Source organism: Cupriavidus sp. KK10, assembly GCF_018223725.1.
GTDB lineage: Bacteria > Pseudomonadota > Gammaproteobacteria > Burkholderiales > Burkholderiaceae > Cupriavidus > Cupriavidus necator.
In genome coordinates, this window is sequence record NZ_CP073677.1 from 1,850,775 (window position 1) to 1,905,775 (window position 55,001).

The following is a 55,001-nucleotide window of genomic DNA, read 5'->3' on the forward strand; positions in this document are numbered from 1 at the left end:
TGCCATCCCGGATTTGGCCGCCTGCGCAGGCGGCTGCTTTATTTTCAGGCGGCGCTGGAGACCCCGGCGATTCTGGAGCAGCTTGGGCAGGCACGCGGAAGCTGCGGCGCGCACCATCCGTGCGCGCCGTGGCACGGCTAATCTGCCTTGACATTGGCGCTGCGCACCACCTCGCCCCAGCGCTTGAGCTCGGACGCGGTGAAGACCTGGAACTGCTTGCCGGGCATATAGCTGGGCAGCGCGCCGTCGGCTTCCATGGCGGATTTCAGCCTGGGCACGGCGAGGGCCTTGCCTACGGCAGCCTGCAGTTTCTCAAGGGCGTCCGGCGGTGTCTTTGCCGGCGCCACGACGCCGGCCCACGACGTGACCTCAAAGCCGGCAAGGCCCGATTCAGACAATGTCGGCAGTTGGGGCAGCGCCGCCGAGCGCTGGCCCGAGGTAACGGCAAGGCCCTTGAGCTTGCCGGACTTGACGTGCGGGATCATGGCCGGAATGGTCTCGATCGTCAGGGTGACCTCGCCGCCCATCGCGGCCAGCATGGCCGGGCCGCCGCCCTTGTAGGCGACATGGGTCATGTCGACCTTGGCCTGGGACTTGACCAGTTCACCGCTGAGGTGGCCTGGCGACCCGGATCCCGCGGACGAGAAGAAGACCTTGCCGGGATTGGCGCGCATATAAGCCAGCAACTCGGCGGAGGTTTGCGTCGGCATCGCCGGGTTGACCGCTACCACCAGCGGATAGCGCGCCACCAGCGCCACCGGCTCGAAGCTCTTGAGCGGGTCGAATCCCGGCTTTGCATAGAGCCATGGATTGATGGCCTGGCTGCTCAGGGTCGCCATGAACAGGGTGTAGCCGTCGGGCGCGGCCTGCGCGACATACTGGGCAGCGATGTTGCCGGCGGCACCCGGGCGATTCTCGATCACCACTTGCTGGCCCAGCGCTTCCTGCATCTCCCTGGCCAGCAAGCGGGCCAGCTTGTCGGTCGAGCCGCCGGCGGCGAAGCCAACCACGAGGCTGACCGGCCGGGCCGGATAACCGCCCTGGGCGTAGGCCGTGCAGCACGAGGTCGCGGCCAGGCCGATCAGTGTCAGGGTGGCCCGGATGCGCCCGGGCCGGTGCGGCTTGCGTTGGTTTGCCTGCATGAGTGTCTCCTGTGGGGATTGTCGTTGTCGGTTCACGCCTTGTGGCCGTGTCCGGCCGCCTGCCTGCTTGCTGCTTGTGGCGTCACGGATTCAGCAGGCGTTCCTGTGCGTGCGGCGCGCCGGCATTGTCGGCGGGGAGGAACGAAGTGTCTTCAGGGAGGGCGCCGCGCATGCCTGCCGGCGCGGCGCACAGCAGCGCGTTCATCTGGGAAAGCTCGCGCAGGGTGTCGAGGTGCAAGGCGCTGGTTTCCACGCTCGCGGTGCGGCGCTGTGCCACCCGGGCAATGTGGCGGGCGGTGAGGCGCCCGGCGCGTGCCTGGAAGTCGCCAGCGCACTCGATCAGCAATGCCGACGCTGCGCGGTCGTTGGCAACGAAGAGCGACATGCTGGTGCGCAGGTTGGCCACCAGCATGTCGCAAAGCTCGAGCAGTTCGGCACTGCCCTCATCCGAGAAGCAGTAGTTGCGGCTCAGTTTGCGCTGGTCCAGATCGACCAGGATGCGTTCGACGATATCGCCGACATACTCCAGGTTGATATTGACCAGCATGATTTCGTCCCAGCGGGTGGCATCCTCACCGTCGAGGCTGCCGGCGTCGACGTCGGTCAGGTACATCTTGACCGACGAATAGAGTGCGTCGATGCGGTCGTCCAGCGCCCGGCAGCGGGCGTTCACGGCGCGGTCGTTGCCCACGATCGAGAGCTTCATGCCATTGAGCATCTCCTCGATCACGTCGCCGATGCGCACGACTTCGCGCGTGGCATTGCCAAGGGCGACGGAAGGATGCCGCAGGTCGCCCTGGCTCAGGTAGCGCGCGCCGCTGGGCGCTGCGTCGTCGTGCGCATCAGGCAGCCATCGGGTGCACAGGGACGCTACCGGGTTGACGAACCAGACCAGGGTTGCGGCCAGCGTCAGGTTGAATGCCATGTGGAAGTCAATGGCCATGGTGCCGGCACTGCTGCCCAGGCGGTCCAGCAGCCAGGGCATGGCGTCCAGCATCGGCAGGAATGCCAGTATCCCCACGAACCGGAAAATCAGGTTCGCGAGCGATACCCGCCGCGCGGCGGGCGAACTGCCGGAATTGGCCAGGCAGGCTATCAGTCCACTGCCCAGATTGGCGCCAAGTACCAGCGGCAAGGCGGTGGCAGGGCCGATGACGCCGCCCATGGCCAGCGTTGCAGTCAGCAGTACCGCGGCCAGGCTGGAGTACGCGAGCAACGTCACGAGGGCGCCGATCACCAGCGCCAGCAGTGCGTCATGGCCAAGCGAGGTGAAGACGGCGCGCACGATCTCGGCGTGCAGCAGCGGCGCGGCGTATAGGCGGATCAGCTGCAAGGCCAGCGTGATCAGCCCCAGTCCCACGATGACTTCGCCAGTCTGTCCGCGCAAGCTGGCCTTGCCGGACAGACGCAGTGCGATGCCGATCACCAGCAGCAGTGGCGAGAGCCAGGAGATGTCGACCGACAGCAGGCGCGCCATCAGGCTGGTGCCGACGTCGGCACCCAGCACGATCGGCAGTGCCGCCGGCAACGACACCAGGCCGCCTGCGACAAAGGCGCTGGTCATCAAGGCCGTGGCGCTGCTGCTCTGGATCAGCGCGGTCACGCCAAGCCCGGCCAGGAAGCCTCGCGCGGGACTGGCCGTGCCCGCGGCCAGCACCAGCCGCAGGCGCGGCCCCAGTACCTCCAGCATGCCGTGGCGGGTCACATGCGCGCCCCAGATCAGTAGTGCGACCCCGGACATCAGGGAAAGCAGGATTTGCATGGCGCCGCCCCCTGGTGGTGGCCGTCTTGGCGGCCACCTTTAGCTATTGACTGATGACGCGTGCCGGCCTGGCCGGCACGCACTGGCTTTAGTCCGCGTGGTTCAGCGCCAGCCGCAGGATGTCGAAGTTGCGCAGCCGCTGGCCGGCGGGCGCTGCAACCTTGCGGTTGAACAGCAACGGCACCTTCTGCTCGGACAGGCCGCCGTGCGAGCGCAGCGGAGCATCCAGGCCGCTCAGGTCATGGCGTGCCGGCGTGGTGCCGAGCACGGTCAGGCGTTCGCTGACCACCACCAGGTCGCCGATGCGGTCGGGCGGCAGCTCGAAGCGTTCGCTTGCGGCGTGCTTGTCCAGCACCAGCTCGATGCCGGGCAGCGCGGCGATGGCCTCATGCACGGCGCGCTGGTCGGTACCGGCGGGCAGGTACACGGTCGCGTAGGAGCCCAGTGCGCCGTGGTGGGCGACATAGGGATCGGTGATCGGCAGCAGCACGCGCGTGGCGTCCGCGCCGAAGCGCTCGTCCAGCACCTGCTGCAGGAACAGGATGTTGGCCTTGCCCAGCGAGTCGGTCTTGGCATTCATGCCGTGGTCGGCGGTCACGCCGATGACCGCGCCGAGCGCGTCCAGGCGCTGCAGGTAGCTGTCGATCATGGCGTAGAAGGCATTGGCCTGCGGCGTGCCCGGGGCATGCTTGTGCTGGATGTAGTCCGTCGTGGACAGGTACATCAGGTCGGGCCGCATGGTTTCCAGCAAGGCCACGCCGGCGGCGAACACGAACTCTGACAGGTCGGCGCTGTAGACCGAGGGCAGGGGCATGCCGACCTTGCGCAGCACGTCGTCGATGCCGTTGTCTTCGATGGTGGCCTGGTCGGCCTTCTCCGCCGAGAAGCAGATGCCCTTGAGGCCGTGGCCGAGCAGCGCGCGCAGCTTGTCCTTGGCCGTGACCACCGCCACCGATGCGCCGGCCTGCGCTGCCGCGGCCAGCACGGTGGGGGCGCGCAGGTAGCGGGCGTCGTTCATCAGCACTTCGGCGCCGGCTTCGGTGTCGTAGAAGAAGTTGCCGCAGATGCCGTGCACCGACGGCGGCACGCCGGTCACGATCGACAGGTTGTTGGGATTGGTGAACGACGGCACCACGCAATCGCCGGTCAGCACCGTTCCGCGTTTGGCCAGGCTGGCGAAGAAGGGGGTCGCGCCCGCCTGCACGGCAAGGTTGATGTATTCCTGCTCGCAGCCATCGATGCAGACGATGACGGTGGGGCGGGCGGGAAGCTGGTAGTGGTGGCCGTTGACCTGGATCTGGGTGCTCATGGCGTCTCTTGCGGAAGGATTGTCGATGGGATTTGCCTGAGACCCATGCTAATTTAGGCGATAAACTCTCACAATCGAGTTTACTTTCCAGATTCTGTCAGGAAATCTCACAATGCCGCACAAGCTGCCGCCGCTCAACGCCTTGCGCATCTTCGAGGTTGCCGCCCGCGCCGGCAGCTATTCCGCGGCCGCGCGTGAGCTGCACCTGACCCATGGCGCGGTCAGCCGGCAGATCGAGATCCTGGAGCAATGGCTGGGGCAGCCGCTGTTTATCCGCCAGGGCCAGCGCATGGTGCCGACTGTCCACGCGCAGGCGTTCGCGCGCGAGATCAGCACGGCGTTCGACCAGATCAGCGCCGCTTCCGAGCGCTATGGTCGCATTGCCACGCGCAAGGTGGTGCGCGTCAATGCCCCGGCAACCTTTGCCATGCGCTGGCTGATTCCGCGGCTGGATGACTTCCGGCGCCAGCAGCCCGAGGTCGACGTGCGTGTGTCCACCGCCTTCAGCAACGAGGCCGGATTCAACGGCACCTTTGACGTGGCGATACGGCGCACCCTCGAACGTGGCGAACAGTTCGAGTCAGTGCCGATCTTTTCGGAGTACCAGACGGTGATCGCCAGCCCGGCGATGCTGGAGCAGGTGCCGTTGCAAGGTGTAGAGGACCTGGTAGAGGGCGTCTTCCTCTATACGGAGACACGGCCGGGAAGCTGGGAATCGTGGCTGCAGCAGGCGGGACATGCCTCGCTGCTGCCTGTTCGCACGCTGCGCTTCGACCATTTTTTTGTCACGCTGCAGGCGGTGGTGGACAGCCTTGGCTTTGCCATCGGCACCTTTCCGACCCTGGAAACGGACCGCGCGGGCGGTCGCATTGCGACGCCGTTTGCCGCCATCCGCGCACCGGGCAATACCTATCATGCGCTGGTGCCGCGCGATGCCGACAAGCCGCTGCATCTGCGCGCGTTCCTGGAGTGGTTGCAGCAGCAGGGGGAGGCGGCCGCGGAGACCTGAAGCGGCGCGCGCCCGGGAAGCGGGGTGAGGGTGGCGCGCGGCCCGCGCGATGCGGGCCTGCGCTGACGGGCGCTCAGGCCCCGTCGAGGAACGCGCTGCGCTGGCCCAGGCGCGTGCCGAGCGCATCGGGGGCCAGGCTCATGCTGGCGGGGTCCACGGCCGAGGCGGGGCTGCTTGCCATGGTCGGGTCGGCGGCTGCCGGCGCCATGCCCGGCTGGGCCGCCTGTACGGGCGCCTGGGCATAGCTGCCGCCCGCTGCGGGTGCCATCTGGGCCGACGGCCCTGCCGACGGCATGGCTTGCACGGGCTGGGCGGATTGCACCGGCTGAGTGGATTGCATCGGCTGCATCGGCTGCGTCATCGGCATGGGCTGGCTCGGCTGCAGGGGCTGGGCCTGCTGGGCAAACAGCGGGTAGGACGCGATCATCGCGCCAGCCACGACCAGGGATTTCGCCAGATGTTGCTTCATTCGTGTACCTCCTAGAACGCCTACAGGCAAGGGAACAGTCACTGTAGCGCCGAGGCACCTGACATTCTGTTTGATTTTGCAACGGTCGTTAACCAGCCTTGCCATCGGGGCCAGGGCAGGTTAGTCGCGCGCGGCCTGCAAACCTTGCGGGCCGTCAACGCCTGGCCAATCGCTTGAGCGCCGCCGGGTCCAGCAGTTCGATCTGCCGGTACTCGCGGCGGATCAGGCCCGCTTCCTCCCACGCCTGCAGGTACTTGGCCACGGTCTGGCGAGAGCGGTTGACCATGTCGCCAAGGTCCTCCGCGCTGATGCGCACGACATGGTCGGTGCGGTCGGCCAGTTCCAGCAGGCGTGCTGCCATGCGCGCGTCGATGGGCGCCTGCGCCGCGCTTTGCGCGTGGTCGAACGCTACGCGCAGGCGCGCGCAGATCTGCTGCACGATCAGTTGCATGCCTTCCGGATGCGCGCCCAGGATGCGGTGGAAGTCGCGCTGGCTCAGCACCATCAGTTCCGTGTTGCCGACGGCGAAGGCGTCGTGCGTGCGCGGCTTGCCGTCCAGCAGCGAGATCTCGCCGAACCAGCGGCCACGCCCGATCACCGAATACACCGACTCGCGCCCGCCCGTGCTGACGCGGCTCATGCGCACCCGGCCCGACAGCACCATGCAGAAGTAGGTGGGCGGATCGCCGCGCGCGAAGATCATCTCGCCGTCGCCAAAGCGCAGGCGGCGTGCGGCGTTCGCCACGGCATCGAGCACGCCCGGCGGCGCATTGCGCAGCCAGCCGCTGGCCAGCACGCTGCGCGGCAGCGTGCGCACCGGTTCCACCGCTGCCCTCGATCCACGCTTCACATCACCCTTCACATCGCTCTCCTGCTGGAGCCGAGATTGTCTAATACTTAACAGACTTTGGCGCGGTGCGCCTGGACAATGCATCGATTCAATGACTCACATGCCCCCGGGGAGGTACGCATATGGCGCAAATCCAGCTTGTCGATTCAATCAGGGACCGCGTCTCCGACGCCGAATGGCAGATGCGCGTGGACCTGGCGGCCGCGTACCGCCTGGTCGCCCACTTCGGCTGGGACGACCTGATCTTCACCCATATCTCGGCACGCGTGCCCGATGCGCCGGACCAGTTCCTGATCAACCCGTACGGGATGATGTTCGACGAGATCACGGCATCGAGCCTGGTCAAGGTCGACCACGAAGGGCAGCCGGTGCTGGAAACGCCGTATGACGTCAACCCGGCCGGCTTCATCATCCACAGCGCCGTGCATGAGGCGCGCCCCGAAGTCGGTTGCGTGATGCACACGCATACCTCGCACGGCGTCGCCGTTTCGGCGCAGCAGGCGGGCCTGCTGCCGATCTCGCAGCAATCGATGTTCGCGCTGACCGGGCTGGCGTACCACGACTATGAAGGCGTGGCGCTGCGCGAGGACGAGAAGGCGCGGCTGGTGGCGGACCTGGGCCGCTGCAAGCAGATGATCCTGCGCAACCATGGCCTGCTGACGTGCGGGCGCACGGTATCCGATGCATTCCTGACCATGTACACGCTTGAGTCCGCCTGCCGCATCCAGATCCTCGCGCAAAGCGGCGGCACGCCGCTGACCATGGTGCCCGAAGCCGCCAGCGCCAACATGGGCCAGCAGGCGCGCCAGGCCACCAAGGGCAAGGGCTCCGGCCTGGCCTGGCCGGGCCTGCTGCGTCGCCTTGACCGCATCAACCCTGACTACCGCAACTGACCATGGCCATCCTCGTTCACCTGCCGTCGTTCATGGCGGTTCCCATCACTGCCGCGCTGCGCGAAGCCGCGCCGGATATCACCGTGTGGAACGGCCGCGAGGCCGCCGTCGCGGAAGAGGTCGAAGCCATCATCGCCTGGGGCCTGAAGCCCGGCGTGCTGCCGGCCTACCCGAAGCTGCGGCTGGTCTGCGCCGCCACCGCGGGCGTCGACAAGCTGCTGGCCGCGCCGGACCTGCCGCCTGGCATGCCGGTCACGCGCATAGTCGATCCCGGCCAGCAGACCGGCATTGCCCACTACGTGCTGGCGATGGCGCTGCGCCATATCCGCGCCCTCGGCCTGTACGCCGAACAGCAGCGCCGCGGTGAATGGAAGCGCCACCCGGGGCGCGATGTGTCGCGCTGCCGCGTGGGCGTGCTGGGGCTGGGCGAGATCGGCAGCGAGGTCGCGCGCATGTTTGCCGCCATCGGCTACCCGGTCAGCGGCTGGAGCCGCAGCGCCAAGCATCTGCCCGGCGTGACCGACTTCACCGGCGACGACGGGCTGGAGGCCATGCTGGCGCAGAGCGACATCCTGGTCTGCACGCTGCCGCTGACGCCGCGCACCGAGAGCATGCTGAACCGCCAGACGCTGTCGCGGCTGCCCAAGGGGGCGTTCCTGATCAACGTCGGGCGTGGCGAGCATGTGGTCGAGCCCGATCTGGTCGCACTGATCGACGATGGCCACCTTGCCGGCGCGGCGCTCGACGTGTTCGCCAAGGAGCCGCCCGCGGCGGACGATCCGGTCTGGAACCATCCCCGCATCGAGGCCACGCCGCATATCGCGGCCGACCCCTCGTACGAACTGGTGGCGCGGCAATGCATCGACAACCTGCGGCGCGCGCGCGACGGGCGTGAGCTGCTGAACCAGGTGGACCGGCAAGCGGGCTACTGAGGGCCCGGCGGGCCGGTCCGTCCGCGTGACTATGTCACGCTCACATCGGCGGTGCCCGCCGCCACCTCCAGCAGCCGCGTGCTGGCCGTGGCCGGCTGGGCCGGGGCCGTGCTGCCCTCGAGCAGCTTGAGCGTATGGAAGGTGCAGCTCAGCTTCTGGGGCGTCAGGGTGACCAGCGCGTAGCCCTCGACGTTGGAGTCGGCGTGGCGCAGCCACGCGTTGAAGGCGCGCAAGGTGGCGTCGAAGGTGTTCACCACCGTGCCGCCCACGTTGCTGTAGACCAGTTCACGCAGTGCGGCGAAGGCCTGGTCGTTGTCGACGATCGAGCGGAATGAACTGAGCAGGGTGTTGCTCGACAGGCCGGCCGTGACCAGGTCCACCATCACCGGCGCTGGCGTTGCGGCATCGTAGTCGTCCATCACCTGGCCGGCAAAGAATGCGTGGATATCGCCGCTCAGTGCCACCACATTGCGCACGCTGTTGTTCTTCAGGAACGCCATCAGGTTCTTGCGCTCGGCGTTGTAGCCATCCCACTGGTCGGCATTGAGGATAAAACGGTCGAGCAGCGCGATGGCCGGCAGCCGGCTTTCGATCAGCGGCTTGATATTGGCATCGAACGCGGCGCTGCCGATGCCGACCTGCGCCAGCACATTGCGCAGCGCCGTGTAGGCCAGGTTGGCATAAGTGCCGGCGGCCTTGGCCGCTCGCAGGTCGTCGGCCAGCGCGTTGGCAATGGCGTTCTCCAGCGAGGACAGGACATTGTTGGCCAGCACCAGCGCCCTGGCGATCAGCCGCGCCACCGCCTGGATCACATCCACCTGCATGCGCAACAGCGACACCTGGTTGGCCCACAGCTTCCACGTGGTGGCGTCGGCGCCGACGCGGTCCTGCCACCACGCGCGCTGCGCGTCGCCCAGCATCGACACGGGCGTCAGCGTGTTGCCCGCGGCGGCAATCTTCTGCGCTTCGGCCGCGGCCAGTGTCGCGGCCGGGACGAAGTACAGGGCGCCGACTGCGCGGCCGGTGGATTGCTCGGAGATGATGTGGTCGGCGCGGTACAGGCGCTCGTCGGTCATCAGCAGGGTGGCGAGATTGCCGAAGGTGAACGAGCGATAGATCTGGATGTTCTGGAACGACGGGTTGTTGACGTCCAGGCTGACATCGGCCGGCATGAACTCGAACCACGCCTGGTTGGCAGCGCGCCGGCGCGCGGTGCGCGGCGTCAGGTCGTCGTCGGAGTCGTAGGTCTGGCGGTCCTGCCAGCAATTGTCCGAGAACTCATGGTCGTCCCAGATCGCAATCATCGGGAACGCGGCATGCAGGGCCTGCAGGCGCGCGTCGTTGCGATAGCTGCGGTACAGGTAGCGATAGTCGTCCAGCGTGGTGGCGTAGACGCTGCCGTCCGGCAGCGCGGTGCCATTGGGCAGCTGCAGCACGCCGTGGCGATCCTCCACATTGTCGGCGCGCGAGCCGCCCGGGACGGCCTCGTAGATGTAGTCGCCGACGTGGACGATGAAGTCCAGGTCCTGCTGCGCCAGTTCTTCCATGCCGGCCCAGTGGTTGGCATTCCAGTCCTGGCAGCTGACAAAGGCGAAACGCAGCTGTGACAAGGGCGTGCCGGCCGCTGCCGCGGTGCGGGTGCGGCCGACGGTGCCGGGGCGGTTGCCCAGCAGGAAGCGGTAGTAGTAGCGGGTGCCGGGGCTCAGGCCCGTGACCTTGTTGCGAATGGTGTAGTCCCAGTCCGGCAGGGCCATCAGCGGTTGATTGACCAGCAGGCTCGGCGGCGGGAAGTCAGGCTGCGTCGACACCTGCAGCCGCACCACCACCGGCCGTTTGCCGTTGCCGCCTTCCACCCGCGTCCATACCACCACGCTGTCGGGCCTCGGGTCGCCCGAGGCGACGCCATGGACGAAATTGAAGTTTTCCGGATTGCCGGTGTCGGGTTCCGAATCGCCGCCGCCGCAGGCGCTCAGCCCGCCGGTGGCAACGGTGACGGTCAGGAAACTACCCCACTTGAGAAACTCGCGGCGGTCCATGGCGCTCCTCCTGTTCTTGCGGTCTCGGTCCATGCAGCGCGCAGCCGCGGCCAGGATGCCGCGTGCGGCACCAGGATTCGTGGGGGCGTGCTGGTTGCTGAATGCATACTAGTGGCTGGTCCGCACGCTCGCTGTCGGTGAGGTTCCGACATCGATATAGGAGGAGGTCGACTGGTTCGTGCCGGGACCGGAGCACCGCGCATCACCATTGCTGGCGCGATCGGCAAGTCGGCAAGCATTGCCTGCCACGCGGCCTAGACTGAAAGCAAACGGTCCGGACGCGAGGGCATCATGGCGTACGAGAGCATCCTGGTCCAACTCGATGGCAACCGGCAGGCAATGCAGCGCTTGCAGATTGCGGCACGCCTTGCCACCGCCAGCCAGTGCCCGCTGATCGGCCTGCTGGCCGGGCGCGTGCCGGACCCCAGCTGGTTCTACCGCATGAACAATGCCCAGCGCTGCCTGGCCGAAGACCAGGAGCGGCGCCGGCTGCAGCGCGAGAACATGCGCTGTGCCTTTCAGGCCGCCACGCGCGAGCTGGCGGTTGCCTGCGACTGGCGCACCGTCGAGCGCGATCCGGTGACACTGGCGCTGCGCGAGGCGCGCGAGGCCGGCCTGATCGTCTCCGGCCAGTACGACGCCGACAACGCTGAAGGCCCGGTGGCGCGGCAGCTATTGGAGGCGCTGCTGCTGGAGAGCGGCCGGCCGGCGCTGGTGGTGCCCTGTGCCGGCGCTTTCGCCACCGTGGGCACACGCGTGCTGGTGGCCTGGAACGGCAGCCGCGAGGCCGCGCGTGCTTTGCACGACGCGCTGCCGCTGATGGCCGGCGCGCGGGCGCGGGTGCTGAGCGCCCATGCCGCCAGGGAGCCGCGTGCCGATGCCACCCCGGTCAGCCACGCCGTGCACGTGCTGGAGCGACAGGGTGTGGCAGTTGAGGTGGAGCACGACCCGGCCGGTGGCGACCTGGCCATCGGCGAGCTGATCCTGTCGCGAGCGTCGGACTTCGATGCCGACCTGATCGTGATGGGTGCCTACGGCCACGGCCTGTTGCGCGAGCTGGTGCTGGGCGGCGTGACCAGGGTGGTGCTGGAGTCGATGACGGTGCCGGTGCTGTTCTCGCACTGAAGCGCAGCGCCGGGCGGCATCAGGATCGTGGCATGGGGTCTGCTTAGTGCATGCCGAAGTTGTCCGCCGCGTCGCTTTCCAGCGCGTCGGCGGCAGCGCCATACAGGCTGCGCGACACATAGCTGCGGATCTGCGTGGCGCGCTGGCGCAGCCAGGCGGCCTTGAACTGGCGGGCCTCGCGCACGGTGGGCGTTTCATCCGGCGCCAGCGCCAGCAGGTCGATCACGTGCAGCGCCAGCTGCGTGTCGCCGCGCGCGGCCAGGGACTGGGCGTGGCGGATCAGCGCGCCGTGGTCGGCCACGGCCGCGGCGATCTCGGCGGCCGCCTGTTGCGGCGCGGCCGGATGCAGCGTGGTGGCATTGCGGTCCCACCAGCCGTTCTCCGAGCGGTAGATGTCGCGCGCGATGTAGCTGGGGTCGCCATAGGTGGGGCGCATCCAGGGCTGGTCGAACAGCTCAGCCGGCGGCTTGAGCGCGGCCAGCACCTGGCGTTCATTGCAGCCAGCGTTCATCAGCCGCACCACCTCCGCGCGCAGCCATCGCAGGGCCCTGGCCGTCTGGCACAGCACGCGCTGGCACTCGTCCTCGCCTTGCAGCGTCGCGCCGAACTCTCGCACCACGGTGCGCGGCTGCAGCCCGGCCAAGCGTTCCAGCGTCTCGGCCCAGCGCACGGTGTCGCGCATGGTGCGGAAGGGGGTGCCGATGTTCGGGATCGAATCAATGACCGCGGGGCCGCCGTACAGCAGGCGCCGGCCCGGCAGCCAGACCGCCACGGCGTCGTCGGTCTCGGACGGCGCCCACAGGATTTCCGCGCGGCGCTCGCCCCGGCCCAGCGTCAGGCCATCGGCGAAGGTCTCGGTGGGTTCGATGTGGACCAGCTTTCCTGCCAGCGCGCCGGCCGGCTGGCGGAACTGGATCTCCGCCATGCGCTCCTGCATGCGCTGGGTCTCGCGGTAGCGCGCCTGCCGCGCCAGCACGTTGACGTGGGCCAGCACCCGCGGCGCGGGCTCGCCGCGCGCGGCGGCGTGGTCCAGCCATTGCTGCAGGCCGGCGTTGTAGCCCATATGGCCGTGGCTGTAGCAGATGGCCAGCACTGGCAGTCCGGTCTGCGTGCGCAGCGCCTCGATCATGCCGCGCGTGACGCGCCCGCCGGGGCCGCTGTCGACCACCAGCAGGCCGCCGCCCACGTCGGCGACAAAGCTCTGCCCTTGCCCGTGCAGCAACCACACGCCGTTGCCGGCGCCGTCGATTCCTGTGCCGGTGACCAGTGCCGCCGGCCGGTCCTCAATGTCCTGCATGCTTGCCTCCTCTGCGAACCAGGTCGCGTCCAGCGCAACTGTCAGGCAAGAAGGTGCACCCCGGGGATTGGGGAAAATCCCGCCGGGAGGCGGCATACCGGCCGCAAACCAAGCGCCGGTGCGGCCCGGCGGGGGTTCTGGAATTTCAGGTGTAAACCGCTGGTTAGCACCGCGCGGGTGCAGGGAGTTCCCGGCCGGCGCGCGCTGCGGTAGCGGCTGCCTTCAGTCGAGTCGGCGCAGCGGACTGTCAGGCAGGTTGGACAGATAGTGGACTTCACGACGCAGCAGAGTGGCGAACTGCGCCGCCACCGGCGTCATCGGCGAATCGGCGCGGTAGATCAGGCTGACGGTGTGGCTGGGCAGCTTGTCCTCGATGGGCAACGGCACCAGGCCATTGGCGGCCAGCCGGCCGGCCACCATCTGGCGCGGCAGCATGCACAGCAGGTGGCGGTCCTGCATCAGGTGCTCGATCATGCCGATGGTGTCGCAGCGCACCGCCACGCGCGGCAACGGCAGATCGCGTTCACGGAAGGCATCGAGGATGGCGGCGCCCGGACCATGCATGCGCTGGCCGGTCAGGATCCAGTCCGAGCCGATCAGCTCGCGCAGGCTGCGGGCGTTGCGCAGCGGATGCTCGCGGTGCGCCATCACCACCGAGTCATTGTTGTAGAGCGGCTCGCAGGTGAATTCGCGCTCGATGCCCTCGTTCGGGACCGGACTCACCGCCATGTCCATCACGCCCGAGCGCAGCTCGTCCAGGTGGGTGGGGTAGCCCCAGCTGTCAATGCACACCAGCACGTCTGGATGCTGCACGCGAAAGCGCTTGACCACGGGAGGCAGCACCACATGCGCCGGGCCGCGGGTGGTGCCGACGCGCACCACGCCGTTGCGCGCGCCCAGCATCTGCGCCATTTCCTCGCTGGCCTTGCGGGCCTCGGTGGCGATCAGCCGCGCGCGCCGCAGGAAGGCTTCGCCGAAGCGCGACAGCACCACGCCGCGGGTGGTGCGGGTCAGCAGTGGCACATGCAGTTCCTCTTCCAGCTGGCGGATGCTCTTGGTCAGTGCCGGTGCCGACACATCGCGCGCACGGGCCCCGGCGCGGATGCTGCCGTGCTCGGCCACGGCGATGAAGTCCTGGACTTGGCTCAGACGCATGGATTTGGCTCCACTCAAACGACGCACTGGGCGCACAGCATAGCGGCATTCCGGCGGGTTCGGGATAACCCCAGGGTGCTAACCATTAGTTTGCACCGAAGCAGTTTTGGCATCTGCCATGATGCGCGGTGCTAACGCATGATCGCTCCACATCGTCGCAAACCGCCGGCCGCGCCGGCATCTTCGAGGAGTGGCATCGCATGACGAACCGGCAAGACCTGCCGCTGGCAGGCATACGCGTGGCGGAGTTCGGGCAGTTCATCGCGGCGCCGGGCGCGGCCATGATGCTGGCCGACCTGGGCGCCGACGTGGTCAAGGTGGAGGCCTTGCGCGGCGACAGCGCGCGGCGCTTTGACGGCACCAGCCCGCAGAGCCCGATGTACCTGGCCTACAACCGCGGCAAGCGCGGCATCGCGCTGGACCTGCGCACGCCCGGCGGGCTGGACGCCGCACGGCGGCTGGCGCTGGCCAGCGACGTGGTGCTGCACAACACCCGCGCCGGCGTGATGGAAGCGCTGGGGCTGGACGCCGCCACGCTGCGCGCGGCGCGTCCTGACCTGATCCACGCCTCCATTAGCGGCTTCGGCACGCGCGGGCCGTCGCGCACGCGGCCCGGGCTGGATATTGCCGCGCAGGCCGAGAGCGGCATGATGTCCGTCACCGGCGAGGCCGGCGGGCAGCCGCTGAAGGCCGGCTTCGCGCTGATCGACGCGGCCACCGCGCTGGCGACCGGCAACGCCATCCTGGCGGCGCTGTTCCGGCGCGAGCGCACCGGCGCCGGGGAGACTATCGAGACCTCGCTGTTGTCGGTCGGTGTACAGATGCAGGCCCAGCTGTGGGCCGAATACCAGTGCTCCGGCGCGCTGCCGGTGCGCAGCGGCAACAGCCAGCCCAAGGCCGCGCCGGCCGCGGATGTGATCGCGGTCGCGGACGGGCATATCGTGCTGTCGGCCTATCTCGACGAACACTGGACGCGCCTGTGCGAGGCCATCGGCCAGCCGGCGCTGGCGCAGGACGCGCGCTTTGCCTGCAACGCTCTGCGCGTGCAGAACCGCCTGGCGCTGCTGGCCATCCTGCACGACGCCATGCGCCACCTGAGCGGCGACGCCGCCCGTGCGCTGCTGGAGCGCCACCAGGTGGTGGTGGGCGTGGTGCGTGACTATCACCAGGTCAAAGCGAGTGCCGACGTGCGCGCCAGCGGCATCCTGCGGCAAGTCGATGATGGCGAGGGCGGCCAGCTGGACCTGCCCGGGCTGCCGTTCACCATGGCTAGCCTGCCGGCAGGGGCCACGCCCGCGGTGCCGCGGCTCGGCCAGCATACGGCCGAGGTGCTGGCCGAGCTCGGCTACAACGCGGCGGAGATCGACGCCATGGCCCGCGCCGGTGCGATCGGCGTGGAACAAGCCCAGCAGGAGCCCGCATGAACACCCCCCAATCCCCCGTACTGCTGCAGCGCCATGCCGGCTGGGCCGAGGTGGTGCTGAACCGCCCGGCCCGTCGCAATGCCGTCGACATGTCGCTGGCACGCGCGCTGGGCGATGCCATCGAGACCCTGGCCGCCGACGACAGCGTGCGCGCCGTGCTGCTGCGCGGCGCCGACGGCGCCTTCTGTTCCGGCCTGGACCTGCAGGCACTGCAGGCGGAGCCCGGCGGGCTGGCCGCGTTTGCGCCGGTCTGGGAGCGCGTCCATCTGGGCCTGCTGCAAAGCCGCAAGGCATGGATCGTGGCGCTGGAGCGCCATGCCATCAACGGCGGCGCGGCGCTGGCGCTGGCCGGCGACCTGCTGGTGTGCGGCGCTGGGGCCTTCCTGCAAATCGGCGAGATCCGCCTGGGCATGGCCGCGCCGCGCAATGCCGACTGGCTGGCGCTACGCCATTCCGAGGCCGTGGCCGCGCGCCTGTGCTTGCTTGGCGACCGCGTGCCAGCGCCGGAGCTGCTGCGCCTGGGTATTGCCACCGAACTGGTCCAAGACGCCGAGGTACTGGACCGCGCGCGCGGCCTGGCCGCCACCATCGGCGGCTTTCCGGCCGAAGGCGTGGCCGCGATTAAGGGCGGCATGCGCGCCGCGACGATGCGCATGGCATCTGCCGCGCGCGACAAGAATTCCTGAGGACCGATATTTCCATGACAGATTCCATCAACACTGACGACGACGCGTCGCTGCAGGATTTCCGCCGCGAGGTGCGCGAGTTCGTCGCCCGGTCGCTGCCCCATGCCGTGCGCGAGAAAGTCCGCCTCGGACTGGAAGTCAGCAAGCAAGAGCTGGTCGACTGGCAGCACCGGCTCGCCGAACGCGGCTGGCTGGCGCCGCACTGGCCGCCTGAATGGCAGGGCTGCAACTGGAGCGCCGAGCGCCGCGCCGCATTCCAGGAAGAACTGGTGCTGGCGCACGCGCCCGAGAGCGGCGGCATCACCTTCGAGATGATCGGCCCGATCCTGATCCGCTACGGCACGCCGGCGCAGCAGCAGTACTTCCTGCCGCGCATCCTGAACCAGGAGCACTGGTGGTGCCAGGGCTATTCCGAACCGAACTCCGGTTCCGACCTGGCTTCGCTGAAGACGCGTGCGTTGCGCAGGACGCGGCCCGACGGCACCGAGGTCTACGTGGTCAGCGGCAGCAAGATCTGGACGTCCTACGCGCAGTACGCGGACTGGATCTTCTGCCTGGTGCGCACCGATACCGAGGCGCACGCGCAGCAGGGCATCAGCTTCCTGCTGATCGATATGCGCAGCCCCGGCGTCAGCGTGCGGCCGCTGGTGGGCATCCATGGCTGGCACCTGTTCAACCAGGTGTTCCTCGACGAGGTGGAAGTGCCGGTGGAGAACCTGGTCGGCGAAGAGAACGCTGGCTGGACCATCGCCAAGTCCCTGCTCGAGCATGAGCGGCTGAACCTGGCACGCGTGGCGGAGAACCGCCGCCGCCTGGCCAAGGTGCGCGCCATCGGCGAGGAGCTGGAGGAGGGCGGCCAGCCGCTGTCGCAGCGCCCGTGGTTTGCACGCCGGATGCGCGCGCTGGAGGTGCGGCTCGAAGCGCTGGCGGCAACCGTGCTGCGTTTTCGCAAGCGGGCGCGCGCCGGGGAAACGCTGGGGCCGGAGACCGGCATGCTCAAGCTGCTGGGCAGCCGGCTGATCCAGGATATCGAGAACCTGGCGGTCGATGCGCTGGGTCCGGACACGCTGGCCTATGACCGCGCCGCGCACTTCGAGCCCGCCGTGCCGCAAGCGGGCCAGTCGGCATACGCCGCGGCGGCATCGGCGCGCCGCTTCGTCACCCGCGGCTACACCATCGCCGGCGGCTCCAGCGAGATCCAGCACGAACTGCTGGCCAAGCAGGTGCTGGGCCTGTAGTGGCCCCAATCGTGCCCGCAACCCAGGACAAGGAACTGAACACATGAGCGATTCAACGGACGATCGCCGCCTGCTGCAGGAAAGCGTGCGGCGCTATGTCGAGCGCGGCTACGGCTTCGAGCAGCGCCGCGCGGCGCTGGCCGAGCCCGAAGGCTTCTCGCGCAAGCACTGGCAGGCGTTTGCCGAAATGGGCTGGCTGGCCGTGGGCCTGCCCGAAGCCTGCGGCGGCCTGGGCGATGCCGCGGACCAGGCCCTGCTGGCCGAGGAACTGGGCCGCGCCCAGCCTGCCGAGCCCTGGCTGGCCAATGCCGCGCTGTGCGCGCCGCTGCTGGCCGCCTGCGGCGATCCCGCCCACGCCGCCATCGCGGCGGCGATGGCCGAGGGTGGCGCCATGCTGGCGCTGGCCGCATGGGAAACGCAGGGACGCTATGACGCCTTCGATGTCAGCACCACCGCGCAACAGCATGAGCCGGGTCAATGGACGCTGGACGGCCGCAAGACCCTGGTGCTGGGCGGCGCCGCCGCCGCCGTGCTGCTGGTGCTGGCGCGCACCGGCGGCCAGCGCCGCGACCGCAGCGGCCTGACGCTGTTCGCGGTGCCGGCCGACACGCGCGGCATCAGCATCGATGCGCTGCCGACCTACGACGGCCGCCAGACCGCCAGCGTAACGCTGCGCCGCGCGACCGTGCCGGACAGCGCGCGCATCGGCCCGATGGACGGCGCCTGGCCGCTGGTGGAAGGCGCCATCGACCAGGCCACCGTGATGGCCTGCGCCGAAGCCGTGGGCACCATGTCGCGCGCGTTCGACCTGACCCGCGACTACCTGGTGACGCGCGAGCAGTTCGGTCGCCCCCTGACGGCCAACCAGGTGATCCGGCATCGGCTGGTAGACCTCTATGTCAGCGTCGAACAGGCGCGCGCCATCACCGAGCTGGCGGCCAACGCCCTGCATGGCGATGCAGTGGCGCGCATGCGCGCGGTATCGCATGCCAAGGCCTTTGTTTCGGACGCCGGGCGCGCGCTCGGCGAAGACGTGGTGCAGCTGCACGGTGCGGTGGGCATGACCGACGAGATGGAAATCGGCCACTGCTACAAGCGCCTGGCCGCCCACGCCAACCTGTTCGGCGATGCCGACTGGCACTACGAACGGCTGGCGGCACTTGATCACGCGGCGCAGGCGCAAGCCTGAGCCGGTTCAGCCACGGCGCCCGGGCCGCTGCCCGGTGCGCCCACCCATGACACGCCGGCAACGTACCGGCATGCGCGGCCAATGCGCCGCAACGGAGACAGCAATATGAGCAGCCAGCACACTGGCGCCCGCAGGGCTTGTGCCACGCGCACAGCGACCCTGGCCGCGGCGCTGGCCCTGGCGGGTGCGGTCAGCGCGCACGCCGAGGCCCCATACCCCAGCAAGCCCATCCGCATGGTGCTGCCCTCGGGCGCAGGCACCGTCACCGACCAGACTGCACGGCTGGTGGCCGAGCGCCTGACCGCCGCGCTCAAGCAGCCGGTGGTGGTCGACAACCGCCCCGGCGCCAACGGCATCATCGCCAACGAGACCGTGGCGCGCGCCGCGCCCGACGGCTACACGCTGCTGTTCACCTACGCCGCGACCATGACGGTGAACCCGTGGACCACGCCGTCGCTGCCCTATGACCCGATCAAGGACTTCACCCCCATCGCGCGCCCCAGCCAGCCCGGCGGCAACCTGCTGGCGGTCAGCGCCACTGTACCGGTGCACAATCTGCAGGAGCTGGTTGCCTACGCCAGGGCCAGCAAGACGGAACTGGCGTACTGCTCATGGGGCGTGGGCTCGGGCGGCCACCTGGCCATGGAATACCTGAATGCCAAGACCGGCATCCACCTGCGCCATATCCCCTACAAGACCGCCACCCAGTGCAGCAACGACCTGGCCGCGGGCCACGTCACCATTGGCATCACCGACGCCATCTCGTCTGTCCCGCACCTGAAGTCCGGCCGCATCCGGGGCATTGCGGTCTCCGGTCCGGAGCGTCTGCTGACGGCGCCGGACGTGCCGACTATGTCGCAGCAGGGCGTGCCCTTCCAGCAAGCCAGCTGGGTCGCGATCTTCGGCCCCAGGGGCCTGCCCGCGCTGATCGTCAACCGGCTGAACGCCGAGGTGAACCGCATCCTGCAGACACCGGGCGACCGCGAGAAGTTCACCGCCATGAACCTGCAGCCGGCCGCGCCGTCGAGCCCGGCCGACCTGGGCAAGCTGGTCAGCGCCGACCTGGCCGCGTGGGGCGAGGTAGTGAAGGTGGCGGGGCTGCAGGCGAAGTAAGGCTGGACCACAACAACAAGAACGGGAGACAGGCAGCGTGAAGGTAAGACAGTGGATGGTGATGGGCGCGGCGCTGGCCGCGGGCAATGCCGTGGCCGGCACGATGCAGCTGTTCGGCGTGGTCGATGCATCGATCGAATACGCCGGGGGTTCGGAAAGCGTGGTGCGCATGCGCGAAGGCCAGCAGGCCGCGTCGCGCTGGGGCATCCGCGGCATCGAGGACCTGGGCGGCGGGCTCAAGGCCAACTTCCTGGTCGAGTCGGGCTTCAATATCGACAACGGCACGGAGTTCTTCGGCAACAACCGGCTGTTCGGGCGACAGGCCTATCTGGGCCTGTCGGGCAACTGGGGTGAGTTCCGGCTGGGGCGGCAGTACACGCCGTCGTTCTATGCGCTGCTGCGGCTGGATCCGTTCCTGCTCAATGGCGCGGTGTCGCCATTCAACCTGCTGAGCGCGACCGCATCGCAGGGCACCGGGCACGTGGCCTACGGCGCCCGTTTCGACAACGCGGTGCAGTATTTCTCGCCTAATTGGGGCGGCTTTTCCTTTGGCGCCGCGGTGGCGCCCGGCGAGGTGCCGGGGTCGGCGCGCTCAGGGCTGAACTTCGGCATGAATGCGACCTACGAGGCCGGCAACGTCTACGCGTTCTACTCCTACCAGGGGATGTATTCAGGCGCCAACGTGCCGGTGGAGCCGACGCTGACTTCCAACCATTTCGTCGGCGGCTCCTATCGCTTCAAGCCGGTCGAGATCGGCCTGCTGTACAGCGCCGCCAGCAGCGAGCGGCCCGAGACCCGCTCAGCACGCCACTACGGCGTGACCTTCAGTTGGAACGTGACGCAACGCGACACCTTCAAGGCCGCCGCACTCAAGCGCCAGATCCTGGGCGGCGGCCAGCGGCCGCTGGCGGTGACGCTGGGGTGGGACCATGACCTGAGCAAGCGCACCACGGCCTATGTGCGGGCGGTGCTGGTGCATAACAGCCCCGGCGGCAGCGTGAGCAACAACAGCATCGTGATTGATCCGGGTAGCGGGGATGATGCGAAGTCGGTGAGCGTGGGGTTGCGGCATCGGTTTTGAAAACGCCAAGCCGCCCACGCTACTGAGAGATCGGGATCAGGCTGGCACCTCTCGCAGGCGCTCCCCTTTCCCGCGAGCGGGCAAGGGAAGCAAACCGGCAAGCGTGCCGAAGGCATCGGCGAAGCCAGCCTTACTTCAACTGCTGCGCAAATTCATCCAGCTGCGTAATGCAGATGCCCCAGCCCTCATAAAACCCCAGCTCCTCATGCTGCTTGCGCGTGGCCTCATCCGGATGCATCACGCGTGCAATGTAGCGGGTGCCGTCACCCTCGTCAGCCATGGTGATGACCGCGGTCATCGACAGCCACGGCTTGTTGGGCCGATAGCCTGCCACCAGGGCCGAGGTGGAGACGATCTTCTCCATCGGCACGATTTCGAGGAAGCATCCCGGGTTGTCGCTGACGCCGCCGTCCGGGCCTTTCATGAGCGTATGGAAGGCACCGCCGGGGCGCATGTCGAAGGCCAGGACCTCGGTGGTCCAGGGTTTGGGGCACCACCACTCCTTGAGCAGCTTGGGATCGCTCCATGCACGCCAGACCTTGGCACGCGGGGCCTTGAGCAGGCGCGAGATGACTAGGTCCTGGCTTTCAGGGCTGGCGGCGTTTTCATTCGGCATCTGACTGTTCCTCCTGATGAAGGGCTTCGACAAAGGCGGCCAGGCGGTCGGTACGGGCCTCCCACATGGCGCGCTGGTCGGCCAGCCATTGCTGCGCGTCTGACAGCGGTTGCGGTACCAGTTCGCATGTGCGCACGCGCCCCGTCTTGCGCGAGCGGATCAGGCCGCTGCGCTCCAGCACCTGCAGGTGCTTCATGAACGAGGGCAGTGCCATCGTGAACGGTGCCGCCAGTGCCGAGACCGTTTCCGGCCCGCGGCCGAGCACGCTGACGACGGCACGGCGGGTCGGGTCCGCCAGCGCGTAGAACACGTCGGAAAGCGGGGAAATATCGACAGCCTGGGACACGTCAGCAAACTCGGCACAATGGTTAGCCATGTGGCTAAGTATAAGGAAGCAACGGGAAACTGCAAGCGAAAAATGCAAGGCGCCCCGGCGATTAGCCGGGGCGCCTTGCGACGGGGAAGCGGGGGAGACTATTGCTGCCGCACGTACGCCGCCAACGCCTTGACTTCGTCCGCCTTCAACCCGGCAAACGGGGGCATCGGCACCGAACCCCATTTGCCGGTGCTGCCGCCGCGGATGCTGGCTTCCAGCCTGGCCTGTGCCTGCGCATCGTCCTTATAGCGGGTGGCGACTTCGTGATAAGCCGGGCCGACAACCTTCTGCGTCACGCTGTGGCAGCTCAGGCAGGCGTTCTTCGCCAGCAGGCCCTGCACGTCCACCGCGGCGGCAGGCGCTGAGGCGGCCGCGGGTGCGGCCGGCGCGGGCTTGCCCGCCTTCTGCGCGATCGCCACGATCTCCGGATCCTTGATCTTGGCGGAGCCGTAGGCCACCGCGAGATAGGCGCCGAGCTGCTCGACCTCGCCATCGTCGATCGGCGCACCGTAGGCCTGCTGCATTTTCTTCATCTCGCCGGTCCACTGCGTCAGGCTCAGGCCGGGCGGCTGGTAGGCGACGTAGTCGGCCGAATGGCAGATCGCGCATTTCTGCATGGCGATGCCGTAGCCGGGCAGCTTCGCGGGTTTGAGCTTAACGTTCTCCGCCGGCAGCTTGATGTCCTGGGGTGCCGCGGACGCGCTACCCGCGCCCAGCAGGGCGAGCGCGAGCAGCATGGGGGTGATGGATCGATGCATGGCGCGCTCCTCAGGCAATGGTGACCGGCGTGGATTCAATGACGTTGCGGCGATAGCCGGCCGGGTTCCAGTTGGCCTTGGCAGGCTGCACCTCGCCCTGGACGCTGGTGGCGCGCACCATCAAGACCGCTGGGCCCTTGCGCGCGAACTTCACCGGCAGTTGCCAGGGGCGGAACGAGAAGCGGCCCAGGTCCTGGCCCAGCGTGGCGGCCTGCCAGCTTTGCCCGCCGTCGACCGAGACTTCGACGCCGCGGATGCCGGAGCCGCCATCGAAGGCAATGCCTTTCAGCTCCACCATGCGACCGGCGGGCAGCACGCCGCCGGCGCCCACGCTGGTGATGAAGCTGCGCACCGCGAGCGTCGAGATCGGTCGCGTCTTGCTGGCGGGGGTGCCCGGCGCCACGCATTGGCAGTCGTTATCCGGTACGCGATAGCCCTTGGTCATGAAGAACGCATCATGGCCTTCGAACGGGCGGTCCAGCACCTCGATCTCGGACAGGTGCTTGATCCAGTAGGTGCCGAAGTAGCCCGGCACCACCAGCTTGATGGGATAGCCGTTGAGCAGCGGCAGGTCTTCGCCGTTCATGCCCCAGGCCAGCATCGGCTCGCCGTTCATCGCATGGGCGATATCGAGCGACTTGCGGAAGTCGGGCGTGCTCGGCAGCACCGGCGTATCCAGCCCGTTGAAGGTGACCACCTTGGCGCCGGCCTTGACGCCCGCGTGCTCCAGCACTTTGCGCAGCGGCACACCGGTCCAGCGCGCATTGCCCATTGCACCGTTGGCAAGTTGGGCACCGAACACGCGCGGCTCGGAGAAGCCGCGGCTGTTGCCTGAACACTGGTTCACGGCGACGATGTCCACCGGATCGGCCAGCCTCTTCAGTTCATCGAGCGACAGCTTCAGCGGCTTGTTGACGTGCCCGCCAACCGTCAGGCGGAAGGTGGCAAGGTCTACCGACAGCGGAATGTTGGCCAGGTGGTAGCGCACGAAGAAGGCGTCGTTGGCGGTGATCGGCCCCTCGTTGAACGCGGAGAAGGGCGTCTCAAGGTGCGGCGGCCGGGTGCTGACGCGCACCAGCGGGCGCTTGCCCGGATAGCGCACCAGCGGGCGGGGGCCGTCGGCCAGGGTGACGCCGTCGCTGATGCGCGCGGCCAGTGCGCCGAGCGGGGAGGCGCTGAGAGCGAGCAGGCCCGCCCCCTGGACGATGCGGCGCCGGGCCGGCACCGGCTGGGCGGGGTCGGCAGATTCCGCCGGACTGTTCTTGTCTCGCATGGGGGCGTCTCCTTCAGGGGCGTGTTGTGTCGCGCAAGGCGCTATGGCGGGTACTTTGGGGCCCAGGCATCAACTTGTGAAACGCGTTTTGCTGCTAGCACTTATCGATCTGATCGATATAGGGGAAGACCACAGGCGCTCCGCCGAGAAACCGCTTGCATCGCGAATTCTGTTTCCCTACACTTACCAAAACGTTTTTGTTAGCGGAAATCGATAATATCCGAGGCGAATTGCGCACAGACGCAGCAGGTGGCTTGCGGGCCACCGGGACAACGCCCACACACCAAACGAGGAGCAAAGCATGTCCCACCCCGCCCCCGCGCCGGTGGATGAACGGCTGCCATGGCGGCGCCTGTTTGTCTTCGGGCTTCAACACGTACTGGTCATGGCCGCGTCGCCGATCGCGTCCGTCTTCCTGATGAGCAAGGCGCTGAACTTCCCGCCCGCGCTGGCGGTGCAGCTGCTGAGCGCCACCTTTGTGATCTGCGGCATCGGCACGCTGTTGCAGTCGCTGGGCAAGCGGGGCATCGGTGCTCGGCTGCCGTTCGTGATGCTGCCCGGCGGCGCCCCGATCGTGCTGTTTATCCTGATCGCACAGCAGACCGACGTGCAGACCGCTGCCGGCGCGGTGATCCTGACCGGCGTCTTCTACTTCTGCGTGCTGCCGGTATTCCGGCGCTGCCTGCGCTATTTCCCGCCGGTGGTGGTGGGGACGATGCTGCTGCTGGTGGCGATCAACCTGGCGCAGGTATCCGGCAAGCTGGTTGCCGGCCACCCGGCCGCGGGCAGCACGGTGGATCCGCTCAACCTGCTGCTGGCGTTCGCCACCATTGCCTGCACCGTGGCGGCATCGCGCCTGCTGTCGGGCATGCTGGCACAGCTGGCGATCCTGCTGGGGCTGCTGGGCGGTGCGCTGGTGGCCGGGCTGGCCGGTGCGTTCCAGCCTGGCTATGTGTCGATGTCGCCGGTGTTCGCGTTGCCCACGCCGTTCCCGTTCGGGTGGCCGCATTTCGATGTGGTGGCCGCGATCCCGCTGATGGTGTTCGCCGTGATCTCGATGGTAGAGGCCACCGGCCAGACGCTGGCGATCAGCGATGCCGTGGGCAGGCCGGTTGACCAGCAGCGCGACGTGCCGCGCACCATCCGCGCCGATGCGTTGACTTCGTTGCTGGGCGGGATGTTCGGCACCTCGCTGATCATCACCAGCGGCGAGAACATCGGCATCGTGCGTGCCACCGGCGTGCGCTCGCGCTTTGTCACGGCGATGTCGGGCGCGATCCTGGTGGCGTTCGGGCTGCTGGTGCCGGTGTCGTCGCTGATCAGCGCGATCCCCGAGGCCGTGGTCGGCGGCACCGGGCTGGTGGTGTTCTGCATCGTCGGCACCATGGGCATCGACATCCTGCGCAAGGTGGACCTGCGCGACCACGCCAATATGTACGTGGTGGCCGTGGCGCTGGCCGTGGGCCTGCTGCCGATCCTGGTGCCCGGCATCTATGGCGGCCTGCCGGCCAACGTGCGCATCCTGGTGGGCAATGGCGTGGCCATGGGGGCCATGACCGCGGCGCTGCTCAACTTCTTGTTCTTCCATACGGGCCTGCGGGCCGCGGCAGCGGGCCCGGTGGCCCGCGACGATGCCGCTGCCACGCATTGACCCCGCTTCCTGAATTGCAATGACTGATCGTTCTGACTCGACCCCGGCCTGGCCCGGCGATACCAACCCGGCCCTGGTGCCGGACAGTTTCAGGCAACCGCGCATCCTGCTGCCGGAATGGACCCTGCTGCGCCAGGGCGCGGTACGCGGCCACGCGGTGGTGGTGGAGGGTGGCCGCTTCACGGCAGTGGGCACGGCCGGGGAAGTCGCTGCGCGCTTCCCCGAGTTGGAGACCCTGCCGCTGCCGCGCATGCTGCTGATGCCCGGCATGATCGACACGCATCACCACTTGACGCAGTCGTTCGGCAAGTCGCTGGTGTTCGGCGAGCCGTCGGAGATCTTCCGCCGCGTGTGGGTGCCGCTGGAGGGCAGCCTGAAGGCGGAGCACCTGTACCTGTCGTCCAAGCTGGCGGCGCTGGAAGCGCTGCGCGGCGGCTTCACCACCGTGGTCGATGCCGGCACGCGCAGCGACGCCGGGCTGGACGCGGTTGCGCGCGCGATCACCGATGCCGGCGTGCGCTGCGTGCTGGGCCTGATCTGCAACGACAAGCCTGGCGCCGAAACGCTCGACGCCGCGCCGATCCTGCGCCGCGCCGCCGCTCACCTGGACAAGTACGCCAGCGATCCGCTGGTGGCCCCGTCGCTGGCGATCTCGATTCCCGAGGTGGCCTCTGACGCGATGCTGCACCACGTCTACCAGTTGTGCGCCGAATCCGGCCGCATCTTCCAGACGCACGCCAACGAGCACCTGGTGGCGGTGGAGCGCTCGCTCAATGCCTGCGGGCGCCGTCCGATCGAACATCTCGCGGCAGTCGGCGCACTGGGCCAGGCGGCGCTGCTGGCGCATGCCACGCTGGTGACGCCGCATGAGATCCGCTTGCTGGCCGACACCGGCACCGCGGTGGCCTACAACCCCGTGGCCAGCGCCTGGAAGGGCAACGCCGTGGCGCCGGCTGAAACCATGGCCACCTTCGGCGTGCGCCTGGGTCTGGGCACCGATGGCACCCGCAGCGACGGCTTCCGCCTGCTGGACTATGCCGAGGCCGCCCAGCGCTTCGCCTTCGGCATCGGCGTGGGCGATTCCTCCTGCGGCGCGGGCTGGCGCTGGGTCGACATGGCCACGCATGACGCGGCCGATGTGGCGGGCCTGGGTGCGCTCACCGGCGAGATCGCCGCGGGCAAGCGCGCCGACTTCCTGCTGGTCGACCTGGACGTGCCGGAGCTGACGCCGTCCTGGGACCTGACCTGGGAACTGGTGCGCCTGGCCAACCGCGACCAGATCCGCGCGGTCTTTGTCGATGGCAGCCTGCGCCTGTGGCAGGGCTGGCCCACGGACTGGGACGCTCGCGCGCTGATGCGGGCGATCCACGCCATGGCCGAGGACACCATCGCCAATGCCCCGATCCGCAAGCTGCACGACGCCGCGGACGTGCACCGCGCGCGCCAGGCCGGCATGGAGGCATCCTGACCATGGACATGACGTTGTTCAGCGTCGGCGTGGCGGTCTTTACCGGCGCGCTGGTCCAGGGTGCGACCGGCATGGGCTTCGCGCTGATCGTGGTGCCGGTACTGGCGCTGGCCGCGCCGGCAATGCTGCCAGGCGCGCTGCTGCTGGCGATGCTGCCGCTCAACGCCTACGTGGCATGGCGCGAACGCCATGCCATCGACCTGCGCGGCGCAGGGTGGATCAGCGCCGGGCGGCTGGCCGGCACCTTCGGCGGGCTGTGGGTGCTGGTGGCGATGCCGATGGCATGGCTCAACGCGCTGGTCGGCGGCAGCACCATTGCCGCAGCGGTGGTGTCATTGCTGGCGCCGGCCTTTACGCCGGGGCGGCTGACCTTTGCCTCGACCGGCCTGATCACCGGCGTGACCGAGACCGCAACCGGTGTCGGCGGCCCGCCGCTGGCGCTGGCCTACCAGCATGCGCCGGTCGCGACGCTGCGTGCCACCGTGGCGCTGTGCTTCCTGGTCGGTGAATCGATCTCGCTGGTGGTGCTGGCGCTGAGCGACCGGCTCGGTATGGAGCAGGTGCTCTATGCCATCGGGCTGCTGCCGGTGCTGATCGTCGGCATGGTGGCCAGCCACCTGGTGCACAAGCGCATCAACCAGCGCATGCTGCGCATCGGCGTGCTGGTGTTTGCGCTGGTCTCCGGTGCGGTGGTGCTGCTGCGCGGTTAGACGCCTGGCGTGGACGATGCCCGCACCACCAGTTCGGGCGCGGGCCCGGTGATCACGTCGCGGCTACGGTCGCCGGACAGGTGCGCGAACAGCAGTTCCACCGCCAGCGATGCCACGCGCTCCAGATGCAGGTTGACCGCGGTGATCGGCGGCTGTGCGCTGCGGGCGCGGATGCCGTCATAGCGCGTCACCACCAGCACATCGTCGGGCACGCGCTTGCCCAGCCCTTGCAGGTGGGCCATGGCGCCCACCGCAAACGCATCCACCGGCGCGCACAGCGCATCGAGCGCCGGCATCTGCGCCAGCAACTGCGCGCAGGCCTCGGCGCCCGCGGCTTCGCCGTGTTCCTCGGCTGCCTTGACGATATGGCAGGGCAAGCCCATTGCCTGCGTGAACTCGCGGTAAGCGCGTTCGGTTTCCACATACGACTGCCGCGGCGCCGCGCCGATCATCAGGCCGATATGCCGGCGCCCGTGTCCGTGCAAATGCGCCAGCAGCAGCCGGGCGGTGTCGGCCGATTGCAGGTCGACGCAAGGCACCGGCGTGTCGGTCAGCGGCTCGCGCCCGATCGACACGATGCTGACGCCGCGCTCACGCAGGCGCGCGATATGCGGGTCGCCCGCGATCGGCTCGATCACGATCGCGCCGTCGATATCCAATGTATCGAGCAGGCCCCCGGCGCCTTCCAGCGGCGGCACCAGCACCACGCCCAGGCCGCGCCCCATTGCCGCTTCGGCGGCGATCGCCGCCACTTCCATCATGAAGCCGAGCCGCGACGTGCCGCCCGCCACCGCGAACGGCATCGACGACAACAGCGCGATGCAGTTGGCGCGGCCCGACTGCAGCCGCTGCGCGCGCACGCTGGGCCGGTAGCCCAGTTCGGCGGCAACGCGCTTGACGCGCGCACGCGTGGCCGGGTCCAGCACGCCGCGGTCGTTCAGCGCGTGCGACACCGTGGTCAGCGACACGCCGGCGGCGCGGGCGACGTCGTGGATGGTGATGCGGCGAGGGCGGTCTGGCGTGGATTCGGTCATGCGGGACACGGGCGATGGTTCAGGGCGGAGCATACAACAGCGCGCGGCAAGGGGCAGGTTCAGCGGCGCGCGTTGGCACCGCCAGCTTCGGACGACAGCGCTTTCCAGTGTTCCCGCGTGAACCGATAGAGCACCTCCAGCGCCGGCGACAGCGAGCGCGCCGCCATGCGTGCAATGCCATAGCGGCCGCAGCGGCGCGGATCGGGCGGCATCGGCACTTCGGCCATCAGCCCGGCGGCGCGCTCCTGCCGCGTGATCGAGAGCACGCCGAACAGCAGCGTATCGCTGGCCAGCGTCACGCTGCGCAGCATGTCGAGGTTGTCGCAATGCAGGGTGAAGAGCTTGTCCGGCGCGGCGCCCGGCCCCCATAGCTCCGCCAGTTGCCGGCTGATGACGGTGCTGAGCGTGGTGGTTGCCACCGGGTAGGCGCGAATGGTCTCGATATCGATGCGGCGTTTGCGCAGGATCGGATGCCCGGCGCGGCATACCAGACCTGCGGGTAGCTCACCCAATGGCTCCACGTCGATGTCGTCGGCCGCGCGCAGCACATAGGCATCGCCGACGATGGCGTCGATGGTTTCGTTGCGCAGTGCCTCCAGCAGGGCGCTGGTGGCGCCGGTCTCGGTGCGCACTTTGATGCGCGGGTGGGCCTGCGCCATGTGGATCAGGAACGGCGTCAGCAGCAGCGCCGCCGGCGCGGGCGCGACCCCGATCGTCAGCGAGCCTTCCTCGCCACCTCGCAGCAGGTCCAGGTCGCGCCGCAACTGGCGTTCTTCCAGCCGCATGCGGCGCGCGCGGTCGGCCACCAGTTCGCCGAACACCGTCAGGCGCGCGCGCCGCGCGCCGCGGTCAAAGAGTGGCGCCTTGAGCTCGTCTTCCAGCGCGCGGATGCTGCGGCTCAGCGCCGGCTGGGTCAGGTGTATGGCACGGGCCGCTTCGGAGAACGTGCCGTGCTCGACCACGGCGAGCAGGTGCAGAAGTTTCTGTGTGTCCATGCGGAAAACCATGCGCGTTGGTTATGGGATCGGTTCAACATTTGCATTTGAATCATACCTCCGCGCTCCCTATGATGACCGGAACAAAAGAGCGGGCCGGTGACAGCACACACGGCGGCCGCCATCCACCGCCCATCGGAAACCGGAGAGACATCATGCTCAAGCTGTTGATTGGCCTTGGCCTGCCGTATATCGGCGTCATCGGGATGCTGCCCTGGGTGGCGACTGTCGAGCGCTTCGTGCTCGGCGTGCCCTTTATCTACGCCTGGATCTTTGCCTGGTTCGTGCTGACCTCCGGCTGCATGCTGGCGTGCTGGCTGCTGTTCGACCGCCACGCCGCCGACGCGGCGCATGAAGCCTGAAGGGGAGACCATCATGACCACAGCGGTATTCCTCGGCTTTATCGTCTTCTCGCTCTATCTCGCCATCCGCTCGAAGAAGGGCCACGGCGCGCAGAGCGTGCATGATTTCTTCGTGGCGTCGCGGCAGTTCGGCGCCTACTTGGTGTTCTTTCTGGCCGCGGGCGAGATCTACAGCATCGGCACGATGGTGGGCTTTCCCGGTGGCATCTACGCCAAGGGGCCGACCTACGGGGTCTGGTTCCTCGGCTACATCCTGCTGGCGTATCCGCTCGGCTATTTCCTCGGGCCCAAGATCTGGCAGGCCGGCGCGCGCTATAACGCGATCACGCTGCCGGACCTGTTCAAGGGCCACTACGGCAGCCGTGCGCTGGAGCTGATCGTGGCGGGCTCGGCGATCCTGTTCCTGCTGCCCTGGGGCCAGCTGCAGTTCACCGGGCTGGTGGCGGCGCTCAAGGGGCTGGGCTGGGAGTTCGAGCCGGTGTACCTGGTGATGATCTCGGCGGCGCTGGCCTTTACCTACATTGCCATCTCCGGCGTGCGCGCATCGGCCTATATCGCCATCCTCAAGGACATCCTGATGGTGGTGGCGATCGTCGCCACCGGCGTTGCAGTGGGCTGGAAGGCGGGCGTGGGCGACGTGTTCCATGCCGCCAGCATGCAGGTCAGCAATCAGATGAATGACACCCAGCTGCGCTTCTCGATGAGCACCATGCTGTTCCAGGCACTGGGCTTCTACGTGATGCCGTTCGCGGTGCAGAACTTCTTCACGGCCAAGAGCGCCAACACCATCCGGCGCACGCAGGTGGCGATGCCGCTGTACATGCTGATGTATCCGTTCCTGGTGCTGGCGTCGTACTACGCGATCAGCCAGAACCTGCAGCTCGCCTCCCCCAACGAGGCCTTCTTCGCGGCGGCGGTGCGGCTGTTGCCGGACTGGCTGCTCGGACTGGTGACCGCCGGCGCCGCGCTGTCGGGGCTGCTGGTGCTGGCCGGCATCTGCCTGGCGATCGGCCCCATTGTCACGCGCAACCTGCTGCCCGGCATGCCCGAGGCGCGCCAGAAGCAGGGCGCCAAGGTGGTGATCGTGATCTACCTAGTGTTGTCCATCGCCATGACGCTGGCCACGCCCAACCTGATGCTGACGCTGATCAACACCACCTACTACGGCGTGACGCAGTTCTTCCCTGGCGTGCTGGTGATCCTGTTCTCGCTGAAGGTGCGGCCGCTGGCGATTGCGCTCGGCATCGTCACCGGCCAGGCACTGGCGATCGCGCTGTATGTGCAGCAGGTCGATTTCGGCGGCATCAACCTCGGGCTGGTCAGCCTGTGCGTCAACCTGCTGGTGATCGCGCTGGTGAACTACGCACCCCGCCTGGCCCGCGTGCAGGCGTCGTGAATGAACGGACTCATGCAATTCATGACACAAGACGACACGGCGCGCACGCAGGTATTCGTGGCGCGCAAGATCCTCACGATGGAAGCCGGCCAGCCCGAGGCGACCCAAGTCGCGGTGCGCGACGGCAAGATCCTTGCCGTGGGCGGCGCGGCCGAGATGGCCGGCTGGCCGGATGCGGTGCAGGTCGACACTTTCCGCGACAAGGTGCTGATGCCCGGGCTGGTGGAAGGCCATTGCCACCTGATGGAAGGCGCGATGTGGGATGCGGTCTACGTCGGCTACTTCGACCGCCGCGATCCGGACGGCAAGCTGTGGCGCGGTCTGCGCACGCTGGAGCAGGTGATCGATCGCCTGGCGGGCGCGGCAAGCCAGATGCATGACCCGGACACGCCGCTGCTAGCCTGGGGCTTCGACCCGATCTATTTCGGCGCCAGCCGGCTGTCGGTGCGCGAGCTGGATCGCGTCTCGGCCACGCGGCCCATCGTGGTGATGCATGCCAGCGTGCATCTGATGAACGTCAATTCCGCGATGCTGGCGCGGGCCGGCATCGACGAGGACACAGATATCGACGGCGTGCACAAGGACGCGCGGGGCTTGCCCACCGGCGAGCTGCAGGAATTCGCCGCGATGTTCCCGGTGCAGCGCGTGCTTGGCAGCGGCCTGTCGCTGGCGGCGGCCGAGAATGCTGACGCGGTGCGCCGCTTCGGCCGCGTGGCGCAACTGGCGGGCGTGACCACGGCGACTGACCTGGTCAACGACCTGTCGCCCAAGGGGCTGGAGACGCTGCAGGCGGTCACTGCCGACCCCGGCTTCCCACTGCGCATCGTCCCGGCGTTCTCGCCGCAGCGCAATGCACAGGGCGGCCCCGCCCGCGTGCAGGCCGCGGCGGCGGCCGGTACCGACAAGCTGCGCTTCGGTCCGGTCAAGTTCATCGTCGACGGCTCGATCCAGGGCTTTACCGCGCGCCTGCGTGCGCCCGGCTATGCCGGCGGACAGGCCAATGGCTTGTGGCTGATCCCGCCCGAGCAACTGCTCGACGCCTTCACGCCGTTCCACCTGGCCGGCCTGCCATTGCATATCCACACCAATGGCGATGAGGCGACGCAAGTGGTGCTGGACGTGCTCGAAGCCATGCTGTCGCGCCATCCGCGCGCGGACCATCGCCATACGCTGCAGCACTGCCAGCTGGCCGACGAGGCACAGCTCGCGCGCGCGGCGCGGCTGGGCCTGTGCATCAACTTCTTCTCCAACCACCTGTACTACTGGGGCGATGCGCATGCCGGCCAGACCGTGGGACCGGCGCGCGCCGCGCGCATGAACCCGGCGGGCACTGCGCGCAAGCTGGCCATTCCGTTTGCGATCCACTCCGATGCGCCGATCACGCCGCTGAACCCGCTCTTCACGGCGTGGTGCGCGGTGCAGCGCCAGACGGCCTCCGGCAGCGTGCTGGGCGAAGCGGAGCGCTTGACCGTCGCCGACGCGCTGTATGCCATCACCATGGGTGCGGCCTATACGCTGAAGCTCGATCACCGCATCGGCAGCATCGCGCCTGGCAAGCTGGCCGACTTTGCCGTGCTGGAAGATGACCCGACCACAGTGGCTCCCGCATGCCTGAAGGACGTGCGCGTCTGGGGCACGGTGCTGGGCGGGCGCGTGTTCCCGGCGCCGGCCCGATGAACGCGCGGGCTCCGGTCCCGCTGGTGGTGGTCGGCGGCTACCTTGGCGCCGGCAAGACCACCTTGCTCAACCGCCTGCTGGCCAACGCGCACGGGCGCCGCATCGCATTGCTGGTCAACGACTTCGGCGAGATCAATATCGATGCCGCGCTGATCCGCACGCGCAGCGACGACGTGATCCAGCTGGAGAACGGCTGTATCTGCTGCTCGATCGGCGGCCGGCTGGCCGAGGCGCTCGTGGCCATCGCAGCAAGGGAGCAGCGGCCCGACCTGCTGGTGATCGAGGCCAGCGGTGTCTCGGACCCGCAGCGTATTGCGCAGGTCGGCTTGCTGGATCGGGCCTTTGTGCTCAATGCCGTGGTGGTGGCCGTGGACGTGACCGAGGTCGCCCACAGCCTGCACGATCCGCTGGTGGGCGACATGGTGCGGCTGCAGATCGCGGGGGCCTCGGTGGTGGTGCTGACCAAGGCAGACCTTGCCGATGCGGATGCACTGGCAATGGCTGCCGCCACGGTCGGCGCCATCGCGCCGCGTTCTGCGGTGCTGAGCGCATGCGAGGGCGAGGTGCCCTTGTCGGTCTTTGTCGACGCCGCCTTGCCGGAACCACATGGCGATGCCGTGCTGCAGGCAGGCGGGCACTGGCGGCGACCCGTCGGCACCGTGCACGCCGGCATCCGCAGCATTTCATACCAGACCGGCCGCGATTTCGACAAGATGCGGCTGCGGCAGGCGCTGAAGACGCTGCCGGTGCGCCTGCTGCGCGCGAAGGGTATGGTCAGGCTGGCAGCCGATCCGCGCCTGCATGAACTGCATGTGGTCGCGGGCCGCATGCGGCTGAATCCGATGGCGCAAGGCGATGCGGCAGGGTCTGCACTGGTATTTATCGGCGCCTTCGGTGCGGAGGAGGAGAGGCGTATCCGCGCCTGCCTCGATCTGGCGCTCGCCTGAGCGGGCGCGTGAATGGTGCCGCTCAGGTGTGGAATTCTTCCGGTTCCGCGTGCGCTGGCTTTCCTTCCCAGCCGCCACGCTCGAACTCCGCGATCACCTGCGCCCCCAGCAGCAGCAAGGTCGCCGCAATCTCCAAGCTCAGCAGCACCACGATCGCCGTGGTCAGCGAACCATAGACCCGGCTCACTTGCGACAACGTGGTGAAGTACCATGCCAGCACATGACGGGAGACTTCCCACAGCACGGCCGCAATCAACGCGCCGCTCAGCGCATGCCGCAGCGACAGCCTGCCAACCGGCATCACCATGTAGATCGAGGTCAGCATCAGCACCTCGCCAATGAAGCCGAGCAGGTAGAGCAGGCCGGTCGAGAGCCGGTCCAGCGACCAGTCGCGGCCCAGCACTTCCACATGCCGTTCGCCGATGGCCAGCAGGCCGCCTGACACCACCGTGACCAGCAGCAGGCCCACGCTCAGTACCGCGATGTAGCAATAGGGCAGTAGCGCCGAGACCAGGAAATGCCGGCGCCGGATCGACACGCGGTGCTCGAAGATCACCGACATGGCATTCTCCAGCACGGTGAAGGCGAGCGAACTGAAGAACAGCATGGTGCCCAGCAGTACCCAGCCGATCGTGCCGCGGTTGCGCAGGAAGGCGGCAAGCTCGGAGATCAGGGCCCTGGACTGCCCCGGCACCACCCACTCCAGGTAGCGCGCGAGCGTGGACAACAGCAGGTCTGGTCCGATCACGTGCGACAGGGCAATGATCATCAGGATTAGCAGCGGCACGATCGACAGCAGCGCGTAGTAGGCCACCGCGCCGGCCAGCAGCAGGCCCTGGTTGGCGCGGAACTGCCTGAGCGTGTGCCAGGCAAAGCGCCCCGGATGGCGGAGCAGGTCGCGGACGCGGGCGTCGGGAAGCTGCATGGCAGACATCGGAGAGGAAGGGTTTCGCCATTATGCGGCTTCGGGGCCTGACATTCCACCGGGTTATGGCTCTATTCCGAACGCATCATTGAGGTCAGGATCCGCATCCGCCAAGATGGCGCCCGCGGCCTGCACCATGCAGGCTTGCACCTCATGCATACAAGGCGGCGCACCGTCCGTGCAAGCGCCTGGACAGGAATGGAGACAGCATGCAAGCGCAAACAGTGACGCGCAGGACGGGATTCGGACGCAGTCGGGCGTGGTTGGCCGTGGCGCTGCTGGTAGCGCCGATGAGCGTTGCGCTGGCGCAGGGCACCGGCCAGCCTTTGGTCGTTGCCGAGGACGAGGTCATGCAGGGCTTTCCGCCGCCGCCCGACAAGCAAGTCAGCCGCGGCAGCGGGCTGCGTCCGCCGTATATGCGCTGGGCGTTCCGGCATGCGCGCGAGATGTCGCCAACGGCGGGCATCCGGCATGCCAGCCAGCCGCTGGCCCTGGCCGGCCAGCCCGGTACGGAACTGGATGGCACCACGTTTGCCGTGGCGGGCAAGACTGCCCGACTGGCCGATTACCTGCGCGACACCCATACCGACGGCTTTATCGTGCTGCACCAGGGCAAGGTCGTCTATGAGCGCTACCTCGCTGGCTTTGGTCCTTACCAGCCGCATATCTGGGCCTCGATGACCAAGTCCGTCACCGGTCTGCTGGCCGCCATGCTGGTCGAAGAGGGCAAGCTCGATCCGCAGGCCCGGCTGGCGCAGTATGTGCCGGAACTGGCCGGCAATCCGTTCGGCGAGGCCACGGTACAGCAGAACCTGGATATGGAGGTGCCGGTGGGCTACCCGGAGGGGCTGCCGCCGGACCTGGGGCTGTTCGGGGCGGTGGGGATCGTGCCGCGCAAGGCGGATGCGCCGGACACCATCTATGACTTCCTCAAGGTCGTCCACGCCACCGGCGGGCGCGACGAAGTCGGCGTCTGGTACTACCAGAACGGCTCGCCGGAAGCGGTGGCATGGGCGCTGCGGCGTATCACCGGCAAGAGCTGGGCGCAGCTGGTGACCGAGCGGCTGTGGTCCCGCTTTGCCGACGATGATGCCTACACCCAGGTGGACCGCCAGGGCACGGAAATGGCCAGCGGCGGCATGAATTCCACGCTGCGCGACGCCGCCCGCTTTGCCGAGGCGGTGCGCCGGGCGGCCGCGGGCGACGCCTCGGGCGGGATCTCGCCGGCGGCGGTGCGCATTGCGCTGCAGCCGGCCGGCAACCAGGCCCGCTTTGCGCGCGGCAACACCATGCCGGGCCGCGATGGCTATGGCTACCGCAACTACTGGTTCCAGCGCAACGACGGCGACGGCAGCATCGAGGCCAGCGGGCGCTTCGGACAGAAGATCTATATCAACCCGGCCAGGGGGCTGACGGTGGTGAAGTTCTCCGCCAACCCGGACGGCGCCGCGCGTGCGACCAGCGCGGCTGGGGTGCGCAAGCGCGACGATCCGGGCCGGGCGCTGGAATCCGCCGAGGCCATGGTGGCCGCGGCGCTCGCGATCCATCGCGCGGTCAGCCGCTGACCCACGCGACAGCCTGTCAAAGCGTACCGACGTCTATCTGACGACGGCCTATGTCCAGCATGCCGGCATCAACTTCGATACCTCGGCGGTGAGCTTTGCCAACGGGTATTTCCTCGGCAGCGGGCATCGCAGCATGACGGCCGTGGCGGTGGGGATGCGGCATCGATTCTGTGCCGCACCTAGTCCTGCGGTGCCCCCGCCGCCCGCCGCAGGCAATCCAGCATGGCCATGACCGCCGCGCGCGACTGCGCGTCGTCACGCCAGTACATCGACACCGAGCCGAACCCCGCCAGCCGCAGCGGCACGATGCGCAGCGCGCCCAGCTCTTCCAGCCGGCGCGCGGTGCGGTGCGAGGCCAGGCCGATCATGTCGCTGTTGTTGAGTAGCGTGAGATTCAGCACGGTGGAATTGCTCTCCACGCAATCGGCCGGCAGGGCACGCTCGGCGCTGGCCAGCGCGCCTTCCAGCGCGTTGCGGATGGGCGTGCCGCGCGGCCACACCACCCAGCGGTGGCGATACAGGTCGTCCCAGCCGATGCCAGCGCCCTGCAGCAGCGGATGGCGGGGCCGGGCGACGAAGTGGATCGGCTCCATGTAGAGCGATTCGGTGCGCATGTGCGCGTCCTGCAGTTCGGGGGCGGAGCGTCCCACCACGATATCCAGCTCGCTGTGTGCCAGCTGGCTCATCAGCCGGTCCATGGTCGTTTCCACCAGCCGCACGCTGGCGCGGGGCATCTGCTGCAGCAAATGCAGCGCTGCCAGCGGCACGGTATCCGCCGACGACGCGCCCGACGTACCCACCACCACAATCCCGCTGCCGCCGTCGCGCATGGCCTGCAGGTCGTCGCGCGCAGTATCCAGCTGGGCCTCGATCCGGCGTGCGTGCTCGATCAGCGACTCGCCATAGGGCGTGGGCCGCAGCCCGCGCGCCTGGCGCTCGAACAGTGGCAGCCCGATATCGTCCTCCAGGTCCTTCAGCCATTTGGAAAGGCCCGGCTGGGTCGTGTTCAGCATGGCCGCCGACTGGCTCATATTGCCGGTCTCGGCCAGGCTCAGCAGCATCTGCAGGTTGCGCAGCCGCAATCTCTGGGTCCAGTCCATGGGGCTACCTATATAAAAAATCGTATCGATAAGATGAAAAGTTCATTTCAAATCTTATAGGGCGCCGCGTATAACGACAACAAGACGGTGCGAGCGATGACACGCACCCACAAAAGCGCTCCCAAAGCCCTGCATAAAGTTACGGAGACAGCATGTCCGAACACACCCCAGACCCGGCCCGCGTGGCCTATTACGAAGAAATCGGCCGCAGCCACATGACCCCGCTGTGGGAGTCGCTGCACGCGCTGGTGCCGCCGCAACCGCGGCCGCAGATCGTTCCCGCCATCTGGAAGTACGCCCAGATCCGCCCGCTGGTCATGCAGGCCGGCGGCGTCATCAGCGCCGAGGAAGCGGTGCGCCGCGTGCTGGTGCTGGAGAACCCGGGGATCCCGGGCAAGTCGAGCATCACCTCCACGCTGTACGCCGGCCTGCAGCTGATCCTGCCGGGCGAAATCGCGCCCAGCCACCGCCATACCCAGTCCGCGCTGCGCTTTATCGTCGAAGGCAAGGGCGCCTGGACCGCGGTCAACGGCGAGCGCACCACCATGCACCCCGGCGACTTCATCATCACGCCGTCGTGGACCTGGCATGACCATGGCAACCCTGCCGTCGAGGACGGCGGCGAGCCGGTGGTGTGGCTGGACGGGCTGGATATCCCGCTGGTGCAGCAGTTCGATGCCGGCTTTGCCGAGAACTACCCGGAAGCCCAGCAGCCCGTGACCCGCGTCGAGGGCGACAGCTTTGCCCGCTTCGGCCACAACATGGTGCCGGTGCGGCACCGCGTGACCGATCCCACTTCACCGATTTTCAGCTACCCGTACGAGCGTTCGCGCGAGGCGCTGGACCAGCTCTACCGCAACGGCGAGCTCGATGCCTGGGACGGCGTCAAGCTGCGCTATATCAACCCGGCCACCGGCGGCTGGCCGATGCCGACCATCGCCACCTTCATGCAGTACCTGCCGGCGGGCTTCCAGGGCAAGACCTACCGCAGCACCGACGCCACCATCTACAGCGTGGTGGAAGGGCGCGGCACGGTGCGCATCGGCGACGACCAGTTCCAGTTCGAGCCGCGCGATATTTTCGTGGCCCCGTCGTGGGCGCCGGTGCAACTGGGCGCGCTGGAAGACGCGGTGCTGTTCAGCTATTCCGACCGGCCCGTGCTGTCCGCGATGAACCTGCTACGCGAAGCGCGCACCTGAGCCTCCCGCAACCCTGATCCGACCTGCCCCGGGCGGTGCCTGCGCGCACCGCCGGAGGCTCCCGCTTACCTGACGACCTCCGGAAATTCCGAACCATGTCCTACGTCTTCACGCCCCCCGCCACCGTTTCCATCCCCGTTGCCGGCAGCGACGACCAGTTCGCCGTGCGCCGCGTCTACTGCGTGGGCCGCAACTACGCCGCCCATGCGCGCGAGATGGGCTTCGATCCCGACCGCGAGCCGCCGTTCTTCTTCTGCAAGCCGGCCGACGCGATCGTCCCGGTGCAGGCCGGCACCACGCTGGACCTGCCTTATCCGGCGCAGACGCAGAACTACCACTACGAGGCCGAACTGGTGGCCGTGATCGGCAAGGCCGGTTCGGATATCCCGGTCGAACAGGCACTCGAACACGTGTGGGGCTATGCCGTCGGCCTCGACATGACCCGCCGCGACCTGCAGATGAAGATGCGCGAGATGGGCCGCCCCTGGGAAATCGGCAAGGCCTTCGATGCCTCGGCGCCGGTGGCGCCGATCCACCGTGCCAGCGAGATCGGGCACCCGCAGCAGGCCGGCATCTGGCTGACCGTCAACGGTGAAACGAAGCAGCGCAGCGACGTGTCGCACCTGATCTGGTCGGTGGCCGAGACGGTGGCCTACCTGTCGCAGTTCTTCCGCCTGGAGCCGGGCGATGTGATCTTCACCGGCACGCCGGAAGGCGTTGGCGCGGTCAAGGCCGGCGAGACCATGGTCACGGGCGTGGACGGCCTCGGCGAGCTGACCGTGCGCGTGGTCTGACCCCCCGTGAATCGCAGCACACAGGCATTACCGATCATGCAGCTCTATAGTTTCTTCAACAGCTCGACGTCCTACCGGGTGCGCATCGCGCTGGCCCTCAAAGGCCTGCCGTACGACTACCTGCCGGTCAATATCCGCACCGGCCAGCACCGCGCGCCGGAGTATGTCGAAAGCATCAACCCGTCCGCGACCGTGCCCGCGCTGGTGGATGGCAGTCTTGCGCTCGGGCAGTCGTTCGCGATCATCGACTACCTGGATGCGCTCCATCCCGAACCGCGCCTGCTCCCGCAAGACCCGGTGCAGCGAGCGCGGGTGCTGGAACTGGCCACGCTGATCGGCTGCGACATTCACCCAGTCAACAACCTGCGCATGCTGCGCTACCTGCAGGATGTGCTGAAGGTCACGCCCGAGCAGAAGGATGCCTGGTACCGCCACTGGGTCGATGAAGGCATGGCCGGCGTGGAGCGCCTGCTGGCGCTGCACGGACATGGCAGGTGGTGCTTCGGCGATGCGCCGACGCTCGCTGACGTCGCGCTGGTGCCGCAGGTTGCCAACGCCCTGCGCATGGGCTGCGACCTGGGCCGGTACGAGCGCGCGATGGCGGTCTACGCCCACGCCAGCGCCCATCCCGCCTTTGCCCAGGCGGCGCCCGGGCGCCAGCCCGACCATACCGCCTGACGCATCGCGCAGGCCAGGAGACAAGACATGAGCAGTACCAACAACGCGACCGGCAAGGTCCTCATCATCGGCGGCGGCATCGGCGGCCTGGCCGCGGCGCTGGCGCTGGCACGCCAGGGCATCCGCATCGAACTGCTGGAGCAGGCCGAGCAGATCGGCGAGATCGGCGCGGGCATCCAGCTGGCCGCCAACGCCTTTGCTGCGCTCGACGCGCTCGGCGTCGGCGAGGCCGCACGCAGCCGCGCGGTCTTTACCGACTACCTCAGCCTGCGCGATGCGATCGACACCAGCGAGATCGCCCGGGTCGATGTGGGCCAGGCCTACCGCGAGCGCTTCGGCAACCCGTATGCGGTGATCCATCGCGCCGATATCCACCTGTCGATCCTGGAGGCGGTGCAGGACCATCCGCTGATCACGTTCCGCACCAGCACGCGCGTAGAGCAGTTGCTGCAGGACGACAAGGGCGTGACCGTGATCGACCAGCACGGCGAGCATCACCATGGCGACGCGGTGATCGGCTGCGACGGCGTCAAGTCCGCCATCCGCCAGGCATTGATCGGCGATGAGCCCCGCGTCACCGGCCATGTGGTCTACCGCGCCGTGGTCGATGTCGCCGACATGCCGCAGGACCTGCAGGTCAACGCACCAGTGGTGTGGGCCGGCCCGCATTGCCACCTGGTCCACTACCCGCTGCGCGGCGGCCAGCAGTACAACCTGGTGGTGACCTTCCACAGCCGCGAGGAGGAGACCTGGGGCGTGCGCGACGGCAGCAAGGCAGAGGTGCTGTCGTACTTCGACGGCATCCACCCGCTGCCGCACCAGATGCTGGACCGCCCGACCTCGTGGAAGCGCTGGGCCACCGCCGACCGCGATCCGGTCGAGCGCTGGAGCTTCGGCCGCGCCACCATCCTCGGCGACGCCGCGCACCCGATGACGCAGTACGTGGCGCAGGGCGCCTGCCAGGCACTGGAAGATGCGGTCACGCTGGGTGAAGCGGTGAAGGTGGCCGGCGGTGATTTCGAAGCGGCATTCAAGCTTTACGAGCAGGCCCGCATCCCGCGCACCGCCCGCGTGCTCTACGCCGCGCGCGACATGGGCCGCGTCTATCACGCCAAGGGCGTGGACCGGCTGGTGCGCAACAGCCTGTGGACCGGCCGCACGCAGGCGCAGTTCTACGACGCGCTGCAGTGGCTGCATGGCTGGCGTGCCGACAAGTGCCTGAGCCCCACGCCGTGGCTGTAAGCCGCTGACGCAACCTTTCTTCGCAGTCAATCCGAAACGACCTGGCGGCCGCCTATAAGGCCGCCGGGCGTGACTCGCCCCTAATCCTGGCATCAAGGAGGAGACCACCATGCCTGCCAGCCAACCCCTGAACGTCACCGCGTTCATCGACCGCCAGCCGCTGTCGGCGTTCCAGGTGAGCATCGTCGCGCTTTGCTTCCTGATCGTTGCGGTCGATGGTTTCGATACCGCGGCGATCGGCTTCATCGCACCAGCCATCCGCGCGGAATGGCAACTGACGCCGGCCCAGCTGGCGCCGCTGTTCGGCGCCGGGCTCGGCGGCCTGATGGTCGGCGCCTTCCTCTTCGGCCCACTGGCCGACCGCTTCGGCCGCAAGGGCGTGCTGGTGCTGTCGGTGCTGTTCTTCGGTGCCGCCAGCCTGGCCTCGGCCTGGTCGCATGACCTGTGGACGCTGGTGCTGCTGCGCTTCCTGACTGGCCTGGGCCTGGGTGGGGCCATGCCCAACGCCATCACGCTGACCTCGGAGTTCTGTCCGGAGAAGCGGCGCTCGTTCCTGGTCACGACCATGTTTTGCGGCTTCACGCTGGGCTCGGCTTTCGGCGGACTGGCTTCGGCCGGGCTGATCGACGCCTTTGGCTGGCGCTCGGTGTTGGTGGCCGGCGGGGTCATGCCGCTGATGCTGGCGGCGCTGCTGCAGTGGCTGCTGCCGGAATCGGTGCGCTACCTCGTGCTGGCCGGCAAGCAGCGCGAACGCATCGTCGCCACGCTGCAGAAGATCGCGCCGCAAGCCGACCTGCGCGACGCCACCTTCGTGGTCGGCGAACAGCGCAGCACCAGCTCGCCCGTGCGGCACCTGTTCCGGCCCGAACTGCTGCGGGGCACGCTGCTGTTCTGGCTGACGTTCTTCATGAGCCTGCTGGTGATCTACCTGCTGTCCAGCTGGCTGCCGACGCTGCTGCGCACTGCCGGCCATTCGTTGCGCACGGCCGCGCTGGTGACAACCATGTTCCAGATCGGCGGGACGATAGGGGCGATTGCGCTGGGCTGGCTGATGGACCGGATCAATCCGCACTATGTGCTGGCATCCAGCTATGCGCTGGCGGCGCTTGGCATTGCGGCGGTGGGCAGCGTTGCTTCCGAGCCGGTGGCCGCGGGCATGGCGGTGTTCCTGGCGGGCTTCTGCATCTCAGGGTCGCAGGTGGGTGCGAATGCGCTGTCCGCCAGCTTCTATCCGACGGACTGCCGTGCCACAGGCGTGAGCTGGGCCAACGGCGTGGGCCGGATGGGCTCGGTGGTGGGGTCGGTCGGCGGGGCGACCATGTTGTCGATGGGCCTGGGCATGTCGGCGTTGTTTGCGTTGATTGGCGTGCCGGCGCTGGTCGCGGGGTTGTCGATGTTCTCGTTGGGGATGGTCAGGCGTCAGGGCGCGGTGGAGCGCCTGGCAGTCTGAAAGCGGGCGGCGGGAGCCATTGACTGAGGGGGAGGTGCATGGCCTGACGTTCTCCCCCTCGGCACCACGGCTGTCGGCGATCGATCAGGCGATCGGCAGTTTCAACACCTGCTCGGTCGTCAGGATATCGCCGAAGGTGTCGTCGATGGTGGCAAGCGCGGCCCGGTGCAGGTCCCGGTGCGGCACCACGCCGCCGGCGGTATCCAGGTCGCGCGTTGCGCAGGCATCCTCCGCCACGATCACGCCGTATCCGAGCGGCACCGCATCGCGCGCCGCGCCCGACACGCAGGCATGGGTCATCAGGCCCGTGATGATCAGGGTCTTGATGCCGGCGGCCTTGAGGCGCTGGTCCAGGTCGGTCGTCGGGAACACGCTGACCGAGGTCTTCTGCAATACCGTGTGATGCGCGCCGGCTGCAGGTCGCTGTGGAATTTCACGCTGGCGCTCTGTTCCGCAAAGATGGGGCTGCCCGCGGGCGTCACATGCTGGATGTGGACAACAGGAATCCCTGCCGCATCCGCGTGAGCGATCAGGCGTTGCGCATTGCCCAGGGCGCGCGCGCCGTCCGGAATCGGCATCTTGCCGCTGAAGTACTCATTCTGGAAATCGATCACCAGCAAGGCGCTGCTGGCGGCTTCGATAGCGGTGGGGGCCGGTGCGCCGGCCATGGTGCGAATCGTCGGGTGGTTCATTGTGGTCCTCGTCATGGAGAAGAAGAGGGCGGCGCCGTTGCCGAGGAGGCCGCCCCAATCACCGCAACCGCGGCATGGGATGTAGTTTCCAACGCCCGCTGGAACCCCGAAAGTGGCCCGATGGACAGCATCCGATAGAATTGGGCCAACTTCAATCCCTGTCCCTGACTGCGAGAATGCAATGCATACCGTCGCGGTGATCGCCTTCGAAGGCATCAGCCCCTTCCACCTGTCCGTGCCCTGTATCGTGTTTGGCGACGATCTTGCCCGGCTGGGCGTGCCGCGCTACCGGCTGATCATCTGCGGCGAGAAGACCGGGCTGATTCCAACCATGTCCGGTTTCAGGATCGAGGTCGGGCACGACCTTTCGGTGCTGGCCGAGGCGGATACGGTCATCATGCCGGCCTGGCGCGACCCTGCGGAGCGCCCGCCCCAGGCCCTGGTGGAAGCGCTGCAAACCGCCAGCGTGCGGGGCGCGCGGATTGCCGGCCTTTGCCTGGGTACGTTCGTGGTTGCCGAGGCGGGTTTGCTGGACGGGCGCACGGCGGCCACGCATTGGGCCTGGGCCGATGACTTTGCGAACCGGTATCCGAAGGTCAGGCTCGATCGCAACTCCCTGTATATCGACGATGGCGACATCCTGACCTCGGCCGGGACGGCGGCCGCCCTGGATTGCTGCCTGCACCTGCTGCGCCGCGACCATGGCGCGGAGGTCGCCAACCGGGTGGCCCGCCGCATGGTCGTTGCCCCGCACCGGCATGGCGGCCAGGCCCAGTACATCGAACAGCCGCTGCCCCGGATGGATGGCGCGGACAAGCTCAGCACGACCCTGGACTGGGCCATCGAGAACCTGGACCAGGCGCTGGCACTGGACACGCTGGCGGAGAGGGCCGGGATGAGCCGGCGCAACTTCACCAGGCGCTTCAAGGCGAAGACTGGCACAACGGTGACGCAGTGGGTGCTGAACCACAGGCTGGCGGCGGCGCAGCGCCTGCTGGAGACGACGGACAAGGGGGTCGACCTCATCGCCGAGCTGGTAGGGTTTGGATCCGCCGTTTCGTTCCGGCAGCACTTCACCCAGGCCTTCGCCGTTTCTCCGTCTGCCTACCGCAAGCAGTTTGGCGGTGCGGTGCTGCCGGATTGACCAACGGGGCCTGGTTCTGAGGACAGGGGCTTACGGAGCCCAGCCAGGCAGTTCCGATGCCTGCCGGATCCAGCTTGCCACCAGCGCCTCGTCAAGCTCGTCGTCTTCGTGGATGTGGAAGTAACGCGTGTTCTCGTCCTTGGACTCGACAGGGGGAACAGGGCGCAGCGACATGCCACGGAAGAATGCCACCTTGATGTACCTCGTCATGCAATGGAAGCTGAGGAACCAGCCCTGACCCTCGATGCCATAGAAGGGCGAGTTCCACCTCACTGCCTTGCGGACGTCAGGCACGGTGCGCTGGATGAGCGCGTCGAGGCGGCGCCCGGCGTCGTGTTTCCAGCCCGGCATGGCGGCGATGTAGGCCTGCACGGGGGCATCTCCGTCGGCCTTCGCGATCTGGGGGTTGCCGCCGGCGAGCAGGGGCGGGCTGGCAGCGGCCCGCCTGGCCGGGGTCTTCGTTGCGGCGTGCGCCGGCTTCCTGGATGGTTGGTTCGCCATTGCCTTCACTCCATCGAATACACGCTGACTGCCTGACAGACAGGCCAAGTCGCCCAGGGCAGGCATGGCTGCTGACGACAGTGCATGAAGCACAACAATCGGGCTATGCTAACCTGCTGAAACGGATGGAGCGATGAACGAGGGATCGACCGAAACGCTCTCTGCCATTGTCGAACGTGAGCTGCCTCATCCACGGGACCAATTCGAGGAATAGGGATCCAATGAATCCATCGGAACGTATCGACGAGCTGATCGCAGGACTCACCGACTGGCGTGGCAAGACGCTGGCCAGCCTGCGCAAGACCATCCTTGAGGCCGATGGCGAGATCATCGAGGAATGGAAATGGATGGGAAGCCCGGTGTGGTCGCGCGACGGCATGATCGCAGTCGCCAACGCGCACAAGGAGAAGGTGAAGATCACCTTCACCAATGGGGCCAGCCTGCCGGATCCTGACAAGCTCTTCAACGCCGGCCTCGGCGGCAACAAGTGGCGCGCGATCGATCTCTTCGAGGGCGACAAGATTGACGCGAGTGCCATGAAGAATCTCATCCTTGCCGCGATTGCGTTCAATCAGGGCAAGTCGAAGAAGAAGGCAGCGCCCGCGGCTACCCGGGCGAAAGCACAAGAGCGTAAAGAGTAAAGGGACGCGAAGCGTCCTGGCGTGCGGGCGCGCGCCTGAGCTTCGCAACGAAGGTCCCGGCCGGCATGCTCCACGCATATGGAATGCCGGATTTCTTCGTTGGTTTTCGCGCGCTGCGCGCGTACGTTCGTGGGTTTCCATCTCCCCGCGAATGCTATGACCGCTTCCCGACGACAGTTCCTGCGCCAGGGCGCCGCCGCCACGGCCGCGCTCGCCTCCGGCCCCATCCTTTCCTTTACCACCTTCGCCACCAGCAGTGCGCAAGCGCAGGGGCGCCCGGTCCTGAAAGCCGGCGACCAGAAGGGCGGCCTGCGCGCGCTGCTCGAGTCCGCCAACGCGCTCGAGGGCCTGGGCTACGACATTCAATGGACCGAGTTCCCTGCCGCGGCACCGCTTGCCGAGGCGCTGAACGCGGGCGCGGTCGACAGCGGCCCGATCGGCGATGCCCCGGCGATCTTCGCGCTGGCGGCCGGCACGCGGATCAAGCTGATCGGCGCCAACCGCTCTGACCCCTACGGCACGGCAATCCTGGTGCGGCCCGACTCGCCGCTGCGGCAGGCCGCCGACCTGAAAGGCAAGAGCATCGGCACGAACCGTGGCTCGATCGGGCACTTGGTGACGCTCAAGGCGCTGGAATCCGCGGGGCTGAAGCCGGAGGACGCCAACCTCCGCTTCCTGCCGCCGGCGGATGCCAAGCTCGCGTTGAGCAGCGGCTCGGTGGATGCGTGGGCGACGTGGGAACCCTATACCGCGATGGTGGAAACGAGCGGCCACGCGCGCGTGCTGGTCAGCGGACGCGGGCTGTGGTCCGGCCTCAGCTACCTGGCGGCCACCGATGCCGCGCTGGCGGCCAAGCGCGTGGTGCTGCAGGACTTCCTGCGCCGGGTGGTGCGTGCGCAGCAATGGTCCTACCAGCACGTACCGGAGTTCTCGGCGGCCCTCGCCCGCATCATCGGGATCCCGCCGCAGGCGGCACGGCTGCAGTTCGAGCGGCGGCACACGCAATGGCGGAGCATCGATGCCGAACTGCTCGCCGAGCAGCAGCGCACGGCGGATTTCTACCAGAAAGTTGGGCTGCTCAAGCAACGGCTCGATGTGCGGCAGACCTTCGACTCCGGGTTCTCCCTTACCGCCTGACCGCCGCGGGCGGCATCAGGCCGTGCACCGGGATCTTCGACGGCCTCGGGAAGCGCCTCCGGCACGACCAAAGCCTCGTCGGTAGCCGCTAAGGATTTCCATGATTGACGCCGCCCCGCGCCAGCGCATTTCACGGCCTGGCGCGGCCTGCGCCGGCGCGGCCCGTTCTGGTTCCAGCGAATGCGGGCAACTGGTCCTATAGGCCCGGAATGGCCCTCACCTATAAAGCCGTGACCCCCAAACATATTTCCCTTCCGAGGAGCACAACCATGCGGTGGATCAAGCAGATAGCGACGTATTTCGCCCTGGTGGCCGCGCTGGCGCCAGCCGCACACGCCCAGAGCAAGAATGTAGTGATTGCTTACCAGGACATGGTGGTGCCCTGGCGCTACGCGCAGGACATGAAGGAACTGGAAAAGCAGACCGGCTACACGGTTTCGTTCCGGCAGTTCGGCGGTGGCGGGGATGTGATCCGCGCCATGGCTTCGGGCCAGATCGCCATTGGCGAGGCCGGCACTTCGCCGATTGCGTCGGCGCTGTCGCAAGGGCTGGATGTCGAACTTTTTTGGATCCTGGACGACATCAACGCAGCCGAGGCGATGGTGGCGCGCAATGGCAGCAAGATCGCCAGCGTCGCCGACCTGAAGGGCAAGCGCGTCGGCGTGCCCTTCGTGTCAACCACGCACTACCACACGCTGGTCGCACTGGAGCGCGCCAAGATCAATCCGAAGGACGTCCGCATTGTCAACATGCGGCCGCCCGAGGTAGCCGCCGCCTGGGAGCGCGGCGATATCGACGCCACCTTTATCTGGGACCCGGTGCTGGCCAAGCTCAAGCAGTCAGGCACCGTGCTGATGACCTCCGGCCAGATTGCCGCCGACACCGGCAAGGCCACCTTCGACGGTATGATCGCCAACAAGAAGTTTGCCCGTGAAAACCCGGAGTTCATGGTCAAGCTGGTGCGCGTGCTGGCCGCCGCGGATGACAACTACCGCAAGAACAAGGCGTCGTGGACCCCCGATTCGCCCATGGTGAAGGCGGTGGCCAAGGTGTCTGGCGCCAAGGCCGAGACCGTACCCGCGAGCATGGCGCTGTACGCCTTCCCCACGCTGCAGGAGCAGGTGTCGGAGCGCTGGCTGGGCGGCGGCGCGGCGCGCGCGCTGCAGTCCGCGGCGCAGTTCCTCAAGGAGCAGGGCACCATCCAGACCGTCTTGCCGGACTATGGCCCGGGCGTCAACGCGGAATGGGCGAAGCGGGCGTTGCGCTGACGCCGCGCCCATCGCGCTGAAGATGGCCGCCGCGCGCAAGCCAGTCCGGCGCGGCCGCCCCGAAAGTCCTGTTGCGGAAGCCCATCATGTACAAGCTTGAAATCGATAATCTCAGTGTCAACTATGGCGTCGCAGGCGGCGCCAAAACGCTGGCCCTGTCGCAAGTCAACCTCACCATGGAGCGCGGCGATTTCGTCGTGGCGCTCGGTGCCTCGGGCTGCGGCAAGACCACCTTGCTGTCGTGCATCGCAGGCTTCATGGAACCCTCGGAAGGCGAGATCCGGCTGTCCGGCAAGGTGGTGCGCGGGCCGGGTGCCGAACGCGGCGTGGTGTTCCAGAAGCACGCCCTGATGCCGTGGCTCAGCGTGGCGGACAACGTCGCGCTCGGATTGCGCCTGCGCGGCGTATCGCGTGCCGAGCGGCTGCGGGTCGCGCATGAGAAGCTGGCCGCGGTCGGGCTGGAAGATGTCGCCAGCAAGCCGGTCTATCAGCTTTCGGGCGGCATGCAGCAGCGCGTCGGGATTGCCCGCGCGCTCGCCTGTGATCCGGCCGTGATGCTGATGGACGAGCCGCTGGGCGCGCTCGACGCGCTGACGCGCGAATCGATCCAGGCGCTGATTCTCAAGCTCTGGGCCAAGGAACAGAAGATTGTTTTCTTTATCACGCACAGCGTGGAAGAGGCGCTGTTCCTGGCCACGCGGCTGATTGTCATGACGCCGTCGCCTGGCCGCATCGCGCACACCTATGAACTGCCGTTCGCGCGGCGCTTCATCGAATGCGGGGACGCCCGTGCAGTCAAGGCCGACCCGGAATTCATCCGCTATCGCGAAGAGATCATTGATCTGATCCATGCCACCGCCTGAGGAACACGAGATGCCCGCTTCCGTCCAACGCATCGAACCCACGCCGCGCGTCACCAAAGCCGCAGCGGCCGGGGCCAGCCAGCAAATGAAGACCGTTTCGGGCTACCGCCTGCCCGGCGAGGGGTCAAGTTCACGCATCTCCACCATCACCGTGGTCCTGCTGCTCGCGTTGTGGTGGCTTGCCAGCCATCTGCGCTGGCTGCCGCCGCTGTTCCTGCCCACGCCTGAGTCGATCGTCACCGCCTTTATCGATGCCTGGCAGGGCAACCTGCAGGGCGGCCAGCCGCTGACCGAGCATTTCGCGGCCAGCATGCTGCGCGTGTTCGGCGCCTTCGGGCTGGCGGTGGTCACGGCGGTGCCGATCGGCGTGATGATGGGGGTGTCGCGCATCGCACGCGGCGTCTTCGATCCGCCGATCGAGTTCTACCGTCCCCTGCCGCCGCTGGCGTACCTGCCGCTGATCGTGATCTGGTTCGGCATCGACGAGACCTCGAAGGTGCTGCTGATCTTCCTGGCCTGCTTCGCGCCGCTGGCAATGTCGGCCCAGGCCGGCGTGCGCTCGGTCACCATCGAGCAGATCAACGCGGCTTACTCGATGGGTGCCACGCCGTGGCAGGTGGTGCGCCACGTGGTGATACCCGCCGCACTGCCCGATATCCTGACCGGGATGCGCATTGCCATCGGCTTCGGGTGGACCACCCTGGTCGCCGCTGAAATGGTGGCCGCGACCGCCGGCCTTGGCCAGATGGTGCTCAATGCCTCCAACTTCCTGCGTACAGACGTGGTGATCATGGGCATCGTGCTGATCGGGCTGATCGCCTACGTGTTCGACCTGCTGATGCGCAAGCTGGCGAAGGTCCTGGTGCCCTGGAAGGGACGGATGTGAGGTGAGGGTGTAGCTCCGGGATCATCATCCCCCCAGGGGGCACGATGAGCCGTTCAGACTTGGCCGGAGAATGCAGTGGAAGATAGCGCAGGCGGTATCTTCTGCTGCGGACTCCAAGTTGCGTCGCCACCCGTTGAAGCGGGGGCGACGCACCTCGGTCCCGTTACAGCGCAGCCACCTGGGTGCCGTTGCCGAAGTTCTGCATGGTGGGCATCTTCAGGCTGAGGTGCGAGCTGGCGTCGATCGTGTTCACGGTCGGCCCGACCTGCAAGCCGATGGTCGGGCTGGCAAAGCCGCCGCCGCCGACGACGTTCTGATAGTTGCCGCCGACAAGTGAGTAGGCGCTGCCACCGCGCACAGCGGACATGGTCTTGCCGTCCAGTTCCTGGTCGAACGGCAGGTCCTTGATCATGAGGGTCGATTGCATGGTAAGTCTCCTTGGGGATTCGGTTGAAGGGGAGTCCCGCCTCGGCGGGCCTCCCGCATGCAGCGTTGTTACAGCGTGGCCACCTGGGTGCCGTTGCCGAAGTTCTGCATGGTGGGGATCTTCAGGCTGAGGTGCGAGCTGGCGTCGATCGTGTTCACGGTCGGCCCGACCTGCAAGCCGATGGTCGGGCTGGCAAAGCCGCCGCCGCCGACGACGTTCTGGGCGTTGCCGCCGACAACAGAGACGGCGTGGCCGCCGCGCACGGTGGACATGGTCTTTCCGTCCAGTTCCTGGTCGAGCGGCAGGTCCTTGATCATGAGGGTCGATTGCATGGTAAGTCTCCTTGGGGGTTCGGTTGAGGGGAGTCCCGCCTCGGCGGGCCTCCCGCATGCAGCGTTGTTACAGCGTGGCCACCTGGGTGCCGTTGCCGAAGTTCTGCAGGGTGGGGATCTTCAAGCTGAGGTGCGTGCTCGCATCGATCGTGTTCACGGTCGGCCCGACCTGCAGGCCGATGGTTGGGCTGGCAAAGCCGCCGCCGCCGACGACGTTCTGGGCGTTGCCGCCGACAACAGAGTAGGCGTGGCCGCCGCGCACAGCGGACATGGTCTTGCCGTCGAGTTCCTGGTCCAGCGGCAGGTCCTTGATCATGAGGGTCGATTGCATGGTGAGTCTCCTTGGGGGTTCGGTTGAGGAGAGTCCCGCGTCGGCGGGACTCCCGCATGCAGCGTTACAGCGCGACCATCTGGGTGCCGTTGCCAAAGTTCTGCAGGGTGGGAAGCTTCAGGTTGAGGTGTGTGCTCGCGTCGATGGTGTTCACGATCGGCCCGATCTGCACGCCGATGGTCGGGCTGGCAAAGCCGCCGCCGCCGATGACGTTCTGAAAGTTGCCGCCGACAAGAGAGAAGGCGTGGCCGCCGCGCACAGCGGACATGGTCTTGCCGTCGAGTTCCTGGTCGAGCGGCAGATCCTTGATCATGAGGGTCGATTGCATGGTGAGTCTCCTGGGGTTCGGTTGGGGGAGCACGTTTGTTGCGCTCGAAGGGTATAGAGCATGGGCCGTGCCAGGTCCGGGAGGGCGCTGCAGTTAGCTGACTAACATATTGAAAATAAAGGATTTTTCATGGAATCTTGGTGCCTTCTGAGATCCGTCGGGCGAAAATTTGTCAGGGTTGGTGTTGGGCGTAGGCCAACTCATTTCACGGCACTGTTGGCCCAACGAATACAGTTGCCCCCCGAGAACTGACTGCGTCGAGCCAAGCCGCCTTGAAGCCAATGACACCGGGCTTCGGTTGGTCAGCTCTCTGCCTGGACGCGCGCGATTTGTGCGGCCTGGTGGCCGGCGAGCGCGCCACTGATGCGAGATGGCCGCCGCCGTGATGGCACGCAAATGGCCGCGCTCGAAGCGCGGCCCCAAGGTCCGGCGAAGAAAAAAAAACCGCCCAGAATAGGGCGGGTTCAGACTGCTGAAAACCTGTCGAGTGCTTGCCAAGGCCGGCAAGTGCTACGGGCTCCGGACTGGAATACCGTAGGTTGTATCTTCCGCTGCGGACTCCAAGTTGCGTCGCCACCCGTTGAAGCGGGGGCGACGCACCTCGGTCCCGTTACAGCGCAGCCACCTGGGTGCCGTTGCCGAAGTTCTGCATGGTGGGCATCTTCAGGCTGAGGTGCGAGCTGGCGTCGATCGTGTTCACGGTCGGCCCGACCTGCAAGCCGATGGTCGGGCTGGCAAAGCCGCCGCCGCCGACGACGTTCTGATAGTTGCCGCCGACAAGTGAGTAGGCGCTGCCACCGCGCACAGCGGACATGGTCTTGCCGTCCAGTTCCTGGTCGAACGGCAGGTCCTTGATCATGAGGGTCGATTGCATGGTAAGTCTCCTTGGGGATTCGGTTGAAGGGGAGTCCCGCCTCGGCGGGCCTCCCGCATGCAGCGTTGTTACAGCGTGGCCACCTGGGTGCCGTTGCCGAAGTTCTGCATGGTGGGGATCTTCAGGCTGAGGTGCGAGCTGGCGTCGATCGTGTTCACGGTCGCGCCGACCTGCAAGCCGATGGTCGGGCTGGCAAAGCCGCCGCCGCCGACGACGTTCTGGGCGTTGCCGCCGACAACAGAGACGGCGTGGCCGCCGCGCACGGTGGACATGGTCTTTCCGTCCAGTTCCTGGTCGAGCGGCAGGTCCTTGATCATGAGGGTCGATTGCATGGTAAGTCTCCTTGGGTTCGGTTGGGGGAGCACGTTGTTGCGCTCGAAGGGTATAGAGCATGGGGCGTGCCAGACCCGGGAGGGTGCTGCAATAAGATCCATAACTTCTTGAAAAACAAAGGTTTTTCATGGAATGCCGGCACTTTCCGATCCCCGTCAGGCAGACTATGTGTTGGGCGCGGGCCAACTCATTTCATGACGCTGTTGGCCAGACAAACACATATCAGGCGCTGGCCGCGACGCGATGCCGCCGGAGAGGCCGAAAGGCAAGGATGGCTAGCCCTTTATGCCGCCAGATGCTCATCCCGCGCCGCGGAAAGCGGAGGAAGAAGAGCCATGGCCTCTTCCAGCCTCTGGACCAACGCGGGACTTGCCGGCTGCAATGGCAGTCGGGTTTCCGGGGAAATCACGCCGGATAGCGCCAGCGCAGCTTTCACCGGTGCCGGATTCGGCTCGGCGAACATGAGCGAGATCAACGGCGCGAGCTTGGCGAACAAGGCGCGGGCCGCGCGCAAGCGGCCTGTCTGCGCCAGATGCAGCAGGCGCACGAACAGGTCCGGACGAATATGCGAGGACGCGGCGATCACGCCGGCGCCACCTGCAAGCAGGTGATCCAACAGGGCCGCGTCCTCACCGCACAGCACGGTGACATGCGGATCGTTGACAAGTGCCCGGAGATTGCCGGCGTCACACTCCTTGACCGCCGAGATCTGCGGGTGCGCAAGCAGCGATCGGATGAGCGCCGGCGACATCGCACAGCCAGTTCGCTTCGGCACGTTGTACAGCATCAGGGGGCGTTCGGTTGCGCGCGCCACCTCATTGAAATGCCACACGATGCCCTCATCGGAGGGCCGCAGGTAGCAGGGCGGCGGCACCAGGTAGCCGGCAAGATCAAAGGCGTCCAGTTCGGCAACTTGCGCGCACACCGCGCGGGTATCGACCGCTCCGACGCCAGCCATCACCGGCAGCTCGCCATGGACGGCCTCGAGCACTGCCGCTGTGAAGACTTGCCGCTCGTGCGTGGAGAGCAGGCTTCCCTCGCCGGTCGTGCCCAATATGATCAGGCCGTTCACGCCAGCCTCGAGGTAGCGCTCAGCCAGCCTGGCGGCCCCCGGCAGGTCCAGCGAGCCGGCACGCATCGGCGTGACCATGGGCACCCAGATGCCCCATGGCGACTGGCGGGAAATCGCTGCGATACTGGTGCAGGCGTGAACGGCGGCACCGGAGAAGCTCTCTTCCTCAGTGCGCCACATAGCCGTCTCCCAGGGCTGTAGTGACGCCGAACTCCGCCGCCGGAAATGCCGTCATGATGGCATGCATGGCCGCGTCGCGGTCCGTGCGCGCGATCTCCACGTGCAGCGTGGTTTCGCCGTGCCGGTAGTCCACATTCACCACATAGACGCGGGCCAGTTCACCGAGCGCCCTGCACATGGTCTGGCGCAGGCCGAACACCTCGGTGGATGCCACCGCGAGACGCATGCGGATCCAGACCGGTGCCGGCTGGGGGACCGCGCGCAGCGCGGGCATGGTGGCCTTGCTGCTGCGCAGGGCGGTACGTCGGGGAACGGTATCAACGGCCAGGCTTGACTGTCGCATGATTGGATGGACCCGCGCGGTAGCGGGTCGCGTGTTGGACATGGCTTTATGCTAGCCAGCGCCGTCTAAATTTGATGCAAGGATGTTGGGCTTTGGCGTTAAATCCGCATCAAAACCAGCGACGCTGGCAAAGCGCTCGCGCTCAGAACGTCTTCGTCAGCGAAGCCCAGGCCGCAGCCTTGCCCAGATAGCGGCCCCGGTTGGCACTGGTGTAGGCCGATTCCTTGGCGTTGGTGTCCACGTAGGCCACCGCCAGCGCAAAGCCCTTGCCCAGGTCCTTGGTCAGTCCGATCTTCCAGTCGGTGTACGAGGCGTCGCTGAAGTGCGTCACGCCCTGGTAGCCCACGTGCGCGTTCAGGGTCAGGTGCCAGAAGTTCAGCGGCACGTTGGCCGTCAGGTCGACGTAGTAGCTGTTCTTGCTGTCGTTGAAGCCGAACAGGTTGGTCACGGCATGCGAGTACTTCAGGAATACCGGGCCCCAGCCGATACCGGCATACAGTTCCGTGGTGTAGGGACGCGGGTTGTTGTAGCCGCCCGGGTAGTAGTACTGGAGCACGCCCACGTCATAGTTGAATTCGGTGCCGGCAACCTTGAAGGTGTTCTTGAAGCCGCCGTAGAAATCCATTTCGACCGGCGCCGACACCGCCGGGTTGGCATCCTCGAGCCAGCTGATGCTGGAGTTCCAGTTGCCCACGTAGAAGCCGCTTTCGTGCGCATAGTCAA

General features: G+C 67.5%; 55 protein-coding genes and 2 pseudogenes (1 of these 57 only partly in view). 30 read left to right on the plus strand and 27 right to left on the minus strand.

The window, feature by feature from the left end:
• Positions 1-137 precede the first annotated feature (137 nt).
• The 3 genes from KB879_RS08955 to phnA all read right to left on the minus strand — a co-directional run bounded on the left by KB879_RS08955 (position 138) and on the right by phnA (position 4,213).
• Positions 138-1,142: a tripartite tricarboxylate transporter substrate binding protein gene (locus KB879_RS08955; protein ID WP_211981030.1), complete on the minus strand. Its 1,005-nt coding sequence runs from the start codon at positions 1,140-1,142 to the stop codon at positions 138-140.
• An 82-nt stretch (positions 1,143-1,224) separates the two neighbouring features.
• Positions 1,225-2,904, minus strand: a complete 1,680-nt coding sequence (locus tag KB879_RS08960) for a Na/Pi cotransporter family protein (RefSeq protein ID WP_153955067.1) — start codon at positions 2,902-2,904, stop codon at positions 1,225-1,227.
• Positions 2,905-2,992: 88 nt separating this feature from the next.
• Positions 2,993-4,213 (minus strand): phosphonoacetate hydrolase, encoded by a 1,221-nt coding sequence (gene phnA, locus KB879_RS08965; RefSeq protein WP_211981031.1) that lies wholly within the window; start codon positions 4,211-4,213, stop codon positions 2,993-2,995.
• Between the two features lie 112 nt (positions 4,214-4,325).
• Between phnA and KB879_RS08970 the strand changes: the two genes are divergently transcribed.
• Positions 4,326-5,222 (plus strand): LysR substrate-binding domain-containing protein, encoded by an 897-nt coding sequence (locus KB879_RS08970; protein WP_013952482.1) that lies wholly within the window; start codon positions 4,326-4,328, stop codon positions 5,220-5,222.
• A gap of 73 nt (positions 5,223-5,295) precedes the next feature.
• On the opposite strand, the gene KB879_RS08975 is transcribed toward KB879_RS08970, so the two are convergent.
• Entirely contained in the window at positions 5,296-5,691 is a 396-nt protein-coding gene (locus KB879_RS08975; RefSeq protein ID WP_211981032.1) for a hypothetical protein, read from the minus strand.
• A gap of 154 nt (positions 5,692-5,845) precedes the next feature.
• A complete protein-coding gene (locus KB879_RS08980) occupies positions 5,846-6,553 on the minus strand; it encodes a Crp/Fnr family transcriptional regulator (protein ID WP_049800634.1) in 708 nt (235 codons plus the stop codon).
• A gap of 110 nt (positions 6,554-6,663) precedes the next feature.
• Between KB879_RS08980 and KB879_RS08985 the strand changes: the two genes are divergently transcribed.
• Positions 6,664-7,434 carry a class II aldolase/adducin family protein gene (locus tag KB879_RS08985; protein ID WP_013952485.1) on the plus strand — a complete coding sequence of 257 codons (771 nt, stop codon included), beginning with the start codon at positions 6,664-6,666 and terminating at the stop codon, positions 7,432-7,434.
• A 2-nt stretch (positions 7,435-7,436) separates the two neighbouring features.
• Complete coding sequence (locus tag KB879_RS08990; protein ID WP_153955069.1) at positions 7,437-8,366, plus strand: glyoxylate/hydroxypyruvate reductase A; 930 nt, start codon at positions 7,437-7,439, stop codon at positions 8,364-8,366.
• A gap of 29 nt (positions 8,367-8,395) precedes the next feature.
• Here KB879_RS08990 and KB879_RS08995 read toward each other — a convergent pair whose 3' ends face one another.
• Positions 8,396-10,402 carry an alkaline phosphatase gene (locus KB879_RS08995; protein ID WP_211981033.1) on the minus strand — a complete coding sequence of 669 codons (2,007 nt, stop codon included), beginning with the start codon at positions 10,400-10,402 and terminating at the stop codon, positions 8,396-8,398.
• Between the two features lie 291 nt (positions 10,403-10,693).
• On the opposite strand from KB879_RS08995, the gene KB879_RS09000 reads away from it, so the two are divergent.
• Positions 10,694-11,527, plus strand: coding sequence for a universal stress protein (locus KB879_RS09000; protein WP_211981034.1), 834 nt, complete (start codon positions 10,694-10,696; stop codon positions 11,525-11,527).
• Positions 11,528-11,570: 43 nt separating this feature from the next.
• Here KB879_RS09000 and KB879_RS09005 read toward each other — a convergent pair whose 3' ends face one another.
• Positions 11,571-12,824: an alkyl sulfatase dimerization domain-containing protein gene (locus KB879_RS09005; protein WP_211981035.1), complete on the minus strand. Its 1,254-nt coding sequence runs from the start codon at positions 12,822-12,824 to the stop codon at positions 11,571-11,573.
• 222 nt (positions 12,825-13,046) lie between these two features.
• Positions 13,047-13,979 carry a LysR family transcriptional regulator gene (locus tag KB879_RS09010; RefSeq protein WP_013952490.1) on the minus strand — a complete coding sequence of 311 codons (933 nt, stop codon included), beginning with the start codon at positions 13,977-13,979 and terminating at the stop codon, positions 13,047-13,049.
• A gap of 200 nt (positions 13,980-14,179) precedes the next feature.
• On the opposite strand from KB879_RS09010, the gene KB879_RS09015 reads away from it, so the two are divergent.
• The 6 genes from KB879_RS09015 to KB879_RS09040 all read left to right on the plus strand — a co-directional run bounded on the left by KB879_RS09015 (position 14,180) and on the right by KB879_RS09040 (position 20,710).
• Positions 14,180-15,403 (plus strand): CaiB/BaiF CoA-transferase family protein, encoded by a 1,224-nt coding sequence (locus KB879_RS09015; protein WP_153955072.1) that lies wholly within the window; start codon positions 14,180-14,182, stop codon positions 15,401-15,403.
• Positions 15,400-16,089, plus strand: coding sequence for an enoyl-CoA hydratase/isomerase family protein (locus KB879_RS09020; RefSeq protein WP_211981036.1), 690 nt, complete (start codon positions 15,400-15,402; stop codon positions 16,087-16,089). Before KB879_RS09015 ends, KB879_RS09020 begins: the two co-directional genes overlap by 4 nt.
• 14 nt (positions 16,090-16,103) lie before the next feature.
• Positions 16,104-17,327: an acyl-CoA dehydrogenase family protein gene (locus KB879_RS09025; RefSeq protein WP_013952493.1), complete on the plus strand. Its 1,224-nt coding sequence runs from the start codon at positions 16,104-16,106 to the stop codon at positions 17,325-17,327.
• 43 nt (positions 17,328-17,370) lie between these two features.
• Positions 17,371-18,516 (plus strand): acyl-CoA dehydrogenase family protein, encoded by a 1,146-nt coding sequence (locus tag KB879_RS09030; protein WP_211981037.1) that lies wholly within the window; start codon positions 17,371-17,373, stop codon positions 18,514-18,516.
• 105 nt (positions 18,517-18,621) lie between these two features.
• Positions 18,622-19,629 carry a tripartite tricarboxylate transporter substrate binding protein gene (locus tag KB879_RS09035; protein WP_211981038.1) on the plus strand — a complete coding sequence of 336 codons (1,008 nt, stop codon included), beginning with the start codon at positions 18,622-18,624 and terminating at the stop codon, positions 19,627-19,629.
• 55 nt (positions 19,630-19,684) lie between these two features.
• A complete protein-coding gene (locus KB879_RS09040; RefSeq protein ID WP_153955082.1) occupies positions 19,685-20,710 on the plus strand; it encodes a porin in 1,026 nt (341 codons plus the stop codon).
• 130 nt (positions 20,711-20,840) lie between these two features.
• On the opposite strand, the gene KB879_RS09045 is transcribed toward KB879_RS09040, so the two are convergent.
• The 4 genes from KB879_RS09045 to KB879_RS09060 all read right to left on the minus strand — a co-directional run bounded on the left by KB879_RS09045 (position 20,841) and on the right by KB879_RS09060 (position 23,733).
• Complete coding sequence (locus tag KB879_RS09045) at positions 20,841-21,326, minus strand: SRPBCC family protein (RefSeq protein ID WP_010813386.1); 486 nt, start codon at positions 21,324-21,326, stop codon at positions 20,841-20,843.
• Positions 21,316-21,702, minus strand: a complete 387-nt coding sequence (locus KB879_RS09050) for a helix-turn-helix transcriptional regulator (RefSeq protein ID WP_211981039.1) — start codon at positions 21,700-21,702, stop codon at positions 21,316-21,318. Before KB879_RS09050 ends, KB879_RS09045 begins: the two co-directional genes overlap by 11 nt.
• A gap of 98 nt (positions 21,703-21,800) precedes the next feature.
• The gene (locus KB879_RS09055; protein ID WP_013952498.1) at positions 21,801-22,460 is read right to left on the minus strand and encodes a c-type cytochrome; all 660 of its coding nucleotides are present in this window, start codon (positions 22,458-22,460) and stop codon (positions 21,801-21,803) included.
• Positions 22,461-22,470: 10 nt separating this feature from the next.
• Positions 22,471-23,733, minus strand: coding sequence for a molybdopterin-dependent oxidoreductase (locus KB879_RS09060; protein ID WP_013952499.1), 1,263 nt, complete (start codon positions 23,731-23,733; stop codon positions 22,471-22,473).
• 301 nt (positions 23,734-24,034) lie between these two features.
• Here KB879_RS09060 and KB879_RS09065 point away from each other — a divergent pair, with 301 nt between their 5' ends.
• Genes KB879_RS09065 through KB879_RS09075 form a run of 3 tightly spaced genes read left to right on the plus strand, consistent with a single transcriptional unit; the run spans position 24,035 to position 27,562 of the window.
• Positions 24,035-25,384, plus strand: a complete 1,350-nt coding sequence (locus KB879_RS09065) for a uracil-xanthine permease family protein (RefSeq protein WP_211981040.1) — start codon at positions 24,035-24,037, stop codon at positions 25,382-25,384.
• 19 nt (positions 25,385-25,403) lie between these two features.
• Complete coding sequence (locus tag KB879_RS09070) at positions 25,404-26,852, plus strand: amidohydrolase family protein (protein ID WP_013952501.1); 1,449 nt, start codon at positions 25,404-25,406, stop codon at positions 26,850-26,852.
• Between the two features lie 2 nt (positions 26,853-26,854).
• The gene (locus KB879_RS09075) at positions 26,855-27,562 is read left to right on the plus strand and encodes a sulfite exporter TauE/SafE family protein (protein ID WP_013952502.1); all 708 of its coding nucleotides are present in this window, start codon (positions 26,855-26,857) and stop codon (positions 27,560-27,562) included.
• Here the strand turns inward: KB879_RS09075 and KB879_RS09080 are convergent.
• Both KB879_RS09080 and KB879_RS09085 read right to left on the minus strand, forming a co-directional pair.
• Positions 27,559-28,596: a LacI family DNA-binding transcriptional regulator gene (locus KB879_RS09080; RefSeq protein ID WP_211981041.1), complete on the minus strand. Its 1,038-nt coding sequence runs from the start codon at positions 28,594-28,596 to the stop codon at positions 27,559-27,561. The genes KB879_RS09075 and KB879_RS09080 overlap by 4 nt on opposite strands.
• A 59-nt stretch (positions 28,597-28,655) precedes the next feature.
• Positions 28,656-29,591, minus strand: a complete 936-nt coding sequence (locus KB879_RS09085) for a LysR family transcriptional regulator (protein ID WP_041228823.1) — start codon at positions 29,589-29,591, stop codon at positions 28,656-28,658.
• A 155-nt stretch (positions 29,592-29,746) separates the two neighbouring features.
• Here KB879_RS09085 and KB879_RS09090 point away from each other — a divergent pair, with 155 nt between their 5' ends.
• Genes KB879_RS09090 through KB879_RS09105 form a run of 4 tightly spaced genes read left to right on the plus strand, consistent with a single transcriptional unit; the run spans position 29,747 to position 33,973 of the window.
• Entirely contained in the window at positions 29,747-29,953 is a 207-nt protein-coding gene (locus KB879_RS09090; RefSeq protein ID WP_013952505.1) for a DUF3311 domain-containing protein, read from the plus strand.
• A 13-nt stretch (positions 29,954-29,966) separates the two neighbouring features.
• On the plus strand, positions 29,967-31,349 hold the full coding sequence (locus KB879_RS09095) for a sodium:solute symporter (RefSeq protein WP_013952506.1): 1,383 nt from the start codon (positions 29,967-29,969) through the stop codon (positions 31,347-31,349).
• Positions 31,350-31,361: 12 nt separating this feature from the next.
• Positions 31,362-33,026, plus strand: a complete 1,665-nt coding sequence (locus KB879_RS09100; protein WP_371827396.1) for an amidohydrolase — start codon at positions 31,362-31,364, stop codon at positions 33,024-33,026.
• Positions 33,023-33,973 carry a GTP-binding protein gene (locus tag KB879_RS09105; RefSeq protein ID WP_211981042.1) on the plus strand — a complete coding sequence of 317 codons (951 nt, stop codon included), beginning with the start codon at positions 33,023-33,025 and terminating at the stop codon, positions 33,971-33,973. The genes KB879_RS09100 and KB879_RS09105 overlap by 4 nt, the downstream gene beginning before the upstream one ends.
• Positions 33,974-33,995: 22 nt before the next feature.
• Here KB879_RS09105 and KB879_RS09110 read toward each other — a convergent pair whose 3' ends face one another.
• The gene (locus KB879_RS09110) at positions 33,996-34,907 is read right to left on the minus strand and encodes a YihY/virulence factor BrkB family protein (RefSeq protein ID WP_013952509.1); all 912 of its coding nucleotides are present in this window, start codon (positions 34,905-34,907) and stop codon (positions 33,996-33,998) included.
• Between the two features lie 200 nt (positions 34,908-35,107).
• On the opposite strand from KB879_RS09110, the gene KB879_RS09115 reads away from it, so the two are divergent.
• Together KB879_RS09115 and KB879_RS39265 are read left to right on the plus strand one after the other, a co-directional pair.
• Complete coding sequence (locus KB879_RS09115) at positions 35,108-36,463, plus strand: serine hydrolase (protein ID WP_013952510.1); 1,356 nt, start codon at positions 35,108-35,110, stop codon at positions 36,461-36,463.
• A 10-nt stretch (positions 36,464-36,473) separates the two neighbouring features.
• Positions 36,474-36,632: pseudogene (locus KB879_RS39265) on the plus strand (porin); the annotation flags it as partial.
• Between the two features lie 10 nt (positions 36,633-36,642).
• Here KB879_RS39265 and KB879_RS09120 read toward each other — a convergent pair.
• On the minus strand, positions 36,643-37,563 hold the full coding sequence (locus tag KB879_RS09120) for a LysR family transcriptional regulator (RefSeq protein ID WP_013952511.1): 921 nt from the start codon (positions 37,561-37,563) through the stop codon (positions 36,643-36,645).
• A 152-nt stretch (positions 37,564-37,715) separates the two neighbouring features.
• Between KB879_RS09120 and gtdA the strand changes: the two genes are divergently transcribed.
• From gtdA to KB879_RS09145, 5 genes are all read left to right on the plus strand, one after another.
• Positions 37,716-38,762, plus strand: coding sequence for a gentisate 1,2-dioxygenase (gene gtdA, locus KB879_RS09125; RefSeq protein WP_013952512.1), 1,047 nt, complete (start codon positions 37,716-37,718; stop codon positions 38,760-38,762).
• A gap of 95 nt (positions 38,763-38,857) precedes the next feature.
• Positions 38,858-39,556, plus strand: coding sequence for a fumarylacetoacetate hydrolase family protein (locus tag KB879_RS09130; protein ID WP_211981043.1), 699 nt, complete (start codon positions 38,858-38,860; stop codon positions 39,554-39,556).
• A 36-nt stretch (positions 39,557-39,592) separates the two neighbouring features.
• Positions 39,593-40,234, plus strand: a complete 642-nt coding sequence (maiA, locus tag KB879_RS09135) for a maleylacetoacetate isomerase (protein ID WP_013952514.1) — start codon at positions 39,593-39,595, stop codon at positions 40,232-40,234.
• Positions 40,235-40,261: 27 nt separating this feature from the next.
• Complete coding sequence (locus KB879_RS09140; RefSeq protein ID WP_013952515.1) at positions 40,262-41,476, plus strand: 3-hydroxybenzoate 6-monooxygenase; 1,215 nt, start codon at positions 40,262-40,264, stop codon at positions 41,474-41,476.
• Positions 41,477-41,585: 109 nt separating this feature from the next.
• A complete protein-coding gene (locus tag KB879_RS09145; protein WP_211981044.1) occupies positions 41,586-42,926 on the plus strand; it encodes an aromatic acid/H+ symport family MFS transporter in 1,341 nt (446 codons plus the stop codon).
• An 84-nt stretch (positions 42,927-43,010) separates the two neighbouring features.
• On the opposite strand, the pseudogene KB879_RS09150 reads toward KB879_RS09145, so the two are convergent.
• A pseudogene (locus KB879_RS09150) lies at positions 43,011-43,618 on the minus strand (cysteine hydrolase family protein).
• Between the two features lie 181 nt (positions 43,619-43,799).
• Here KB879_RS09150 and KB879_RS09155 point away from each other — a divergent pair.
• A complete protein-coding gene (locus KB879_RS09155; protein WP_211981045.1) occupies positions 43,800-44,762 on the plus strand; it encodes a GlxA family transcriptional regulator in 963 nt (320 codons plus the stop codon).
• Positions 44,763-44,792: 30 nt separating this feature from the next.
• On the opposite strand, the gene KB879_RS09160 is transcribed toward KB879_RS09155, so the two are convergent.
• The gene (locus KB879_RS09160) at positions 44,793-45,263 is read right to left on the minus strand and encodes a DUF1801 domain-containing protein (RefSeq protein WP_013952519.1); all 471 of its coding nucleotides are present in this window, start codon (positions 45,261-45,263) and stop codon (positions 44,793-44,795) included.
• A 221-nt stretch (positions 45,264-45,484) separates the two neighbouring features.
• Here KB879_RS09160 and KB879_RS09165 point away from each other — a divergent pair, with 221 nt between their 5' ends.
• The 5 genes from KB879_RS09165 (at position 45,485) to KB879_RS09185 (ending at position 50,058) form a co-directional block, all read left to right on the plus strand.
• Positions 45,485-45,904 carry a DUF1801 domain-containing protein gene (locus tag KB879_RS09165; protein ID WP_013952520.1) on the plus strand — a complete coding sequence of 140 codons (420 nt, stop codon included), beginning with the start codon at positions 45,485-45,487 and terminating at the stop codon, positions 45,902-45,904.
• Between the two features lie 156 nt (positions 45,905-46,060).
• Positions 46,061-47,041, plus strand: a complete 981-nt coding sequence (locus KB879_RS09170; protein WP_041228578.1) for an ABC transporter substrate-binding protein — start codon at positions 46,061-46,063, stop codon at positions 47,039-47,041.
• 269 nt (positions 47,042-47,310) lie between these two features.
• A complete protein-coding gene (gene tauA / locus KB879_RS09175; protein WP_013952522.1) occupies positions 47,311-48,309 on the plus strand; it encodes a taurine ABC transporter substrate-binding protein in 999 nt (332 codons plus the stop codon).
• Positions 48,310-48,395: 86 nt separating this feature from the next.
• Positions 48,396-49,172, plus strand: a complete 777-nt coding sequence (locus KB879_RS09180; RefSeq protein ID WP_013952523.1) for a taurine ABC transporter ATP-binding protein — start codon at positions 48,396-48,398, stop codon at positions 49,170-49,172.
• A 10-nt stretch (positions 49,173-49,182) separates the two neighbouring features.
• Complete coding sequence (locus KB879_RS09185) at positions 49,183-50,058, plus strand: ABC transporter permease subunit (protein ID WP_013952524.1); 876 nt, start codon at positions 49,183-49,185, stop codon at positions 50,056-50,058.
• Positions 50,059-50,221: 163 nt separating this feature from the next.
• Here the strand turns inward: KB879_RS09185 and KB879_RS09190 are convergent, their stop codons facing one another.
• The 9 genes from KB879_RS09190 to KB879_RS09230 form a co-directional block, all read right to left on the minus strand.
• The gene (locus KB879_RS09190; protein ID WP_041228579.1) at positions 50,222-50,485 is read right to left on the minus strand and encodes a hypothetical protein; all 264 of its coding nucleotides are present in this window, start codon (positions 50,483-50,485) and stop codon (positions 50,222-50,224) included.
• Positions 50,486-50,553: 68 nt separating this feature from the next.
• Positions 50,554-50,817, minus strand: a complete 264-nt coding sequence (locus tag KB879_RS09195; RefSeq protein WP_211981046.1) for a hypothetical protein — start codon at positions 50,815-50,817, stop codon at positions 50,554-50,556.
• Between the two features lie 67 nt (positions 50,818-50,884).
• A complete protein-coding gene (locus KB879_RS09200; RefSeq protein WP_114134388.1) occupies positions 50,885-51,148 on the minus strand; it encodes a hypothetical protein in 264 nt (87 codons plus the stop codon).
• A gap of 64 nt (positions 51,149-51,212) precedes the next feature.
• A complete protein-coding gene (locus KB879_RS09205; RefSeq protein ID WP_153957110.1) occupies positions 51,213-51,476 on the minus strand; it encodes a hypothetical protein in 264 nt (87 codons plus the stop codon).
• A gap of 610 nt (positions 51,477-52,086) precedes the next feature.
• On the minus strand, positions 52,087-52,350 hold the full coding sequence (locus KB879_RS09210) for a hypothetical protein (RefSeq protein WP_041228579.1): 264 nt from the start codon (positions 52,348-52,350) through the stop codon (positions 52,087-52,089).
• Between the two features lie 68 nt (positions 52,351-52,418).
• Entirely contained in the window at positions 52,419-52,682 is a 264-nt protein-coding gene (locus KB879_RS09215) for a hypothetical protein (RefSeq protein WP_211981047.1), read from the minus strand.
• 284 nt (positions 52,683-52,966) lie between these two features.
• Positions 52,967-53,935, minus strand: a complete 969-nt coding sequence (gene dapA / locus KB879_RS09220; RefSeq protein WP_211981048.1) for a 4-hydroxy-tetrahydrodipicolinate synthase — start codon at positions 53,933-53,935, stop codon at positions 52,967-52,969.
• Complete coding sequence (locus tag KB879_RS09225; protein ID WP_013952528.1) at positions 53,922-54,278, minus strand: hypothetical protein; 357 nt, start codon at positions 54,276-54,278, stop codon at positions 53,922-53,924. The genes dapA and KB879_RS09225 overlap by 14 nt, the downstream gene beginning before the upstream one ends.
• A 142-nt stretch (positions 54,279-54,420) precedes the next feature.
• Positions 54,421-55,001: the 3' portion of a TorF family putative porin gene (locus tag KB879_RS09230; protein ID WP_211981052.1), read on the minus strand. The gene runs 247 nt beyond the window's last position; the window shows 581 of its 828 coding nt (coding positions 248-828); its start codon lies beyond the right edge, outside the window; its stop codon occupies positions 54,421-54,423.

Bases quoted from the DNA above. Each gene is read 5' to 3' on its own strand.
- KB879_RS08955 (WP_211981030.1), bottom strand. From the start codon at position 1,142: ATGCAGGCAAACCAACGCAAGCCGCACCGGCCCGGGCGCATCCGGGCC.
- KB879_RS08960 (WP_153955067.1), bottom strand. From the start codon at position 2,904: ATGCAAATCCTGCTTTCCCTGATGTCCGGGGTCGCACTACTGATCTGG.
- phnA (WP_211981031.1), bottom strand. From the start codon at position 4,213: ATGAGCACCCAGATCCAGGTCAACGGCCACCACTACCAGCTTCCCGCC.
- KB879_RS08970 (WP_013952482.1), top strand. From the start codon at position 4,326: ATGCCGCACAAGCTGCCGCCGCTCAACGCCTTGCGCATCTTCGAGGTT.
- KB879_RS08975 (WP_211981032.1), bottom strand. From the start codon at position 5,691: ATGAAGCAACATCTGGCGAAATCCCTGGTCGTGGCTGGCGCGATGATC.
- KB879_RS08985 (WP_013952485.1), top strand. From the start codon at position 6,664: ATGGCGCAAATCCAGCTTGTCGATTCAATCAGGGACCGCGTCTCCGAC.
- KB879_RS08990 (WP_153955069.1), top strand. From the start codon at position 7,437: ATGGCCATCCTCGTTCACCTGCCGTCGTTCATGGCGGTTCCCATCACT.
- KB879_RS08995 (WP_211981033.1), bottom strand. From the start codon at position 10,402: ATGGACCGCCGCGAGTTTCTCAAGTGGGGTAGTTTCCTGACCGTCACC.
- KB879_RS09000 (WP_211981034.1), top strand. From the start codon at position 10,694: ATGGCGTACGAGAGCATCCTGGTCCAACTCGATGGCAACCGGCAGGCA.
- KB879_RS09005 (WP_211981035.1), bottom strand. From the start codon at position 12,824: ATGCAGGACATTGAGGACCGGCCGGCGGCACTGGTCACCGGCACAGGA.
- KB879_RS09010 (WP_013952490.1), bottom strand. From the start codon at position 13,979: ATGCGTCTGAGCCAAGTCCAGGACTTCATCGCCGTGGCCGAGCACGGC.
- KB879_RS09015 (WP_153955072.1), top strand. From the start codon at position 14,180: ATGACGAACCGGCAAGACCTGCCGCTGGCAGGCATACGCGTGGCGGAG.
- KB879_RS09020 (WP_211981036.1), top strand. From the start codon at position 15,400: ATGAACACCCCCCAATCCCCCGTACTGCTGCAGCGCCATGCCGGCTGG.
- KB879_RS09025 (WP_013952493.1), top strand. From the start codon at position 16,104: ATGACAGATTCCATCAACACTGACGACGACGCGTCGCTGCAGGATTTC.
- KB879_RS09030 (WP_211981037.1), top strand. From the start codon at position 17,371: ATGAGCGATTCAACGGACGATCGCCGCCTGCTGCAGGAAAGCGTGCGG.
- KB879_RS09035 (WP_211981038.1), top strand. From the start codon at position 18,622: ATGAGCAGCCAGCACACTGGCGCCCGCAGGGCTTGTGCCACGCGCACA.
- KB879_RS09040 (WP_153955082.1), top strand. From the start codon at position 19,685: ATGGTGATGGGCGCGGCGCTGGCCGCGGGCAATGCCGTGGCCGGCACG.
- KB879_RS09045 (WP_010813386.1), bottom strand. From the start codon at position 21,326: ATGCCGAATGAAAACGCCGCCAGCCCTGAAAGCCAGGACCTAGTCATC.
- KB879_RS09050 (WP_211981039.1), bottom strand. From the start codon at position 21,702: ATGGCTAACCATTGTGCCGAGTTTGCTGACGTGTCCCAGGCTGTCGAT.
- KB879_RS09055 (WP_013952498.1), bottom strand. From the start codon at position 22,460: ATGCATCGATCCATCACCCCCATGCTGCTCGCGCTCGCCCTGCTGGGC.
- KB879_RS09060 (WP_013952499.1), bottom strand. From the start codon at position 23,733: ATGCGAGACAAGAACAGTCCGGCGGAATCTGCCGACCCCGCCCAGCCG.
- KB879_RS09065 (WP_211981040.1), top strand. From the start codon at position 24,035: ATGTCCCACCCCGCCCCCGCGCCGGTGGATGAACGGCTGCCATGGCGG.
- KB879_RS09070 (WP_013952501.1), top strand. From the start codon at position 25,404: ATGACTGATCGTTCTGACTCGACCCCGGCCTGGCCCGGCGATACCAAC.
- KB879_RS09075 (WP_013952502.1), top strand. From the start codon at position 26,855: ATGGACATGACGTTGTTCAGCGTCGGCGTGGCGGTCTTTACCGGCGCG.
- KB879_RS09080 (WP_211981041.1), bottom strand. From the start codon at position 28,596: ATGACCGAATCCACGCCAGACCGCCCTCGCCGCATCACCATCCACGAC.
- KB879_RS09085 (WP_041228823.1), bottom strand. From the start codon at position 29,591: ATGGACACACAGAAACTTCTGCACCTGCTCGCCGTGGTCGAGCACGGC.
- KB879_RS09090 (WP_013952505.1), top strand. From the start codon at position 29,747: ATGCTCAAGCTGTTGATTGGCCTTGGCCTGCCGTATATCGGCGTCATC.
- KB879_RS09095 (WP_013952506.1), top strand. From the start codon at position 29,967: ATGACCACAGCGGTATTCCTCGGCTTTATCGTCTTCTCGCTCTATCTC.
- KB879_RS09100 (WP_371827396.1), top strand. From the start codon at position 31,362: ATGCAATTCATGACACAAGACGACACGGCGCGCACGCAGGTATTCGTG.
- KB879_RS09105 (WP_211981042.1), top strand. From the start codon at position 33,023: ATGAACGCGCGGGCTCCGGTCCCGCTGGTGGTGGTCGGCGGCTACCTT.
- KB879_RS09110 (WP_013952509.1), bottom strand. From the start codon at position 34,907: ATGTCTGCCATGCAGCTTCCCGACGCCCGCGTCCGCGACCTGCTCCGC.
- KB879_RS09115 (WP_013952510.1), top strand. From the start codon at position 35,108: ATGCAAGCGCAAACAGTGACGCGCAGGACGGGATTCGGACGCAGTCGG.
- KB879_RS09120 (WP_013952511.1), bottom strand. From the start codon at position 37,563: ATGGACTGGACCCAGAGATTGCGGCTGCGCAACCTGCAGATGCTGCTG.
- gtdA (WP_013952512.1), top strand. From the start codon at position 37,716: ATGTCCGAACACACCCCAGACCCGGCCCGCGTGGCCTATTACGAAGAA.
- KB879_RS09130 (WP_211981043.1), top strand. From the start codon at position 38,858: ATGTCCTACGTCTTCACGCCCCCCGCCACCGTTTCCATCCCCGTTGCC.
- maiA (WP_013952514.1), top strand. From the start codon at position 39,593: ATGCAGCTCTATAGTTTCTTCAACAGCTCGACGTCCTACCGGGTGCGC.
- KB879_RS09140 (WP_013952515.1), top strand. From the start codon at position 40,262: ATGAGCAGTACCAACAACGCGACCGGCAAGGTCCTCATCATCGGCGGC.
- KB879_RS09145 (WP_211981044.1), top strand. From the start codon at position 41,586: ATGCCTGCCAGCCAACCCCTGAACGTCACCGCGTTCATCGACCGCCAG.
- KB879_RS09155 (WP_211981045.1), top strand. From the start codon at position 43,800: ATGCATACCGTCGCGGTGATCGCCTTCGAAGGCATCAGCCCCTTCCAC.
- KB879_RS09160 (WP_013952519.1), bottom strand. From the start codon at position 45,263: ATGGCGAACCAACCATCCAGGAAGCCGGCGCACGCCGCAACGAAGACC.
- KB879_RS09165 (WP_013952520.1), top strand. From the start codon at position 45,485: ATGAATCCATCGGAACGTATCGACGAGCTGATCGCAGGACTCACCGAC.
- KB879_RS09170 (WP_041228578.1), top strand. From the start codon at position 46,061: ATGACCGCTTCCCGACGACAGTTCCTGCGCCAGGGCGCCGCCGCCACG.
- tauA (WP_013952522.1), top strand. From the start codon at position 47,311: ATGCGGTGGATCAAGCAGATAGCGACGTATTTCGCCCTGGTGGCCGCG.
- KB879_RS09180 (WP_013952523.1), top strand. From the start codon at position 48,396: ATGTACAAGCTTGAAATCGATAATCTCAGTGTCAACTATGGCGTCGCA.
- KB879_RS09185 (WP_013952524.1), top strand. From the start codon at position 49,183: ATGCCCGCTTCCGTCCAACGCATCGAACCCACGCCGCGCGTCACCAAA.
- KB879_RS09190 (WP_041228579.1), bottom strand. From the start codon at position 50,485: ATGCAATCGACCCTCATGATCAAGGACCTGCCGTTCGACCAGGAACTG.
- KB879_RS09195 (WP_211981046.1), bottom strand. From the start codon at position 50,817: ATGCAATCGACCCTCATGATCAAGGACCTGCCGCTCGACCAGGAACTG.
- KB879_RS09200 (WP_114134388.1), bottom strand. From the start codon at position 51,148: ATGCAATCGACCCTCATGATCAAGGACCTGCCGCTGGACCAGGAACTC.
- KB879_RS09205 (WP_153957110.1), bottom strand. From the start codon at position 51,476: ATGCAATCGACCCTCATGATCAAGGATCTGCCGCTCGACCAGGAACTC.
- KB879_RS09210 (WP_041228579.1), bottom strand. From the start codon at position 52,350: ATGCAATCGACCCTCATGATCAAGGACCTGCCGTTCGACCAGGAACTG.
- KB879_RS09215 (WP_211981047.1), bottom strand. From the start codon at position 52,682: ATGCAATCGACCCTCATGATCAAGGACCTGCCGCTCGACCAGGAACTG.
- dapA (WP_211981048.1), bottom strand. From the start codon at position 53,935: ATGTGGCGCACTGAGGAAGAGAGCTTCTCCGGTGCCGCCGTTCACGCC.
- KB879_RS09225 (WP_013952528.1), bottom strand. From the start codon at position 54,278: ATGCGACAGTCAAGCCTGGCCGTTGATACCGTTCCCCGACGTACCGCC.